Origin of the sequence: Rhodococcus sp. M8, from assembly GCF_015654185.1 — a bacterium.
Taxonomy (GTDB): Bacteria; Actinomycetota; Actinomycetes; order Mycobacteriales; family Mycobacteriaceae; genus Rhodococcus; species Rhodococcus aetherivorans.
Genome location: NZ_CP064065.1, coordinates 4174549 through 4232219, shown reverse-complemented (window position 1 = coordinate 4232219; position 57671 = coordinate 4174549). Strand labels below are relative to the sequence as shown.

Sequence of the window (57671 nt, the reverse complement as noted above, 5' to 3'; positions counted from 1 at the left end):
CCCCGCTTCCGGTGCGACGCCCGGACCGGGGCGCACGCGGAAAGAAGGTTGCGCATCGGCATCTTCTCTTGCACCGATATCAGCCCGCCCGCCTGAATTGCCACCGATTGTCGGTGGCAATTCGGTGAAGGGCTGTGCCCGTTCCTGAAACCTCCCACGAGCGCCGGCCGAGACAGTGCGCCCGTTCGTTCGTCGCGCACAGCGTCCCGCATCGGATGCGCCACCGTCATTTCCAGGACACAAGGGACCGATATGGCCGCCCCATCCCTACGCCACCACGCACATCCATTCCCCGATGGTCAGATTCCCCCCGAAGCGTTCCCCTTGTCACCGGCTCAGTACGGGATCTGGTTGGCGCAGCAGCTCGCCCCCCAGGTCCCCTTCGTCATCGCCCAGTACGTGGAATTTCCCGGGCCGTTGGATCTCGATCTGTTGCGTGCCGTGTCCGAAACCGCCGGTCGCGAGTTCGAGACCGTCTTCCTGCGCCTGATCGAGATCGACGGGCGCCCGTTCCAGATCGTCGATCGGGAACTCGACTTCCGGACGGAGATTCTGGACTTCCGCGACCGGCGTGAGCCGAGGGCCGCCGCCGAGGAATGGCTCCGGCGAGACGTCGAACGCCCCGTCGACCTGCTCGCCGACCGGATGTGCAAGATCGCGGTCCTGTGCATCGACGACTCCGACTTCCTGGTCTACGTCAAAGCCCATCACATCGTGCTGGACGGTTACGGGGCAATGATCCTTATGAATCGGGGCGCGGAGTTGTACGCCGCCGCACTCGAGGGCCGCGCGGCGGACGCCGGACCGTCGACAGACCTCCACACCCTGTACGAACGGGACCGGAAGTATCGAGCATCGCGCAGGTTCGCCGCCGATCGTGACTACTGGTCGCAGCGGATGCTGGCCGCGCCCAACGGAACCGGAGACACCGCAGTGCCTCCGGCCGTCACGTCCCTCGTCGAGACTGCGGAGTTGTCCCCAGCCGCCTCCGATCACCTGCAGGGGTCCGCCAAGACGATGAACGCAACGCCGACGGCGGTCGTTCTCGCGGCTTTCGCATGCTTCTTCTCGCGGCTGTCCGGCAGCGGCGACGTACTCGTCAACATCCCTGTCTCCGCTCGCACAACCGCACAGCTACGACATTCGGCCGGCATGTTGGTCAACGTCGTCCCGCTGCGGATCGCGGTTCACGCCGAGGACACGCTCGGTGAGCTTGTCGGGCGGATGCAGCTCGAACTGCTGGGAGCGTTACGCCATCAGGGCTGCGGGATCGAGGACATCCGGCGCTCCACGGGGAACGCGGTGTCCCGCTTCTCGGTGCCCCTCGTCAATGTGATGCTCTTCGAGCAGGAGCTGGGACTGGGCGCGGTCCCCGGCACGGTCCATGTCCTGTCCCGGGGACCGGTCGGCGATCGAATGATCAGTGTCTGTCCCGGCGGTTCACCGGCGACGACCACGATCGAATTCCGCGCCAATCCGAATCGGTATCGAGAAGACGAGATACGCCGGCAGTGCACCCAGATCGCGGAACTTCTCGAAGAATTCGTCACTGCGGATCCGGGAACCCCCCTCGGCTCCATCCATCGCACGAGCGCGCGTGAGGCGGAACGCCGCTTCCGGGACGCATCGCTCGTGGACTACTGGACATCGACACTGGCGAGGCTGCCCACGCCGCCGGAGCTGCCGATCGGCCCCTCGCCGATCCGCCATACGAAAGATCCTGCGACAGTTCGGTTCCCGATCGACGACGACTCGTGCCGCGCCGTGGTCGCGCTGGCCGCCGAGCAGCACGTCGATTCGTTCGTCGTTCTGCATGCCGCGGTGTCGGTACTGTTGGCACGCCTCGGCGGTGTCGACGACGTCGCGATCGGCACTCCGGTTCCGCGCACCGGAGTATCCGACGCCGAGGTGGACGGTGTCGTCAGCGCCCTCGTCCTGCGTGCTCGTGCCGGTTCCGCGATGAGATTCGACGACCTGGTTGCGCAGCTCGGCCGAACCGACCGGGAGGCCTTCGAACATGCCGACGTGTCCCCGCGACGTCTGGCCGAGGCACTGGGTCCGAGTCAGGACGGGACTCGGTCACCGTTGTATCGGGTGACGCTCGAACATCACGTCGAGGCACAGTCTTCCGCCAGCGAGCCGGATACGTGCACGGCAACGACCTACGACAGCATGTGCTTCGGCACAGCGGACCTGCAGATCTCCGTGACCGAGCGGCGGAACCGCATCACCACCGGCATGAGCGTGAGCATGCGGTATGCGACCGAGCCGATCGCCGAGGGGACCGTCTGCGGGTTCGCGAACCGGTTCACGCGGATTCTGACGGCGATCGCGGCGGATGCGTCCGTGCGGATCGGCGACATCGATCTGCTCGGCCCGGAGGAACGGGAGACTCTGGTACCGGCGCGGGGCCCGGACGGAGTCCCGGTGCGACGTCTGCCGGACATCCTCGCGGCTGCGGCGTCCGCGGACCCGGAGGCCATTGCGGTGTCGTGTGGGACGGTCCGGATCTCCTACCGAACACTCGACGAGCAGACGAACCGGCTGGCACGGCGCCTGATCGACCTCGGTGCGGGTCCGGAACGCTTCGTCGCGATCGGGATCGAGCGGTCGGCCGACTCGGTGGTGGCGGTATGGGCGGTAACCAAGGCGGGCGCGGCGTTCGTGCCGGTGGATCCGACCTACCCGGCCGAGCGGATCGAGTTCATGCTGGACGACTGCGGCGCGGTCCTGGGACTGACGACGGTCTCCCAGCGTGCTCGGATGCCGGAACGCGTGCGGTGGGTGGTGCTCGACGATCCCCGGATGGCCGACCCGCCGGCCCGGCGCGGGACGGCGGTGGCCGATACGGACCGCGTGATGCCGCTGAGGGCGGATCATCCGGCGTACCTGATCTACACCTCGGGGTCGACGGGGACGCCGAAAGGTGTCGTGATCACGCATCGCGGACTGGCGAACCTCGTGGCCTTTGCGGCGGCATCGGCCGAGCCGGGGGCGCGCGTATGGCACGGCGCGTCGCCCAGTTTCGATCTGGCAGTGCTCGAGATGCTCCTCGCGTTCGGTGTCGGGGCTCAGCTGGTCGTAGCACCCTCCGGGGTGTACGGCGGCGCCGAACTCGCACGACTGCTCGCCGCCGAGCACGTCACGCACTGGTGTGCCACCCCGGCGGTCCTGTCCACCCTCGACCCGAGAAGTCTGGACGACCTGGTCTTCGTGATCGTCGGCGGCGAATCGTGTCCCCCGGGCCTCGTGGAGCGGTGGGCACCGGGCCGGCGCATGGTCAACGGGTACGGTCCCAGCGAGGCCACGGTGCAGGCGACGACCGAAGATCTTCTGCCCGGCGACGGCGTCGGACTCGGGAATCCGGGGCCGGGATTCGAAGCGATCGTGCTCGACGCACGCCTGCATCCCGTACCCGTCGGCGTCGTCGGGGAACTCTACCTGTCGGGACCGGCTCTGGCGCGGGGGTACCACCGCCGGTCCGGGACCACCGCGACGCGGTTCGTGGCGGATCCGTTCGGGGCACCGGGACGGCGGATGTACCGCACCGGAGACCTGATGCGCTGGTCGACCGGGACGAGCGCACCGGTCGGCGGAACCTCGCTACTGCGGCTCGAGTACGTCGGACGCGCGGATCTTCAGGTGAAGCTGCGAGGCCGGCGAATCGAGCTCGGCGAGGTGGAGGCGGCGTTGCTCCGCCACGACCGGGTGGGTCAGGCAGTGGCGGTGCTCCGGGTCGACGGTGGAATCGAGCATCTCGTGGGCTACGTGGTGCCCCGCCCGGGCGAGGTCGTCGACGGGGCAGAGGTACAGAAGTCGGTGGCGACCGCGCTGCCCGACTTCCTGGTGCCCGCGGTAGTGGTGGTGCTGGCCGCGATGCCCGTCACCGCCAACGGCAAGATCGACCGGAATGCACTGCCGGTCCCGACGTTCGGAGGATCGGCGTACCGGCCGCCGCGCACGGCGCTGGAACGGACCCTGGTTGGGGCCTTCGCCCAGGTACTCGGCGTCGCCCCCGACCGGGTAGGCCTCGACGACGGCTTCTTCGACCTCGGCGGGGACTCGCTGCTGGCCACGGGACTCGTCGCCCGGATCCGCGGGACCCTACGGGCCGAGGTACCGATCAGGACCGTCTTCGAGGCCCCGACCGTCGCCGGACTGGTACCGCGGCTCGCGGAGTGCGGTGTTGCGCGGCCGCCGCTCGTCCCGCAGCGGCGACCGAAGCGGATTCCGTTGTCCTACGCCCAGAGTCGACTGTGGTTCATCCACCGATACGAGGGGCCGTCGACGACGTACAACCTTCCGATGGCGGCGCGTCTCCGCGGGGAAGTGGACGTCGCGGCCATGGTGGCGGCCTTCACCGATGTGGTCACCCGTCACGAGAGCCTGCGCACGGTGTTCGGGGAGGAAGAGGGCATTCCCTTCCAACAGATCCTGCCGGTCGACGAGGTCACGCTGTCGCTCCCCGTGACAACGGTGTCCGGCGAACTCATGGCCGACGCGGTCGGGGCGGAGGTCGCGTACCGCTTCGATCTCTCCACCGAAATCCCCATACGCGCGGCGCTGCTTCGGCAATCTCCCGACGAGCACGTTCTGGTGCTCGTGCTCCACCACATCGCCGGCGACGGCGCCTCCATGGTCCCCCTGGTGCGCGACGTCATGACCGCATACGCGGCCCGGGCCGCAGGATCGGCGCCGAACTGGGATCCGCTGCCGGTGCAGTATGCGGACTACGCGCTGTGGCAGCGGGAGATGCTCGGTACGGAGACCGATCCGGACAGTATGCTCTATCGCCAGTTCGAGTACTGGCGAGCAGAATTGGCAGATGCGCCGGAGCAGCTCCGCTTGCCGACGGATCGAATCCGGCCTCCGGTGCAGTCGTTCGAGGGCGGAACGGTCGAGTTCACCGTCGATGCGTCGCTGCGGGAAGCAGTCGACGGGCTGGCCCGCTCACGCGGAGCGACCACATCGATGGTGATGCAGTCGGCACTGGCCGTGCTACTGCACAAGCTCGGCGCCGGAACCGACATCCTCATCGGCGGTCCGGTAGCGGGCCGTACCGATGAGCTGCTGGCCGACCTGGTGGGGTTCTTCGTCAACTCCTGGGTGCTGCGCGTCGATCTGTCCGGACTCGACAATTTCACAGCGGTTCTCGACCAGGTGCGGGCAAAGGCGCTGGCCGCGTACGAGAATCAGGACGCGCCGTTCGAACGCCTCGTCGAACTGCTCAATCCGGTCCGGTCCACCGCGCATCACGCATTGTTCCAGGTCGCGATGGCGTTGCAGAACAACCCGCTTCCTGTGCTCGACTATCCCGGGCTCCAGGTCGCGATGGAGCCGGTGACGGCCGGCGTGGCCCGATTCGACCTGTTCTTCAGCCTGTCCGACGTTCCGGCGACACCGCATTCGCCCGGAGGGATGCGGGGAACGATCGAGTACGCGAGCGATCTGTTCGATCGCAGCACCGTGCAGCAGATCGCGGCGCACTTCGTCCGGGTTCTCACGTCGATGGTGACGTGTCCGCAACGCCGCTTCGGCCTGGTGGACCTGCTCGAACCGCACGAGCGCGTGCAGGTGTTGCAGGAGTGGAACGGCACGACGGTGACCGTCCCGGACACAACGGTACCGATGCTGTTCGCCCGGCAGGTGTCCGCCGACCCGGATGCGGTGGCGCTCACGTCCGGTACCGAACAGTGGACGTACCGGGAGCTGGCGGCTCGCGCGACCCGATTGGCCCACCGGTTGATCGACCTCGGGGTGGGCCCGGAGTCGGTCGTGGCGGTCGCCCTGGATCGTTCGGCGGCATCGATCGTGGCCCTGCTGGCGGTGTCGACGGCCGGCGGCGCGTATCTGCCGATCGACCCGGGCTATCCCGGTGAACGCACCAGGTTCATCCTCGAGGACGCCGCTCCGCTCCTGGTGCTGAGCGACGCTGTCGTCGCCGGTCGATTGCGGTCCCCGGCATGCCCCGTGCTGCTCCTCGACGCCGGCGGAGCATCGGTCGGCGACCCGACGACGCGAGTCGGTCCCGTCACCGATTCCGATCGGCGAATGCCACTGCGTCCCGAGCATCCGGCATATCTCATCTACACCTCGGGCTCGACCGGCGTGCCGAAGGGCGTGACGATCACCCACCGCAATCTCGTCCACCTGGTCTCGCACGGCTGGCCCGCGAACCGGCCGCGGGAGCGGATGTCGATGACGTCCTCGCCGGGTTTCGATGCGTCCGTGTACGAAATCTGGCCGGCCCTGCTCACCGGCGCCGAACTCGTGCTCGCCCCGCCCGGGCCGGCAGATCCGATGGATATCGCGCAGACGGTGCTCGACCACGGTGTCACAGCCGTGTTCGTCTCGACTCCGATGTTCCATCTGCTTGCCGATCCCGGCATCGCCACGGACGGGGTATGGGATCACGTGGACCAGGTGGTCACGGCTGGTGCGGCGCTGTTCCCGGCGGCCGTCGACCGCTTCCGCGCCGCGCATCCCGGCCCCCTCGTGGTCAACGCATACGGACCGACGGAGACCACCGTCTGCGCCACCCTGTATCCGGTGCCGACCACCCACGAACCGGGCAGCAGCTCGGTGCCGATCGGAACACCCATCGAGGGCGTGCAGGTGTTCGTGCTCGATGCCGGCCTGCAACCGGTACCGGTCGGGGTGCCCGGGGAGCTGTACCTGGCCGGCGCGGGCGTCGGACGCGGCTACCACGGCCGGCCGGCGATGACGGCGGGCCGGTTCGTCGCATGCCCGTTCGGGGCGCCCGGGCAGCGGATGTACCGGTCGGGGGATCTCGTGGCATGGCGGTCCCGCGAACGCACGGAAACCGGGCGGGTGAGAGCCGCAGACCTCGAATTCGTCGGCCGCGTCGACGACCAGCTCGAGATCCGTGGATTCCGGGTCGAGCCCGGTGAGGTCGAGGCGGTCCTGACTTCCCATCCCGCAGTCGCACAGGCGGCGGTGGTCCCGCGCGCGGTACCGGGTGACATCGCGAGCACGCAGCTGGTCGGATATGTCGTCCTCGACCGGGACCTGACCCTGCGGGCGGAGGCAGCCCGGGAGTCGGAAGCGGTCGAGCGCTGGCAGGCTCTGTACGACGACGTGTACTCGGACGCGGCGGCGGCCGTCCCCGCCTCACCGGCACTGTCGCTCGACGAGGACTTCGGCGGCTGGAACGCCAGCGCCACCGGTCGACCACTGCCCCTCGACGAGATGCGGCAGTGGCGGGACGCGGCCGTGCAGTCGATCCGGACGCTGCGACCGCACCGGCTGCTCGAACTCGGCGCGGGCTCGGGATTGCTGCTCGCCGAACTCGCCCCCGAATGCGGCGAGTACTGGGCGACGGACTTCGCCGCATCGGCGATCGCGTCGCTGCATGCCAAGGTGGCCGGACAACCGTGGGCGCAGCGGGTGCGGCTTCGGACGCAGCCCGCTCACGTGACCAACGGTCTTCCCGAAGGCCACTTCGACACCGTGGTGCTCAACTCGGTGGTCCAGTACTTCCCCGACGCCGCGTATCTGCTCGAGGTACTCGGAGAGGCACTGCGACTGCTCACGCCCGGCGGGGCGCTGTACCTCGGCGACGTTCGGAACCTGGCATCGTTGCCACAGTTCGCGGCCGGAGTGGAACTCGCGCGTGCCGGCGTGACAGACACCGCATCGGTCGTTCGCGAACGGGTCCGCCGAGCGATGCTCACCGAGCGGGAATTGCTGCTCGCTCCCGAATTCTTCACCTCACTGCCGCAGCACCTGACCGGCATCGCAGGGGCAGAGATCCAGCTCGGCCGGATGCACGCGGTCAACGAACTCAGCTGCCACCGCTATCAGGTGATCCTGCGTACCGATCCGGCGCCGGTCCGCTCCCTCGGAGACGCCCCGAGGCAACCGTGGCGCCGGTGGGGAACGATGGCGGCCCTGTGCGACCACCTCCGCGCACATCGGCCGGACATGTTGCGTGTCGACGGGGTACCGCACGCCGGGCTGGTGCGTGCCGTCGCGCTGGCCGACCGGCTCGACGAGGCACCCGATGACGTGCCGGTGCAGAACCTGCTCGACGGAGCTCCGACGCAAGACGGCTGGATGCCGCACGACTTGGATTCCGTCGGAAAGGAACTCGGATACTCGATCGCGGTGACCTGGTCCCCCACGCCGGGCGGGATGGACGCCGTCTTCATCGCCGGGGAGACGAGCGACACCTATCCCGCCGCCGTGACGGATGTGTATCTCCCGGCGGGACCGATCGGTCCACTCGCTCGATACGTCAACGACCCCGCCGCGAGTACCCGCATCGACGAGATCCGCCGCTTCGTCTCCGAGCGACTTCCGGACTTCATGGTTCCGTCCGCACTCGTGCACATGGCCGCTCTCCCCTTGACCGCGCACGGAAAGCTCGACCATCGGGCACTGCCGGCACCGGAGTTCGCGATCCCGGGCGCTGACGTCCAGGCGCCGTCGACACCCACCGAGGAGACACTGGCCGCCGTCTTCGCCGAAGTGCTGGGACTCGGGCGGGTCGGAGCGCACGATTCCTTCTTCGCGCTCGGCGGGGACTCGATCATGTCGATCCAGCTCGTCGCACGGGCGAAGGCGGCGGGTGTGCTCATCTCGCCACGAGACGTGTTCGAACACAAGACCGTTTCGGCGTTGGCCGCCGTGGCCACCTCCCTCGCACAGGGCCACGAGGCGCTTCCGGAACTGCCCGGAGGAGGAATCGGCGACATCACCCCGCTCCCGATCCACCGATGGCTGTTCGAACGCGGCGGTGGCCTCGACCGATTCTCCCAATCCGTGTTGCTCACCCTCCCCGCCGAGGCGGACGAGGCGAATCTGACGGCCGCTCTGCAGGCGGTCGTGGATGCGCACGACATGCTGCGCGCACGACTGCACCTCCCCTCGGAGTCCGCATCCGGATGGGGCCTCGAAACACGTCCGGCCGGAACGGTACACGCGGACAAGCTGTTCCTTCGGATACCGGTCGACTCGGTCACCGGCCCGGACTTCACCTCCACCATCGGGGCGGCACTCGATGCCGCGACCGGGCGGCTCGACCCCACGTCCGGGATCGTGCTGCAAGCGGTGTGGTTCGATGCGGGACCGATCGGCAGGTTGCTGCTGGTGGCCCATCACCTGGTGATCGACGGCGTGTCGTGGCGCATCCTGGTGCCGGACCTCGCCACCGCGTGGGGAAGGACCGTCGCAGGACTCGAGCCCGAACTCGAAGCCGAGCACACCTCGATGCGCCGATGGGCCCACGGGCTGCGCGAGGAATCCCGCAGCGAAAACCGGCGCGCAGAACTGGATCTGTGGCAGGACATGCTCTCGGTCGAGGAGCCTCCCCTGGGCTCGCGGTTCCTCGACACTGCGAAGGATGTCGGTGCCACCCTCGACACGATCACCGTCGACGTGCCGACCGTCACCACCGAGATCCTCCTCACCGCACTGCCGGCCGCCGTCCACGGCGGCGTGAACGACGGCCTCCTCACAGCCCTCGGCGCAGCGGTGATCACGTGGTGCCGCGCTCGCGGACAGGACACCGATCGGGTCCTGGTCGGGCTCGAAGGCCACGGTCGGGAAGAACAGGTGGTACCCGGCGCCGACCTGTCCCGGACGGTCGGGTGGTTCACCACCATGTTCCCGGTGCGGCTCGATCTGTCCGGAATCGATTCGTCCGAGGTGTTCGCGACGGGCACCGGAAGAGGTATCGATGCGGTCAAAGCGGTCAAGGAACAACTCCTCGCAGTTCCCGACCACGGCATCGGGTACGGCATGCTGCGCTGGATCGACGACGAGTACCGCACGACGCTCGAGTCCCGTCCCGAACCGCAGATCGTCTTCAACTATCTCGGCCGGGTCGCGACCACCTCGTCGGGAAGCGCCCGAGAGGCCGGATGGATACCGATCGCCGACATCGATCTCGGGCCCGGCACAGATCCGGCTCAGCCGGCGGCCGCCGCGGTGGCGGTCAACGCCGTCGTCGTCGACACGGACACCGGGCCGATGCTGCGCACATCGTTCACGTTCCCGACCGGCGTGCTGGCGACGGACGAGGTAACCGATCTGGCACAACGGTGGCGGCAGGCCCTGATCGCGCTGGCCCTCGACACCACGGTGCCCGGCGCCGGCGGCCACACACCGTCGGATCTGTCCTTGGTGCCGCTGTCCCAGCGCGCGATCGACGATCTCGAGCACCGCTGTCCGGGGCTCGAGGACGTCTGGCCGTTGACTCCCCTGCAGAGCGGCCTGCTGTTCCACGCCATCCAGGCGGACTCCGTCGACGCCTACACGGTGCAACTCACCCTGCATCTGCAGGGGCGGATCGACCCGCGGCGCCTGCGGGATGCGGCTGCGGCCGTCGTGGTCCGACACCCGAACCTGCGGGTCGCCTTCGTACTCGACGAGGGCAACCCGGTCCAGGTCGTCCAGCGCGGGATCGAACTCCCGCTCCGCGAGATCGATCTGACGGCCGTCGACGTCGCCGTCCGCGACACCGAGCTGGACCGGATCCTGACCGAGGACCGGCTCGCGCGCTTCGACACCGCCGTCGCGCCACTGCTGCGACTGACCCTGATCCGGATGGGACCCGACGACTTCCGGCTGCTGTTCACCAATCACCACGTCCTGCTCGACGGGTGGTCTGCGCCGCTGCTACTGAAGGAACTGCTCGTCCTCTACGCCGGTGCGGGTGACACATCGGTCCTGCCCCCACCCCACGCCTACCGGGACTATCTGATCTGGCTCGGCCGCCAGGATTCCGACGCCGCATGTTCGGCATGGTCCCGCTATCTGAGGGGAGTCGACGGCCCGACTCTGCTCGTCCCGGGCCGGCGAGGTGAGCCGGTGGGTGCCGTCTCCGAGGAAACGTCCCGGACGCTCGGCGAGGACCGGACACGACAGCTCGAGGCATTCGCACGCACGCATTCCCTGACGCTCAACACCCTCGTGCAGGTCGCGTGGGGGATTGTGCTGGCCACGCTCACCTCGCTTCGCGACGTCGTGTTCGGCAGCACCGTCTCCGGCCGACAGGCGACGGTGCCCGGCATCGAGGAGATGGTCGGGCTGTTCATCAATACCGTGCCGGTACGCATCAGCGTCGATCCGAACAGGACCCTCACGGAGTTGCTCGAACGGGTCCGCGCCGAACAGACCGAGTTGCTCGACAGTCACCACGTCGGGCTGGCGGACATCCAACGGGCAGCCGGGCCGGCCGCCGTCTTCGACACGCTGACGGTGTTCGAGTCGTATCCCGTCGACCGGGCCGCGTTGAGTCGGGCCACCGATGTCGCCGGCATGCGAGTGACTCATGTGACCGCCCGCGACTCCGGTCACTACCCCGTTGCACTGATCGCACACACCGACCCCCTGCTGCACCTGCGCATCAGCTACCGACCCGACCTGTACGACCGCGGAAGTGCCGAGCAGACCCTGAGGCGGGTCGTCCGAGTGCTCGACGCCGTCGTCGACGAACCCGAGACGACGCTCGGTCGGTTGAACCTGCTCGACGAAGCCGAACGTCGGCGTCTGGCTCCGGTCGGGAGTTCCCCGGCGGTCCCGGTATCCGAGGCGACGTGGACCGAGATGCTCGCAGGACAGGTAGCCCGCCATCGGGACGCGATCGCAGTCGTCGGGAACGGAGAACAACTGACCTATGCAGACTTCGGAGCCCGGATCAGCCGGCTGGCGCGATGGTTGATCTCCCGGGGCGTCCGTCCCGAGGCGCCCGTGATCGTGGCGATGCGTCGATCCGTCGACCAGCTGGTGGCGACGCTCGCGATCCTCGAAGCCGGAGGCGTGTACGTGCCGATCGACCCTGATCACCCAGCTGAACGTATCGCACACGTCCTCGAAACTGCACAGCCGATGTGCGTGCTGGCCTCGGAAGGGATCGAGCTGCCGGGAACAGTGCCTGTGACACGCACGGACGCCCTCGATCTGTCCGGATTTCCTGCGTCTCCCGTCACCGATACCGACCGGCTCGCGCCGGTACGGCCGGACAACACCGCGTACGTGATCTTCACGTCGGGCTCGACGGGCACACCCAAGGGAGTGACGGTGACCCACCGGGGGCTGACAACTCCGGCGCAGTGGTGTGCGGGTGTCGCCGACTCCGAATCCCGGGTTCTGCACGCAATCTCACCCAGTTTCGACGCATCGCTGCTGGAGTACCTCACGGCCGTCGCGGCCGGCGGACAGCTGGTGGTGGCGCCACCCACGGTGTACGGAGGCGCCGAGATGAAGGCGCTTCTGCGTACCGCGCGGATCACGCATCTGTACATCACCCCCACCGTGCTGGCCACCATCGATCCGTCGGGGCTGGACGAACTCGCATTCGTGTGCGTCGGCGGTGAGACGTGTCCACCGTGGCTCGTCGAGCGATGGGCGACCGGCAGACGCATGGTCAACGGGTACGGACCCACCGAGACGACGGTGATGTCGAATGTCCGCGACCCGTTGGCGGCGGACGAACCGATCACGCTCGGCGTACCGATGCGCGGATTCGCCGAGGTGGTGACGGATCGGCGGATACAGCCGGTGCCGGTCGGGGTGAGCGGGGAACTGTACGTGGCGGGTCCGGGACTGGCCCGCGGATACCACCGGCAACCGGGAACGACGGCAACCCGATTCGTGGCCGACCCGTTCGGAGCGCCGGGACGACGGATGTACCGCACCGGTGACCTGGTGCGGTGGACGGACACGACCGGGCGACTCGAACCGGAATATGTGGGGCGTTCCGACTTCCAGGTGAAGGTGCGGGGATTGCGCATCGAACTGGAAGAGGTAGAGGCGGCGCTGGTGCGGCACCCCGCGGTTGCCCAGGCCGTGGCCGTGGTCCGCGACGGTGGGCGGGGCGAGCAATTGGTCGCCTACATCGTGCCCGCACACGCACCGGCCGACCCGGCGGAGATCCTCCGTTCCCTGGCAGCCGTGCTGCCGTCGTACATGGTGCCGGTGGCATTGACAGTGCTCCCGGCGATGCCGGTGACACCCACCGGGAAAGTGGATCGGGCGGCGCTACCGGCCCCGGAGTTCAGCCGGTCGGAGTATCGGTCCCCGCGCACCGACACCGAGCGCATCGTTGCGGAGGCCTTCGCGTCGGGGCTCGACCTGGAACGCGTCGGGATCGACGACAACTTCTTCGACCTCGGAGGAAACTCTCTCAGCGCCGTTCGTGTCGCCGCCATCCTGAAATCGACACTCTCCGGGGACGTCCCGTTACCGCTGATCTTCCTCGCACCCACACCGGCAGGCCTGGCACATCGCCTGGATACCCGTCCCGGTGGGGGCACGCCGTCGACGATCGAGGCGCTCGAAGTGCTGATCCCGCTCCGGGCGGGGGGCAGCCGTACTCCACTGTTCTGCGTGCACCCCGCGATCGGCATCTCCTGGGTGTACGCCGGACTGTTGCGGTACCTTCCCGACCGTGCCGTGTACGGCCTTCAGCTCCCCCTCCTCTCCGGCGGGCCGGCCTATGCGTCCCACCACGCCCTCGCCCATCGCTACGTCGAGGAGCTGCGGGCGGTGCGACCGCACGGCCCCTACCACCTGCTCGGCTGGTCGCAGGGCGGCCTGATCGCGCACCACATGGCGGTCCAACTGCGAAGCGCGGGAGAGGCCGTCGATCTCGTGATGCTCGACTACTACCCGATCGAGCGCGCTCGAAAAGAGCTGACTCTCGCGGAGGTTCTCGTCAGCTTGGGTATCGACGCCGACAGCGCCGAGCCTACGGACATTTCGTTCGACACCGCGCTCACTCAGGTGAACCGTATGCTCGGGCACGAAACAGGTCTCACACCAAGCGATCTCGAGCGCATACTGGGGGCGTACGCCGAGGTGCACCGCACCGGACCGGAACTCGGGCTGGAGGTATTCGACGGCGACATGCTGTTCTTCGCTGCCGCGAACTCGTTGGACGACTCGGGCGAGACATCACCGGGGCTGTGGCGGAAGACCGTGACGGGCTCGATCGTCGAGCACGTCGTCGCGGGTGATCACCTGCATATGATGAATCCCGAAGCGACCTCGGTCATCGGCCCGATTCTGGCGGACCATCTCGGTCGAATCGATGAGCGCCACTGATCTCCCCGGTGACGGGTCGATACTGTGTCGCAGCGCGGACGGTGTCGCAGCGCGGACGGTGTCGCAGCGCGGACGGCCCGTACTCGCCCGGTCATTCCACGAGGGCGCGGAACTGCGCGTCGTACAACCGGAAGTAGGCGCCGCCGGCCTCGAGGAGCTCGTCGTGCGTGCCCTGTTCCACGATGCGCCCGTGCTCCATCACCACGATCCGGTCCGCGTCGCGGATGGTCGACAGCCGGTGCGCGATCACGAAACTGGTGCGGTCCCGGCGCAGCACCGCCGTCGCGTGCTGCACGAGCAGCTCGGTGCGGGTGTCGACCGAGCTGGTGGCCTCGTCGAGGATCAGGATGGACGGCTGCGCGAGGAAGGCGCGGGCCGTGGTGATCAGCTGCCGCTCCCCCGCGCTGATGTTGCCGGCGTCCTCGTCGATCACGGTGTCGTAGCCGTCGGGCAGGGAACGCACGAACCGGTCGACGTAGCTGATGCGGGCGGCCTCGAGGATCTGGTCCTCGGTGGCGTCCGGCCTGCCGTAGGCGATGTTGTCGCGGATGGTGCCCCCGAAGAGCCAGGTGTCCTGCAGCACCATCCCGATACGCGAGCGCAGCTCGTCGCGGCTCATGGTCGTGATGTCCACGCCGTCGACGAGGATTCGTCCCGAATCCAGTTCGTAGAAGCGCAGGATCAGGTTCACCAGGGTGGTCTTGCCCGCGCCGGTGGGCCCGACGATCGCGACCATCTGCCCCGGCTCGACGCGCAGGTCGAGATGCTCGATCAGCGGTCGCTCCGGCAGGTACGAGAACGAGACGTCCTCGAACTCGACCAGGCCGTGCCGCCCCCACGGGGTGACGGGGGCAGGCGAGTCGGGCTCCTGTTCGGGTTCGTCGAGGATCTCGAACACCCGCTCGGCGGACGCCGCCGCGGACTGCAGCAGGTTGACCATCGCGCCGATCTGGCCGAGCGGCTGACCGAGCTGCCGCGAGTACTGGATCAGGGCCTGCACCTCGCCGAGGCTGACGGTGCCCGACGCGACCCGCAGCCCGCCGAGCACGGCGATCGCGACGTAGCTGAGGTTGCTCATGAACATCACCAGCGGCATCACCAGACCGGAGACGAACTGGGCGCGGAACCCGGCCCGGAACAATTCGTCGTTGGTCTCGGTGAAGCGACGCTCGACCTCGGCGGTCCGGCCGAAGGCGGTGACGAGTTCGTGGCCGGTGAAGGCCTCCTCGATCTGGCCGTTGAGGTTGCCGGTGGCCTTCCACTGGGTCACGAAGTGCCGTTTGGACCGCTTCGCCACCACCGCGGTCACCACCACCGACGCCGGCACCATGAGGATCGCGACGAGCGCGAGCAGCGGCGAGATCCACACCATCATCACGACGAGCCCGAGCAGGGTGAGCACCGACAGCACCAGCTGGCTGATCGACTGCTGCAAGCCCTGCGAGATGTTGTCGATGTCGTTGGTGACGCGGCTGAGCAGATCACCGCGGGAATGGGAGTCGAAATAGCGCAACGGCAGCGCGTGCACCTTGCGTTCCACCCGGGATCGCAGATCGCGGATGACGCGCTGCACGATCTCGTTGAGCCCGTACGCCGCCAGCCAGATCAGGCCCGACGACAGCAGGTACAGCGCGAGCACGAACACGAGGGTGCGGCCGAGGGCGGCGAAGTCGATACCCGCGCCCGGCACGAGCGACATGGCCGACACCATCTCCGCGAACTGGTCGCGTCCCTGCGCCCGCAGCGCCTCGACCGCCTGTTCCTTCGACAGCCCGGCGGGCAGCTGACGGCCGATCACCCCGCTGAAGATCAGGTCGGTGGCGTGGCCGAGAATGCGGGGCGCCACCGAGGACGCCACCACCCCGAGCACGGCCAGGACGAGCACCACGGCCGCGGCCCACCGGTGCGGCCGCAACAGGCCGACGAGCCGTTTGGTGGCCGGCCACTTCTGCCGTGCCCGGTTCTCCGGCGCGCCCGGGTCCACACCCCCGAGCCGCGGCCCCGCCTCCTTGCGCTCGGTCATGCGGTCACCATGCGCTGCGACTCGACGATCTCGGCGTAGGTCGGGCAGCTCGCGAGCAGTTCCAGATGCGTGCCCGAGCCGACGACGGCCCCGCCGTCGAGTACGACGATGCGGTCGGCGTCGAGCACCGTGGACACCCGTTGCGCGACGACCACGACGCACGCATCGCGGGTCTCCGGGAACAGTGCCTCCCGCAGCCGCGCGTCGGTGGCCTGGTCCAGCGCCGAGAACGCATCGTCGAACAGGTAGATCGACGGCCGGCGGACCAGAGCCCGGGCGATGGCCAGGCGCTGGCGCTGCCCGCCCGAGACCGTGGTGCCGCCCTGGGCGACGAGGGTGTTCAGCCCCTCCGGCATCGCCCGGACGAAGTCCGCGGCCTGTGCGACCTCGAGGGCGTGCCAGAGCTCGTCGTCGGTCGCGTCGGCGCGGCCGTACCGCAGATTGTCGGCGACGGTGCCGGAGAACAGGTAGGCCCGCTGCGGCACGAGACCGATCGCGGCGCGCAGCACCTGCGGGTCCAGGTCACGCACATCGGTGCCGCCCACCAGGACCGAGCCGGCGGTGACGTCGATCAGCCGCGGGATCAGCCGCAGCAGGGTCGTCTTGCCGGATCCGGTACCGCCGATCACGGCGGTCGTGCTGCCGGGCTCGGCGCGGAACGTCACGTCGCGCAGGACGGGCGCGTCGGCGCCGGGATACGCGAAGGCCGCCCCCCGCAGCTCGAGGGTCACGGGGGTGGCGAGGGTGCGGACGGGCCGAGCCGGTTCCGGCAGCGACGATTCGGTGTCGAGCACGTCGAGGATCCGCTCGGCACACACCGCCGCGCGCGGCGCCATCATCGCCACGAAGGATGTCATCATCACCGCCATGAGGATCTGCATGATGTAGCTCAGCAGCGCGGTGAGGGATCCGACCTGCATGTCACCGGTGTCGATCCGGTGGCCGCCGAACCACAGCACGGCCACGCTCGTGGCGTTGGCGATGAGCATCACGAGCGGGAACAGCAGGGCGTTGATGCGGCCGACGTGCAGGGCCGTGTCGGTCAGTTCCGCGTTGGCGACCTCGAACCGGTCCCGTTCGGTGCGCTCGCGTACGAACGCCCGCACCACGCGGATGCCGGTGATCTGTTCGCGCAGTACCCGGTTGACGGCGTCGATGCGCACCTGCATCACCCGGAAGGCGGGCACCATCCTCGCGATCAGGACGAACATGGTGACCGCGAGGACGGGCACGGCAGCGACGAGCACCAGCGACGTGCCGGCGTCCTCGCGCAGCGCCATGACGATGCCGCCGATACCCATGATCGGGGCCATCACCACGATGGTGCAGCTCATCAGCACGAGCATCTGCACCTGCTGCACGTCGTTGGTGTTGCGGGTGATGAGCGACGGCGCGCCGAACCGGCCGAACTCGCGGGCGGAGAATCCGCCGACGCGCCGGAGCACGGCGAGCCGCACGTCGCGGCCGACGGCCATGGCGGTGCGCGCCGCGAAGTACACCGAACCGATCGAGCAGCCGATCTGCACCGAGCTGATCGCCAGCATCACCGCGCCGGTGGTGAGGATGTACCCGATGTCGCCGCGGGCGACGCCGTAGTCGATCAGGTCGGCGTTGAGCGCCGGCAGGATCAGCATGGTGCCGGTGGCCACCATCTGCAGCAGCACCACCGCGATCAGCGCCCCCCGGTGAGGGCGCAGGAACCGCGGGAGCAACCGGACCAGCATGATCACCACGCTACCGGTGCAGCGGCCCGGTTCCCGGCACCTTTTCCGCCCGCGAGGGAACGGAAAAGGCGCCCGGGTCCGGTCATGTGTGCGCCGGCTCGCGGCTGGGCTCGGGGACGGTCAGCTCGCGGCGGAGCTTCTCGCCCTCGACGTCCACGTTCGGCAGGATGCGGTCCAGCCACGTCGGCAGCCACCAGGCCTTGTCGCCGAGCAGCGCCATCACCGCGGGGATGATCACCATGCGCACGACGAACGCATCGAAGAACACGGCGGCGGCGAGCGCGAAGCCGATCGACTTGATGAACGAGTTCGGCTCGGCGATGAAGGCGGCGAACACCGAGATCATGATGACCGCGGCGGCGGTGACCACCCGGGCACCGTGGGCGAATCCGATCCGCACGGCCTCCTTCGCGGACGCGCCGTGGACGAATTCCTCCCGCATGCGGGTCACCAGGAAGACCTGGTAGTCCATCGCCAGGCCGAACACCACGCCGATGAGGAAGATCGGCATGAAGCTGACGATCGGCTGCGGGTTGGAGACCAGCCCGCCCCAGCCCTCCTGGAAGACCGCGACGGTCGCGCCGAACGTCGCCAGGACGCTGAGCAGGAATCCGAGGGTCGCGGTCAGCGGCACCAGGATCGACCGGAACACGAGCATCAGCAGGATGAACGCGAGTCCGACGACCACCGCGAGGTACGGGACGAGCGCGCTCTGCAGGGTCTCGGACACGTCGCCTTCGAGGGCGGTCTGTCCGGTGATGCCGTAGGAGACGCCGATCTCGTCGTGCAGCTGGGCCTCCTGGTCGCGGATGCTCGACACGAGGTCCATCGTCGCCGGCTCGCTGGGGCCCGACCGGGGGGTGACCATGATCTGCGCGGTGTCACCGGCCTGGTTGACGGCCACGATCTGGGCGTTGACCACCTCGTCCTGCTGGTACAGGCGCTGCACGACCTCCCCGAACGCCTGCTGCGGCGCGACGGTGGCCTCGCGGGCGTCGGCGACGACGAGCAGCGGGCCGTTGCGGCCGGGACCGAACGCCTCGTTCACGAGGTCGTAGGCCTGACGGGCGCTGGTCTTCGGGTCGCCGGTGGCCTCGGTGGGCAGGGCGAGCTGCAGGTTCGCGCCGGGCAGCGCGAGGATGCCGAGCAGCAGCACGCCGGCGACGAGCGGGATCAGCGGCTTGCCGGTGGCCCAGCGGATGTAGCGCTGGGCGGCGCTCGGCTTGTCGGTGTCGGCCTCCGGGTCGTGGTCCTTCAGGCCCGGGATGCGGCCGGCGAACGCCTTGCGGCCGAACAGGCCGAGGATCGCCGGCAGCAGGGTGATCGCGATGAGCACGGCGATGAATACCGTGAATGCGGCCGCGTAGCCCATGGCGGACAGGAACGGGATCCCCACCACGCTGAGGGCCATCAGGGCGATGATCACAGTCAGGCCGGCGAACACGACGGCGGAGCCGGCGGTGCCCACGGCACGTCCGGCCGCCTCGGCACGGTCGGCGGTGACGGTGATCTCGTGCCGGAACCGGGAGACGATGAACAGCGAGTAGTCGATCGCGACGGCGAGACCGATCATGATCGCCAGCGTCGGGGTCATCGAGCTCAGGTCGGCGAAACCGGTGGCGATGGTGATGCCGAGGCTGCCGATGGCGATGCCGATGATGGCGGTGATCAGGGGCAGGCCCGCGGCGACGAGCGAGCCGAAGGTGATGGCGAGGACGACGGCGGCGATGCCGATGCCGATGAGTTCGGTGACGCCGCCGGGCATCTCGGCCTCCGCGGCGGCGGTGCCGCTGACCTGGACGTTCAGGCCCGCGTCCCGGCCGATCTCCGCGGCCGCGGCGATCTGCTCGCGCATCGTGTCGTCGACGTCGCCGAAGCCGCCCTCGAACGGGACGGTGACGAATCCGACGGTGCGGTCCGGGCTCAGTGACGACAGCGCGGCCGCGTCGGCGAGCGCGGTCTCCTCCGGCTTGCCCTGTTGCTCGGCGGCGGCCTTCATCTGTTCGACGAGACCGGCGTTCGCGGTGACGGGGTCGACGAGGACGGCGGCCTGCTGCTCGGGGGTGGCGACGGCCGGGTCGATCTTGGCGGCGGCGGTCACCTTGTCGATCCCGCGGATCGCCGCCAGCACCTCGTTCATCGCCGCGAGGTTCTGTGGTTCGTCGAGGGTCCCGCCGTCGGGGGCGGCGAACACGTAGCGCGCGCTGAGCGCGTTCATCGGGTCCGCGGCGTTCGGGAACCGTTCGGCAAGCAGGTCCTGCGTCTGCTGCGCGGGAGTGCCGGGGATGGAGAACGAGTCCGTCGTCGGCCCGGACAGGGTGGCCGCACCCACGCCGAAGAGGACGAGGATCGCCAGCCAGAGGGAGAGGACCGTGCCTTTTCGCCGATAGGCGAACTTGCCGATCCGATAGAGATAGGTCGCCACGGGGAACCTCGTCTTCCGGATGTGTCGTGCAGGTGTCTTAGGAAAGGCCTTGCCGCAGCTGCCCGAAGGCGGCACGGACGAGTTCCTCGGGGGAAGCCGCCCCCGAAGTGCCGGCGAGCCACAGTTCGACTGCCGACTTCATGGCCGAGACCGCGGCGTAGCGGACCAGGCTCGGGTACAGGTCGACCCGGGGATCGGTGCCGGTGCGCTCGGCGATGGCCTCGACGAGCAGTTGCGAGGCGCGCACTTCCATCTCGACGCGGCGCGCCAGCAGTGCCGGGCTCTGATCGACGAGTTCCATGGTGGAACACAGCTCGACGAAGTCGCCGTCCGGCTCCGAAACGATCTGCCGGGCGACGGCTTCCATGGAGTCCCATACGGGTTCCCCGGCGGGCCGTGAGTGCAGGCGCCCGACCCAGGAGTGCACCAACCCCTCGAGATGCGCGAGGACGGCCTCCTCCTTGCTCGCGAAGTAGTTGTGGAAGGTGCGGGTGGACACGCCCGCCTTCGCGGCGATGGCGTCGGCGGTGACGCCGTCGATGCCCTTGGCGCGGGCAAGGTCGGCCGCGGCGGCAACGAGCGCTGCCCGCGTGGCGGCCTTCTTGCGGTCACGCAGTCCGGGCGGATTGGTCACGTCTTCCACGGTACGCATCTTGCAGAGCCCTGCAAATTTGCAGAGAACTGCAAGAATATGCGTTTGCCCACACCGCCCCGGGCGTTGTGGCAGCGCTCACGTGCGCCGGCGCTCCCAGGCGCCCGGATCGGCGGTCAGGTCGGCCACGAACCGCGGAAGATCGTCCGCGACGACGTCGGCGAGGGTGACCTCCTCGAGGACGGCCCGCAGATTCACCCGCACCGCGATCCATACGTCGCGCAGGCGTTCGGCCGGGCCGGTGTAGACCACATCCTCGGGCCGCTCGCCGCGCACCGACGCGAGCGGGCCTTCCACTGTGCGGATGATGTCCGCGATGGAGATCTCGTCGGCCGGGCGGGCCAGCCAGTACCCCCCTTCGGGGCCGCGACGGCTGTGCACCAGTCCGCCGCGGCGCAGATCCCCGAGGACCGCCTCGAGGAACTTGTGCGGGATGCGCTGCGCCCGGGCCAGCCCCTCCGCCTTGGCGGGCGCCTCGCCGGCCGCCGCGAGTTCGAGCAGGGTGCGCACGGCATAGTCCACCCGGGCGGTGATATGCACGTCGCACTCCTCGGTTCGCGCCTGGCCGCCGGGCGCCGGCGGACACACGATTCCTACCAAACCGGAGGGAAAGCGCGCGACGCGGCCGCGGTCATGCGGCGGTGCGACTGCGGTCATGCGACGACGGTGCAACTGCGGTCATGCGACGACGGTGCAACTGCGGTCATGCGACGACGGTGCGACTGCGGTCATGCGACGACGGTGCGACGACGTGCCGACGCCGCGCACAGTGCGAGCCCGGCGACGACCCATGCGCTCAGCACCAGCACCGCCGTCCCGCCGCCGTGCCCGTCGAAGAAGGCCACCGAGCGGACCAGCGTGCCGGCGGCGCCGGGTGGCAGCAGCTGACCGAAGGTGCCCCACCCCTGCGGCAGCCACGCTGCGGTGGTCGCGAAGCCCGACAGCGGGTTGCCGACGAACATCATCAGGACCGCCCCGGCACCGAAACCGGGCAGCCCGAAGAGCGACTCGAGGCCGAGCAGTGGCAGCGAGACGGCGGCCAGGCCCAGCGTGAGCGCTCCGGCGGTGGCCCAGTAGTTCCCGGTCAGGCTGCCGAACCCGAACTGCAGGACGGCAGTGAGGGTCAGCCCCGCGAGCACCGCGAAGCCGACCGCGCCGAACACGCGCAGGCCGACCCGCCGGGGGAACAGCCGGGGGAACAGCCGGACGAGGGCGATCGCGGGCACCAGACCGCCCAGGACCAGCGGCAGGGCCAGCGAGTTCAGGCCGGCCCCCGCCGGGTCGTCGGCCGGCAGCGGCACGACGTCGCGCACGGGAACGGGCCGGCCGACGGCCTCCGACAGGCCGGTGGCCGTGGCGGTGAGAACCTGAGCGACGGGGGCGCCGCCGGCCCCGGCGACATACATCGCGGGCCCGTCCGGCCCGACGGCGAGGCCACCGACGACCTCGCGGTGCTCGATGGCGCTGCGCAGCGCCTCCGCGTCGGCGTACCGCTGCGGCGCGAACGCACCGGGCCGGGCACCGGAGAGGCCGGCCTCGATCTGGGCGACGGCCGGGTCCGGCCCGGCGATGCCGATCTTCAGCGCGTGCGGGCCGCTGTTCACGGCGGGCGCGGCGAATGCGAACAGCATCAGGGCGATGACGGCGGTGAGCGCGAGCACGACGCCGGCGACGCGTACCGCGTCCGGCGGGGCGTGCCGCGCCGTGGAGGTGTCCGGGGAGGAGGTCGGGGCAACCATGACGGCTCCTTGAAGTGGAGGATTGTTCTCCGTCTATGTGGAGTATATTCCTCCGGTAGGAGTGGGGTGTCAACCCGCCGAACACAGGAGATCCCATGCGCGCCGATGCCGCCCGCCGCCGCGAGGCCCTGATCCTCGCGGCCCGCGACGTGCTCGCCGAACGCGGGCACGACGCACCCCTCGATGCCATCGCCGAGCGCGCCGGCGTCGGCATCGCCACCCTCTACCGCAACTTCCCCACCCGCGACGATCTCGCGCACGCCGTGGCCCGCCGCACCCTCGACGAGGCGGGCGCGGCGGCGGATCGCGCCCTCGCCGCGATGACGTCGGACCCCGAACGTGCCTGGGCCGAATTCGTCGACACCGCCGTCCGGCTGCGGCTCGGCGCCCTGATCCCGGCTCTCATCGTCGAGAGCTACCGGGAACTGCCCGACGACGTCCTCGAGATCCGGGAGGGCACCAAGGCGCGCGTCACCGAGCTCGTCCACGCCGCACAGCAGGCCGGCCTCGTCCGCGACGACGTCCAGCCGATCGAGGTGATCATGGCGGTGGCCCGGCTGACCCGCCCCCACGTGCGGTTCGTCGACGACGTCGTGCCCGCCCTCGTGCCCCGGATGATCGCGATCTACCTCGCCGGCCTGCGTCCGGACGGGCGGCCGCTCCCGCAGTGACCGCCCGGCGGCCCCTCGCCCGCCGTAGTGACCGTCACCACATTCCGGTAGATTGGACGCCTGTTCACATCACTCCCGGAGGACCGAATGTGGGAGACCCTGACGGCGTCCTGGGCGTCGCTGCTCGAGCCTCTGCACGACCCCGTCGCGCTGGCCATCCCGGCGTTCCTGCTCTTCCTCGCCCTCGAATGGGCCGCCGCCCGCACGCTCGAGCACGTCGAACCCGGCGACGACGGGCACACCCGTCCGCCGCGCGGCGGCTACGAGGCCATCGACGCGCGCACGAGCATCTCCATGGGATTGGTCTCCATCGGCACCAGCGCCGCCTGGAAGGTGCTGGCCCTCGTCGGCTACTCGGCGATCTGGGTGTACCTCGCACCGTGGCACCTACCGGCGGACGCCTGGTACACGTGGGCGATCCTGATCCTCGGCATCGACCTGCTCTACTACTGGTACCACCGGACAGCGCACCGGGTGCGGCTCGTGTGGGCCACCCACCAGGCACACCACTCGAGCGAGTACTTCAACTTCGCCACGGCCCTGCGCCAGAAATGGAACAACAGCGGCGAGATCCTCATGTGGCTGCCGCTGCCCTTCCTCGGCATCCCGCCGTGGATGGTGTTCGTCGGATTCTCCGTCTCGCTCGTGTACCAGTTCTTCGTGCACACCGAGCGGGTGGGCACGCTGCCCCGGCCCGTCGAGTTCGTGTTCAACACCCCGTCACACCATCGTGTGCACCACGGGTGCGACCCCGAATACCTCGACCGCAACTACGGCGGCATCCTGATTTTGTGGGACCGCCTGTTCGGTACCTTCCGCCGCGAGACCCACCGCCCCACGTACGGACTCACCAAGCCCGTCGGCACCTACAACATCTGGCGGCTGCAGACGCACGAGTACCAGGCCATCGCCCGCGACTGGCGGGCCGCCACGAGGTGGCGCGACAAGCTCGGCTACGCGTTCGGCCCGCCCGGCTGGGCGCCGCAGCGACCGACCACCGTCGCGAGTGCGCAGTTGTCGTCACGACACGCCGGGTGAGGCGACCGGACCTGCGCATTCGACGAACGAAAACGGCCCCGATCCGGTCAACCGGATCGGGGCCGTTCTTGGCGGTGGCGGAGGGATTTGAACCCTCGGACGGGGGTTACCCGTCACACGCTTTCGAGGCGTGCTCCTTAGGCCGCTCGGACACGCCACCGCCCACGACTTTACCGGATTCGGTCCCGGAGTTGAAATCCGCAGGTCACCGGCGTTCGGCGAGACGCTGGGCCCGGAAGAAGTCCTCGAGCACCGCCGCGCATTCGTCCTCGAGCACGCCGCCGCGCACCTGTGGGCGGTGGGTGAGCCGACGATCACGCACCACGTCCCACAGCGACCCGACCGCACCCGTCTTCGGCTCCCATGCCCCGAATACCACGCGGTGCACCCTGGCCAGCACCAGCGCGCCCGCACACATCGTGCACGGCTCCAGCGTCACGGCCAGCGTCGTGCCCTCGAGCCGCCAGCCGTCGCCGTGCACCTTCGCCGCCGCGCGCAGCGCCAGCACCTCCGCATGAGCCGTCGGATCGCCCGTGGCCTCCCGCGAATTCGCCGCACGGGCCAGCTCGGTCCCGTCCGCATCGAACAGCACCGCACCCACCGGCACGTCGCCGGCCGGCGCCGCGGCGGCCGCCTCCAGCGCGGCCCGGATCATCGCCTCGTCGTCGCGCAGGCCCATCTAGGGGCGCAGCTTGTCCAGCGTCGTGGCGAGGACGTCGTCGAATCCCAGCCGCTGGGCGATCTCCTCGATCTGCTCGTCCGGATACAGATCGGACTCGGCGGCGATCACCGCCAGCACCGGCTCCGGCAATCCCAAGTCCGCGAGAATCCCCAGATCGCCCTCCTCCCACGGCTCGATGTCGTCGAGCTCGTCGGGGTCGATATCCGGGATTTCGATGTTCAACGCGTCGAGCACGTCGGCGGCGATGTCGTAGTCGATGGCCATGGTCGCGTCGGACAGCAGCAGACGCGTGCCCGACGGGGCGGGCCGGACGATGACGAAGAACTCGTCGTCCACGTTGAGCAACCCGAAGATCGCGCCGGTGCTGCGCAGCTCGCGCAGCTCCCGGTCGGCCACCTCGAGGCTCGTCAACACCGCCGCCGACAGTGTCTTGCACTTCCAGCGACCGTCCTCCCGCGTCACGGCGACCCCGAACCCGTCGAGGTCCTCAGTCGAACTCACGGAAGGGCTCTTGTTCCCCGCACGCTGCGCAGCCATGGGCGCAACGGTAGTCGGCGCAGTCCCGTGAATGAAGTCCAGCGGGCGATGTGCCAACCTGTTCGGGTGCCCACCTCCGCGTCCACCCCGCCCGTGTGTGTGCTCGGCCTCGGCCTGATCGGCGGATCGTTGCTGCGTGCGGCCGTCGCCGCGGGTCGCGAGGCCTGGGGATACAACCGGTCGGCGGAGCCCGTCGAGGCCGCGCGGGCCGACGGATTCGACGCCTCCACCGACCTGCCGGCCACGCTGCGGCGCGCCGCGGAATCCGACGCCCTCGTCGTCGTCGCCGTGCCCGTGCCCGCGGTGGACGTGGTGCTCGCCGCCGTCGCCGAGCACGCCCCGCACGCCGCGCTGACCGACGTGGTCAGCGTCAAGTCGCAGGTCGCCGCCGCTGTCGCCGCCCACGGGCTGTCCGCCCGCTTCGTCGGCGGCCATCCCATGGCCGGCACCGCCGAGTCCGGCTGGTCGGCGGGATTCGCGGAACTGTTCCGCGACGCGGTGTGGGTGGTCACCGTGGACGACGGCACCGACCCCGTGGTGTGGACGCAGGTCGCCGATCTCGCCCTCGACTGCGGTTCCGTCGTCGTGCCCGCCGAATCGGGTGAGCACGACGCCGCGGTCGCCCGCGTCTCGCACCTGCCGCACCTGCTCGCCGAGGCACTGGCGCTGTCCGGGGCCGCCGGAGGCGACCTGGCGCTGGGCCTGGCCGCCGGCTCGTTCCGCGACGGCACCCGCGTCGCCGGGACGGCACCCGCGCTGGTCGACGCGATGTGCGAGGGCAACGCCACGGCGCTGCTCACGACCCTCGACGAGACCCTCGAGGTGCTGCGCCTCGCCCGCGAGCGACTCGCCGACGGCAGCACCGCCGAGCTGACCGCCGCCGGTCACGCCGCCCGGCGACGATTCGAGCAGCGCGCACGGCGGCCCGTCACCGGCATCGTCCCCGGCGATGCCGACTGGATCGCCCGGCTGCGCGAGGCCGGCCGCCGCGGCGAGGTGTGGACGCGGTGACACTGCGCGACACCACGGCGGCACTCGCGAAAGGCGAACTGACCGCCACCGGCCACGTCCGGCAGGTGCTGGCCGACCTCGACGCCCTCGACGGCACACCGTGGTCGAACCTCGTGGCCGCTCGCAACGACGCCGCCGCCCTCGAGTCCGCCGCTCGCGCCGACGCCGAACTCGCGGCCGGCAACTGGATCGGCCCGCTGCACGGTGTCGCCGTCGCCGTCAAGGACAACATCGACGTCGCCGGGATGCCGACGCGGTGCGGCAGCAACGTCCTCGCCGACGCACCGCCGGCCGCACGGGACGCCAGGATCGTCGAGCGGCTCCGCGAGGCCGGCGCCGTCGTGGTGGCCAAGACGCACCTGCACGAGTTCGCGTACGGGCCGAGTGGCCTGGTCAACGCGTCCGGACCGGCCCGGCACCCGCACGATCCCACCCGGATCACCGGCGGCTCGTCCTCGGGGTCGGCGGCGCTCGTCGCCAAGGGCATCGTGCCGCTGGCACTGGGCACCGACACCGGATGCAGTGTGCGGACCCCGGCGGCACTGTGCGGCGTCGTCGGCCTCAAGCCCACCCGCGGCGCGTTGCCGGTCGACGGGGTGTTCCCCCTGTCCACCACCTTCGACCACGTGGGCCTGCTCGCCCGCGACGTCCTCGACGCCGGACTGGTGTGGGGTGCGCTGCCCGGAATCGCACACCTGCGCACGCCCGTCTCGGGTCTGCGGGTCGGGCGGCTGCGCGGCGGCCTCTGGGACGTGCCCGACGCCGCATTCGAGTCCGCGCTCGACGACGCCTGCCGCACGCTCGCCCACCTCGGTGCGGAGGTACGGGACGTGACGCTGCCGGAGACCGACGACCTGCTCGCCGTGTATCCCGTCGTCACCGGCTCGGAGGCGTACGAAACCCATCAGCGCTGGTTCGAGAACGACCCGGACCTCTACCAGCCGGCCACCGCGGCGCTGCTCGCGGCTCAGCGGGACCGTCCGGCGACGGACTACGTGCGGGCCGTGCGAACGGCCGCCCGGCTGCGCCGCGACGTCCTGCGCCGGCTACGCCGCGACGACGGGCTCGACGCCCTGATCACCGTCACCACCCCGCTGCGATCGGCGGCACTCGACAGCGACCCCGCCGCGCTCCGGGGGCCGCTGTTGCAGATGTGCATCCCGTTCAGCGTGCTCGGCGTACCTGCGGTGTCGGTTCCCGCGCCGGGCGGCGGGGACTTTCCCATCGGCGTACAGGTGATCGGATTGACCACCGGGACCGGCAGGCACGGCAGTCACCCCGCAGAGTCCACGGCCCTCGCACTGGCGATGGCAGTGGAGGGCAGCGCCCTCTCCTGAAACTGCGAGGGCAGCGCCCTCTCCTGAAACAGCCCGGCCTAGATCCGCCCCGCCAGACCGGGGTAGTCCACGACGAAACCGTCGCCGTCCACCGTCACCGAGGAGCTGGAGACCGGGGACAGGACGTGGATGCCGTCGGCCGCGCTGCTGTAGACGAGGGTGGCCTCCTCGATGCCGAGGTCGAGCAGGTTCACGTAGACGACCGGCACCTCGAGTTCGTCCGCGCCGGACTGCAGCCCGTAGCGGCGGATCGGCAGCGCATTGAAGAACGGGCTGAGGATGACATCGACGTCGAGTGCCCCGCCGAACGCCGAACGCTGGTGCTGGGTGCCGTTGTCGACCATCCAGATGCCCTCCTCGGACCGGCTGATCGACATGTGCCTCTCGCCGGCGGCCACGGTCGTGCGCACCGACAACCGGCGCGTCACACCGTTCTCGTCGGTCACGAGGTCGTACGACGCGCTGAACGCGGGGTGCTCCGCGCACTGCGCGCCGACGATGCGACCCGCCGCCTTGATGCGACTGCCGCTCAGTTGGACACGCACCGACTCCATCCGAGGAACGTCGTACGCCCGCCACGTCAGAATCGCGGGCCAGTTCGATGCTGGGCTCGCCGCAGACCGCGCGGCATCGGGGACTGGGATGCTCACGTGTCTACGTTAAGCGACGAGCCACCCCCAGGGAGCAGGGGTGCCGTGAATCGTGCCCTTCGTGTAGCCGACGACTACGGCGAACGTGGCGATCGTCACACCACGGGCGCGTGTCCGCGGTACCAAGACGCGGTTGCCGGGCGGTGACCACCAGCGTTGTGCAGCGCGTTTGAGCACGCAACCCGCTACCCGCAAGAGACTGGCCTACAGTCGCCTCATGCGTACCGTGTGGACAGTTCCTCAGAACATCGCCCAGATCCTCCTGGAGTCCCCCGAGATCCAGATGTTCCTGACCAGCAACGAGCTGCCCGATACCGCCGCGGACCCTCGTCAGCGCCTCGCCGAGTTCACTCGTGCGCTCGCCGCCCTGGCCCGCCACACCGGACGCGCCTTCGGCTCCGTCGATGCCGCCAACCGCGAACTGTTCGGCGGCTCCGCCGGCACCGTGCCGGTCGCCTTGCGCCTCGCCGTCCTGCGCGAGATCGTCACCGACGTCGACGACCGCACCCCCACCCCGGACCCGCTGCCGGCGATGGTCGTCGAACAGCTCGGTGCCTATGTGTACGCCCTCGTCGATCCGCGCGACCACACCGTCCTGCACGTCGGACAGGGCCGCGGAAACCGCCTGTTCGCCTTGACCTGGACGGCACTCGGCGAAAACCACAAGCTCACCGCCGGCGGCGAGGCCCCGCCCGCCCACACCCCCGAAGCCGACGCGGCTGTGCACCGGATCCGTGCCGTCTACGACTCCGGCTACTCCGTGGGCCACTACGTCGTGGCCGACCGGGTGGCCCCGGCGGTCGACGCCGACCACGCCGCCGGCTTCACCGCGCAGGCCCTGGTCTCGGTGCTGGGGCTGCTCGAACCGCACGACGGCGAACTCGTGCTGACCAACCTCGTCGGCGCGACCGAGGAATCCGACCGGGTGGCCCACCCCATCGAGGAGCTGATACGTCAGTACTCCGCGGAGGCCGCACCCGAGCTGCCCACCCCGTGCGTCGTGCTGCGGATCACGGATGCGAAATCGGCTTCCCCCGAACAGGTCCGAGGACTCGCCGACCGTCCGTGGCCGGCCGGAGCCGCGGCACGCCGGGTCGACGGACTGCCCATCCTGGTGGTGGCGGACAACATCGTGCGCGGCGCCTACCGGGCCACCGGCTGGGAAGCGGCATCCCGCACCGAGGACAACGGCGGCACCATCCTCTACCGCTTCCTCGGCGACGCAGATCCCGAACTCGAGAAGCTCTTCGTCGACACCCGTCTGACGCCGGATCGGCTGGGACTCAAGCGCTGGCCGTCCCACGGCTGGGCGCCGCGGCTCACGCGGGCCCTGCCCCACCGGCCGAGGCCCTGACACTGCGGAACGGTTGACACTGCGGGGCGGTCCGGGCCGTGCCACCACGGCCCGGGCTTCCCTACTGTCGGCTGAGCCGGCTCACCTGCCGCTCGGGGTGAGAATGGGCTCGTGCAGGTCGTAGTAGTGCACGTCGCCGAGCAGGCGCATCTCCTCCTCCAGAAGCGGCCGCAGATCGTCGGGAATCTCCATCCGTTCGTGCGCCCGTGCCTCCTCCTCGGACGAGAAGTACACCGTCTCGACGTACCCGTCGTCACCGTAGGTGGCGAGCGTGCCGCCGATGATCTCGGGCCGCAGCTCATGCACCCGGTCCTGACCCTCGGCGAGCAGACTCTTCATCCGCCCGAGATCGGGGCAGTGCCCCTCCATGACCTGTACGAATCCTGCAGTGTCCGAGCCACCTTCCATCCACACCTCGACGTCACGGCAGTCGTGGACGGTGATCTCCCCGTCGAAGCACTGCTCGGCCTCGGCCCACCACGCGCCCTGCTCCGGACGTTCGCTGTTGCGGCGGGCCGCCTCCTCCGACTCGAACCGCGCCACCGACACGAAGGTGCCGTCGTCGCTGAATCCCGACGTGCTACCCAGATAGCCCACTGCGCCCGGGCGCAGCTCGTCCGTCCACCGCTGCAGGCAGGCCTTCAGTCCCTGCTCGTCGCGAACCGTCCCCTGCCAGACCTGAATGAACATCACAATCGCCTCCACGTGCGGGACAAGCCCGCACCCAACGGCTTCCGTGGCCGACCCGTCGCCGTCCACCGTCGGCGTCACCCGACGGCCGGCAATCGCGACCACCGTAGATTCAATGATTCGCCTGTGCCGGAGCACGGACAAGAGGGAGCCGAACCGGAACATGCGGAAATGCCGGAAGCCCCCCAACGAGGTTGGGGGGCTTCCGGTAACGGGTGTTCGGCGGTGTCCTACTCTCCCACACCCTGTCGGGTGCAGTACCATCGGCGCTGGAGGGCTTAGCTTCCGGGTTCGGAATGGGACCGGGCGTTTCCCCTCCGCTATGGCCGCCGTAACTCTGTGAAACGACCCACGCACGCTGTTCGCGGGGGTCGGGGCCGCAGGCCCACCCATTTCTTGGGGGGCAGCGTTTACTCCGACTCCTCGCGCAGCGAGTGTGAGTGTGTTGTTTCAGATACCGCACAGTGGACGCGTAGCTTCTTTGTGGTAAGTCCTCGGCCTATTAGTACCGGTCACCTGCATGCGTTACCGCACTTCCAGTTCCGGCCTATCAACCCGGTGGTCTGCCGGGGGCCTTACCCCCTCGAGGGGGTGAGAAACCTCATCTTGGAACAGGCTTCCCGCTTAGATGCTTTCAGCGGTTATCCCTTCCGAACGTAGCCAACCAGCCGTGCCCCTGGCGGGACAACTGGCACACCAGAGGTTCGTCCGTCCCGGTCCTCTCGTACTAGGGACAGCCTTCCTCAAGTTTCTAACGCGCGCGGCGGATAGAGACCGAACTGTCTCACGACGTTCTAAACCCAGCTCGCGTGCCGCTTTAATGGGCGAACAGCCCAACCCTTGGGACCTACTCCAGCCCCAGGATGCGACGAGCCGACATCGAGGTGCCAAACCATCCCGTCGATATGGACTCTTGGGGAAGATCAGCCTGTTATCCCCGGGGTACCTTTTATCCGTTGAGCGACACCGCTTCCACATGCCGGTGCCGGATCACTAGTCCCGACTTTCGTCCCTGCTCGACCTGTCGGTCTCACAGTCAAGCTCCCTTGTGCACTTGCACTCGACACCTGATTGCCAACCAGGCTGAGGGAACCTTTGGGCGCCTCCGTTACATTTTGGGAGGCAACCGCCCCAGTTAAACTACCCACCAGGCACTGTCCCTGAACCCGATCAGGGTCCGAGGTTAGAGGTCCAATACGATCAGAGTGGTATTTCAACAACGACTCCACCCACACTGGCGTGCGGGCTTCCCAGTCTCCCACCTATCCTACACAAACCGAACCGAACACCAATACCAAGCTGTAGTGAAGGTCCCGGGGTCTTTTCGTCCTGCCGCGCGTAACGAGCATCTTTACTCGTAGTGCAATTTCGCCGAGTCTGTGGTTGAGACAGCAGAGAAGTCGTTACGCCATTCGTGCAGGTCGGAACTTACCCGACAAGGAATTTCGCTACCTTAGGATGGTTATAGTTACCACCGCCGTTTACTGGGGCTTAAATTCTCAGCTTCGCGGAGTGAACTCCGCTGACCGGTCCTCTTAACCTTCCAGCACCGGGCAGGCGTCAGTCCGTATACCTCGTCTTACGACTTCGCACGGACCTGTGTTTTTAGTAAACAGTCGCTTCTCTCTGGTCTCTGCGACCACCCCCGGCTCACGGAGCAAGTCCGGTCACCGGGACTGGTCCCCCTTCTCCCGAAGTTACGGGGGCATTTTGCCGAGTTCCTTAACCACAGTTCTCTCGATCGCCTCGGTATTCTCTACCTGACCACCTGTGTCGGTTTGGGGTACGGGCCGTGTGAAAGCTCGCTAGAGGCTTTTCTCGGCAGCATAGGATCATGGAATTCGCCTCATTCGGCTACGCATCACCTCTCAGGCTGTGTGCGACACGGATTTGCCTGTGTCACGCCCTACGGGCTTACACCGGTACAACCACTGACCGGCCCCACTACCTTCCTGCGTCACCCCATCGCTTGGCTACTACCACCGAAGGTCCCGTGCAGCAGGCTCTCGGCTCCCGAAGGAACTCGATCACCCTTTGGACGGTTAGTACCGATGATTCACCAGGGGCGCGTTCACACGGGTACGGGAATATCAACCCGTTGTCCATCGACTACGCCTGTCGGCCTCGCCTTAGGTCCCGACTCACCCTGGGCGGATTAACCTGGCCCAGGAACCCTTGGTCATTCGGCGGACGAGTTTCTCACTCGTCTTTCGCTACTCATGCCTGCATTCTCACTCGCGCAGCCTCCACACCTGGATCACTCCGGCGCTTCCCCGGCTGCACGACGCTCCCCTACCCACCCACACCACTGCCGGACGATCCGTGGACCCTCCGGGGTGTTGTGCGAGTGCCGCGGCTTCGGCGGTGTACTTGAGCCCCGCTACATTGTCGGCGCAGAACCACTTGACCAGTGAGCTATTACGCACTCTTTCAAGGGTGGCTGCTTCTAAGCCAACCTCCTGGTTGTCTCAGCGATCCCACATCCTTTTCCACTTAGTACACGCTTAGGGGCCTTAGCCGGCGATCTGGGCTGTTTCCCTCTCGACTACGAAGCTTATCCCCCGCAGTCTCACTGCCGCGCTCTCACTCACCGGCATTCGGAGTTTGGCTGATTTCGGTAAGCTTGTGGGCCCCTAGACCATCCAGTAGCTCTACCTCCGGTGAGAAACACGCGACGCTGCACCTAAATGCATTTCGGGGAGAACCAGCTATCACGGAGTTTGATTGGCCTTTCACCCCTACCCACAGCTCATCCCCTCAGTTTTCAACCTAAGTGGGTTCGGGCCTCCACGACGTCTTACCGTCGCTTCACCCTGGCCATGGGTAGATCACTCCGCTTCGGGTCTAGAACATGCCACTGATGCGCCCTGTTCGGACTCGCTTTCGCTACGACTACCCCACACGGGTTAACCTCGCGACATGCCACTAACTCGCAGGCTCATTCTTCAAAAGGCACGCCGTCACCCCCAGCAGACCAAACTGCTCGAAGGCTCCGACGGATTGTAAGCGCACGGTTTCAGGTACTATTTCACTCCCCTCCCGGGGTACTTTTCACCTTTCCCTCACGGTACTAGTCCGCTATCGGTCACCAGGGAGTATTCAGGCTTATCGGGTGGTCCCGACGGATTCACAGCAGATTTCACGGGCCCGCTGCTACTCGGGTATTCGAATCGACAGTCACCGCGTTTTCGTCTACGGGATTCTCACCCTCTACGACAGGCCGTTCCAGACCATTTCGACTAACACAGGCGATTTCTCACTGTCGGCCGGCGCGGCAGCACCGACACATCGAACCCCACAACCCCGAACACACAACCCCTGCCGGGTATCACATGTATCCGGTTTAGCCTCTTCCGTTTTCGCTCGCCACTACTCACGGAATCACATGTTGTTTTCTCTTCCTGTGGGTACTGAGATGTTTCACTTCCCCACGTTCCCTCCACACGCCCTATATATTCAGGCGCGGGTAACACGACATCACTCGTGCTGGGTTTCCCCATTCGGAAATCCTCGGATCACAGCTCGGTTGACAGCTCCCCGAGGCATATCGCAGCCTCCCACGTCCTTCATCGGCTCCTGGTGCCAAGGCATCCACCGTACGCTCATAAACACTTACAACAAAGATGCTCGCGTCCACTGTGCAGTTCTCAAACAACACACAACACCCACTACTCACCCCACCGACCGGCGGAAGCTTTGATGAGCATCGTCGCTGACAAAACACTCGCGTGTTCTCTCAGGACCCAACAGTGCACCGATATAACCACCGCAGAAGGACACTCGGGTCCTTCCCGCGCGGTGATGACTGTCAGCGTTCCACCCATGAGCACCACCGGATTACGTGTGAATCCGAAATGGCTCTGCCCGTGGCGGAGTCACCTGTGTGACCCACCGACGGGAGTTGCTCCTTAGAAAGGAGGTGATCCAGCCGCACCTTCCGGTACGGCTACCTTGTTACGACTTCGTCCCAATCGCCGATCCCACCTTCGACGGCTCCCTCCCACGAGGGGTTAGGCCACCGGCTTCGGGTGTTACCGACTTTCATGACGTGACGGGCGGTGTGTACAAGGCCCGGGAACGTATTCACCGCAGCGTTGCTGATCTGCGATTACTAGCGACTCCGACTTCACGGGGTCGAGTTGCAGACCCCGATCCGAACTGAGACCGGCTTTAAGGGATTCGCTCCACCTCGCGGTATCGCAGCCCTCTGTACCGGCCATTGTAGCATGTGTGAAGCCCTGGACATAAGGGGCATGATGACTTGACGTCGTCCCCACCTTCCTCCGAGTTGACCCCGGCAGTCTCCTGCGAGTCCCCAACCGAATTGCTGGCAACACAGGACAAGGGTTGCGCTCGTTGCGGGACTTAACCCAACATCTCACGACACGAGCTGACGACAGCCATGCACCACCTGTACACCGACCACAAGGGAAACCCCATCTCTGGGGCGGTCCGGTGTATGTCAAACCCAGGTAAGGTTCTTCGCGTTGCATCGAATTAATCCACATGCTCCGCCGCTTGTGCGGGCCCCCGTCAATTCCTTTGAGTTTTAGCCTTGCGGCCGTACTCCCCAGGCGGGGCGCTTAATGCGTTAGCTACGGCACGGATCCCGTGGAAGGAAACCCACACCTAGCGCCCACCGTTTACGGCGTGGACTACCAGGGTATCTAATCCTGTTCGCTACCCACGCTTTCGCTCCTCAGCGTCAGTTACTGCCCAGAGACCCGCCTTCGCCACCGGTGTTCCTCCTGATATCTGCGCATTTCACCGCTACACCAGGAATTCCAGTCTCCCCTGCAGTACTCAAGTCTGCCCGTATCGCCTGCAAGCCCGCAGTTGAGCTGCGGGTTTTCACAGACGACGCGACAAACCGCCTACGAGCTCTTTACGCCCAGTAATTCCGGACAACGCTCGCACCCTACGTATTACCGCGGCTGCTGGCACGTAGTTGGCCGGTGCTTCTTCTGTACCTACCGTCACTCGCGCTTCGTCGGTACTGAAAGAGGTTTACAACCCGAAGGCCGTCATCCCTCACGCGGCGTCGCTGCATCAGGCTTGCGCCCATTGTGCAATATTCCCCACTGCTGCCTCCCGTAGGAGTCTGGGCCGTGTCTCAGTCCCAGTGTGGCCGGTCGCCCTCTCAGGCCGGCTACCCGTCGTCGCCTTGGTGGGCCGTTACCCCACCAACAAGCTGATAGGCCGCGGGCCCATCCTGCACCGGAAAACCTTTCCACCGACAGCCATGCGGCCGCCGGTCCTATCCGGTATTAGACCCAGTTTCCCAGGCTTATCCCGAAGTGCAGGGCAGATCACCCACGTGTTACTCACCCGTTCGCCACTAATCCACCCAGCAAGCTGGGCTTCATCGTTCGACTTGCATGTGTTAAGCACGCCGCCAGCGTTCGTCCTGAGCCAGGATCAAACTCTCCGTTGAAGACTCACAATCAAACCCCGAAGGGCCGATCAGTCATAGACATCGAGCCAAATCACCAGCAAAAAACTCAAACCAGCAAAAACACTGACCACCACAGACGGAAGAATGCGGCAGCCAGCAACGATCATCTCACGACACCTCATCGGCTTGACACCATGGTCGGCGCCTGATCTGATCGCACCAAACAAAATATTTGGCACTGACATTCATCGGCACACTGTTGAGTTCTCAAAGAACACGCGCACACCATCGCTACGCACTTTTCAGTGCTTCACTCCGGGGCAACCGTTCCAGCCTAACATCGGGGGCTTTCGGAATCAAAATCCGCGGCCGATCCGATCTCAGGAGCGATTGGAAACCCTACCAGAAGGTTTTCAATCGGGTTAATCAGGCGCCTTCGTCCAACCTCGTTTTCCCGGGCCCCTGCGGGCCGGGTCGGTGTCCGTGTCGCTCTGACCTGGAATAAGTTACGTGATCATTCGACCCCGCGCCAAATCGCCAGGTCAGGACGGGTGTTTGCCCGCGAGGACGGCTGTTTCCGCGACGCGGAACCATCCCCTGTGCCACTGCGTCTCACCTTCCGAGGCGTCCGCCTCGTGGCAGTCCCCGCGCGGACCGTAGCCGGCGTGCGCACTGCGTGGCACCGTCGTTGTCGTTCCGCGGCGCGCGTCCCCGATCACGTCAGGCATAGGAGACCCATGAGTGGCTTTCCCGCAGAGATCGTCCCGCCGGGCCGGGCGGACGGACCCGGCTCGGGGTCCCCCGCGGCAGCGACGTGCGCCGCGGCCTGCCAGGACTACCTCGCCGCGCTCGACGAGCTCCTCCTCGGGATCGGCGACCGCGAGGCCGGCGACTGTGCAGGTGACGTCGCACCGAGCGTGGCCCGCCGGATCGAGGCCGTGGTCCGGATGAAGGCCGCCTTCGAGTCGATCGCGTCCCCCGAGGCACACGCCTCGCTCTTTCGGCGGACGTGATCATTGCATCTCGCGTCGCGGCACGGGCCGCCCGAATTCTCGAGTAACGTGCTCCGTGAGCAAAGCGAGAAAGGGTGCCGTGACGTCGACCGGGAACATGGTGGGTTTGTTCGCCGGTATCGGCGGACTCGAGCTCGGCCTGGCCGAGCACGGCTGGCGCACCGAACTGCTCTGCGAGATCGACGCCGGAGCCCAGGCCGTGCTCCGCGCCCGCTTCGCCGATGTACCTCTGCACACCGACGTCACCCGCCTCCGTTCCCTGCCCCAGGCAACCGAGGTCGTCACCGCGGGCTTTCCGTGCCAGGACCTGTCGCAGGCCGGCAGGACCGCCGGCATCACCGGCTCCCGGTCGGGCCTCGTCGACGAGGTGTTCCGGTTGGTGCGGCGCAAGCAGGGCCCGCGATGGCTGCTCATCGAGAACGTCCCCTTCATGCTGCAACTCGGACGCGGCGCCGCGATGCGTCACATCACCGATGCGCTCGAGGATCTCGGGTACGCGTGGGCGTACCGGGTCGTCGATGCCCGCGCGTTCGGACTCCCGCAGCGCCGGCAGCGGGTGCTCATGCTCGCCTCGCGCACCGACGACCCCCGGACGGTGTTGTTCGGCGAGGACGCCGGCGCCCCCGCGGAAGGCGATCCCGGCACCCACCCGTGCGGGTTCTACTGGACCGAAGGCGTGCGCGGTCTCGGCTGGGCGGTCAACGCCGTGCCCACGCTCAAGGGCGGCTCCACGGTGGGCATCGCGAGTCCGCCGGCAGTGCGGCTGCCGTCGGGCGAGATCGTCACTCCCGGTCTGATCGACGCCGAACGGCTGCAGGGCTTCGACCCCGACTGGACCGCACCCGCCATCCAGGCGCCCGGTGTGCGGACCGGGCATCGGTGGCGACTCGTCGGCAACGCAGTGAGCGTGCGCATGGCCGCGTGGGTCGGTGGACGGCTCGGGCGGCCGATCGACTACTCCCCCGACCACGAGACCCCGCTGCGGCCCGGCGACCCCTGGCCGAGTGCCGCCTGGGGCGCGCGGCGGCGGGCTTTCCGGGTGCACGAGTCGCACTGGCCGGTGCAGGAACCGTACGAGGATCTCGCCGGATTCCTGGAGGACGCGCGCCTGCTGTCGGCGCGGGCCACCGCCGGTTTCCTGCGGCGGGCCCGGTCCGGGAACCTGAGATTCGTGCCCGGCTTCCTCGACGACGTCGAATCCCACCTGGACCGCATGGGCGGCTTCCCCGAGGCCGCGGCCTGAGGACGGAGCCGACCGCCGTGCCCTCCACCGATCCGCAGACCAGCGCCCGGATGAGCCGGCAGCGGCGCAGGGACACCGTCCCCGAGGTGGCCCTGCGCCGGGAGTTGCATCGTCGCGGGGTGCGCTACTTCGTCGATCGTGCTCCCCTGCCGGGGATCCGTCGTCGTGCCGACCTGGTGTTCCCGCGCCGCCGCGTTGCGGTGTATGTCGACGGGTGCTTCTGGCATCGTTGCCCGCAGCACGCCACCGATCCGAAGAACAACGCCGAGTGGTGGGCCGCCAAGCTCGCCGGGAACGTGGCCCGGGACCGGGACACCGACGCGGCGCTCGCCGCGGCCGGATGGACGGCGGTGCGGATCTGGGAGCACGAGGACCCCGCGGAGGCCGCGGATCGGGTGCAGGCCGCATTGTTCGCGGCGGGACCGGGTACTGCCGATTCCTGACCGGCGAAGGAGGAAGCGGTGCAACCGGCGATCGCGCTCGTTCTCGGAGCGGTCATCGGGGTCCTGCTCGGCCTCCTCGGGGGCGGCGGATCCATCCTGGCGGTCCCCGCCCTGGTGTACGGCCTCGGACTCGACTTCCGCCAGGCCATCCCGATCTCGCTGATCGTCGTCGGGGCCGCAGCCCTGTCCGGGGCGATCCCCAAGGCTCGGGCCGGGCAGGTCGACTGGCGGCTGGCCGCGGTGTTCGCCGCGGCCGGCATCCCCGCGACGTTCGCCGGCACGGCTGTGGGCACGCTGCTGCCGCAACCGGTGCTGCTGGTGGGCTTCGCCGTCGTGATGGTGGTCGCGGGGATCCGGATGCTGCGCGAGAGCGACGACGCCGGGACCGCGTGCAAGACCGGCGACTTCGGCATCGACTGGAAGCGATGCGCGCCGAGGGCGATTCCGGCCGGCCTGGGGGTGGGCTTCTTGACCGGCCTGTTCGGCGTCGGCGGCGGCTTCCTGATCATCCCCGCGCTGGTGATGCTCCTCGGATTGGAGATGGGCGTCGCCGTCGGGACCTCCCTCGTCGTCATCGTCGCCAACTCGGCGGCCGGGCTGATCGCGCATCTCGGGGACGCCGACATCGACTGGTCGATCACGGCGGCGTTCGCCGGGGCCGCGGTCGTCGCGTCGCTTGTCGCCGGTCACCTCGGCACGCGCATGGAAACCGGACGGCTGCGGCGGTGGTTCGCCTATCTCGTCTTCGTCGTGGCCGCGTACGCGCTGGTGGACACACTGTTCCTGCGCTGAGCCGAAACTCTTCCCGCACTCCACGCATTCTTCGTACGCCCCGGGGTATCCGGGGGCATAGTGGAAGTACCGTGGAAAGGCATCGACATGGACGTATCGATCATCGAAACCTCGAGCCTCGGCGATCGCAGCTATCTCGTCACCGAGGCGGACGTCGCCGTCGTCGTGGATCCACAGCGGGACATCGATCGAGTGCTCGCGCTCGCCAACGACCGCGGAGCGCGCATCACCCATGTCCTCGAGACCCACATCCACAACGACTACGTCACCGGTGGGCTGGAACTGTCCCGCGCCGTCGAGGCCGAGTACATCGTTCCAGCCGGCGACGACGTGGACTACGAGCGACGTGCCGTCCACGACGGCGACCTGATCGACGCCGGTCCCATCCGGCTGCGGGTGATGCACACCCCCGGGCACACCCACCACCACGTCAGCTATGTGCTGCTCGACGCGACCGGCGGCACGCACGGGATCTTCACCGGCGGGTCGATGCTGTACGGCTCGACCGGCCGCACCGATCTCGTCGGCCCGCAGTACACCGAGGAACTGACCCACGCACAGTTCCGCTCCGTGCGACGGATCGCCGACGAAGTGCCGGCCGACACTCCGGTGTATCCCACCCACGGCTTCGGCAGCTTCTGCTCGGCGACCCCCACCAGCGGCGACTCGTCCACCGTCGGGCAGCAACGCGACGTCAACCCGGCGCTGACCCGCGACGAGCAGGCCTACGTCGACGAGCTCATCGCCGGACTCAATACCTACCCCGCGTACTACGCTCACATGGGCGTGATCAACAGGGCGGGTCCGTCGCCGCTCGACCTGTCTGCGCCGGAGCCGGTCGACCCGGCCGAGCTGCGCCGGCGCATCGACGCCGGTGAGTGGGTCGTCGATCTGCGCGAGCGCACCGCCTTCGCCGCGGGACACCTGGGCGGCACACTCGGCTTCGAGCTGTCCACCTCCTTCGTCACCTACCTGGGGTGGCTCTACAAGTGGGGTGCGCCACTGACGCTCATCGGCGAGAGCGACGAGCAGATCGCCGACGCCAAGCGCGAACTGGTCCGCATCGGCGTCGACGAACTCGCCGGAGCGGCCGTCGGCGAGATCCACACCCTGGTCAACGGACACGAACTTCGGTCGTACCGCGTCTCGGACTTCGCGGAGCTGACCCGGGAGATCGACAGCGAGCAGGTCCGGGTCCTCGACGTGCGCCAGAAGGACGAGTACGAGGACGGCCACGTGCGCGGAGCGGTCAACATCCCGCTGCACGACCTCGCCGAGCGGCTCGACGAGGTACCCCGCGGGGAGGTGTGGGTGCACTGTGGCTCCGGCTACCGGGCATCCGTCGCCGCGTCCATGATCGACCGGATCGACCGCACCGTCGTCCTCGTCAACGACGACTTCGAGAAGGCGTACGACCACGGTCTGATCGGCACGTCGTAGGTCCTGCCCCATCGTCGGGGCCGGGGGGCCGCCACGACGCGAGAGCCCCTCACCACAATGGGTGAGGGGCTCTTCGTTGTGCGCCCGAAGGGATTCGAACCCCTAACCTTCTGATCCGTAGTCAGATGCTCTATCCGTTGAGCTACGGGCGCAGTGCGTGTATGTAGTTGTTTCTGGTATGCAGTTGTTTCTCATATTCAGTTGTCGCCGGCGACGCTGCACCGACGTGGCGGAGGCGAGAGGATTTGAACCTCCGGTCCCCCGTAAAGGGGACAACTCATTAGCAGTGAGTCCCATTCGGCCGCTCTGGCACGCCTCCCTGGGGGGTTTCGATTCTCTCGAACCGCCGGGACGAAAGATTACACACGTTCGGACGACAAACGCAAAACGCCTGGTCAGCGCAGGTGTGCGTCGAACCAGTCGAAGATCCGGCGCCGTGCGTCGATGATCGCCGCCTCGGCCGGGTCGGTGTCCGGATCGGCGGTGTCGTGCTCGACCGGCGGCTCGTCGGGGCGATGCGCCAGGCCGGGGTAACCGATGACCAGGGTCGGTGCGTCGGCCTGTCCGGCAGCCTCGCGCAGCTGCTCGACGTCGCCGGTCGGGGTGGTCGGGTCGTCCTCGCCGTACAGACCGAGCCACGGCGCCTGCAGGTTGCGCACGGCCTCGACGAGTGCGGGAACGTCGGGCCGCAACGGCTGCACGATGCCGTGCGCCGCGACGGTGACCGCGGCACCCACCCGCCGATTGGCGGCGACGATGAGCGCCGCCGTCCCGGCGTCGTCGAACCCGATCACGCCGACCGCGTCCGGGTAGACCCCACTGCGTACCAGCCAGTCCATCGCGGCATCGACGTCGTCGAACAGGTTCTGCCCGAACACCTCGTCGTCCTCGGTGAACTCGCGGTGGAACAGATTCGGAGCCACGACCAGCCAGCCCTCGGCAGCCAGAACCTCCATGAACGCCAGCAGGGCCGGCGGAAACACACGGGATTCGTGCAGCACGACGATGCCACCGCGGATGGCACCCTCCGGCCGAAACACGGTCAGCGGTACCTGCCCCGACCCGTCCGGCAACCGGGCCGCGGCAATGTGGATTCCCGACATACCGTCCACGATGACACGACCCACCACGACCGTGCACGCAATCGCCGGGCGCATAATCGGCTGGTGACCCCACGGACCCGCCCCGACCTCACCTCGATCCCGTCCTATGTGCCCGGCCGCAGTTTCCCGGGCGCGATCAAGCTCGCCAGCAACGAGACCACCGTCGGTCCCCTGCCCAGCGTGCGCGACGCGATCGCCGAGGCGGCGTACACGGTCCACCGGTATCCGGACAACATGGCGGCCGTGCTCATCGGCGCGCTGGCCGGGCGGCTGGGGGTGAAGCCGGAGAACATCGCCGTGGGCAACGGCTCGGTGAGCCTGTGCCAGGAACTGGTGCTCTCGGCCTGCAACGACGGCGACGAGGTCGTGTTCTCCTGGCGGTCGTTCGAGGCGTACCCGGTGGTGACGGCGGTGGCCGGCGCGAAGTCGGTGCCGGTGCCCAACACCTCGGAGCACGGCCACGACCTCGACGCGATGCTCGCCGCGATCACCGACCGCACCCGGGTGGTGTTCGTCTGCAACCCCAACAACCCGACCGGGGCGCTGCTGGGCAGGGCGGAGCTGGAACGGTTCCTCGACGCGGTGCCGCCGCAGGTGATCGTCGCGCTCGACGAGGCCTACTTCGAATACGCCCGCCCGAAGCCCGGCGAGGAGCAGGCGGACGGGATCGCGCTCGCCGCCGGCCGGCCGAACGTCGTGGTGCTGCGGACCTTCTCGAAGGCCTACGGCCTGGCCGGCCTGCGGGTCGGCTATCTCGTCGGCGACCCGTCGGTGATCAAGGTCCTGAACAAGGTGCACACCCCGTTCAGCGTCAGCTCGCTCGCACAGCAGGCGGCCATCGCGTCCCTGGCGGCGGCCGACGAACTGCTCGAGCGCACCGACAGCGTGCTCGCCGAGCGCGACCGGGTGCGGACGGCGCTCGTGGACGCCGGCTATCCCGTGCCGGAGAGCTACGCCAACTTTGTGTGGTTGCCGCTCGGTGACCGGTCGGCGGCGTTCTCCGAGGCGTGCGCGGAGGCCGGTGTGCTGGTGCGCCAGTACGCGGACGACGGGGTGCGGGTGACCATCGGCGATCCGCACGAGAACGACGCGTTCCTCGCATTTGCGACCGGCAAGGGCGTCGAGATCGCGGAAATCTCGAAGCCCTGACCTGCGCAGGAACGCCTACGAGACCCAACCGTTATCGCCGGGTGGCGATCGCGTGACCATCCGTTGGCACACTCGTCCGGTCGGCTACGGAAGTTGGAGTGTGCGGATGGGTTCAGGCGTGGCACGCCGGTGGACCCTGTCCGCGGCCCTGCTGACCGGCGCGCTGTGGACGTCGCTCGCCGTGGCCCCCGCGACCGCGATCCCCCCGGACGCCCTGCCGCTGCGGCTCATCGCCTTCCGCGACCTGCACGGCAGCCTCCTCCCGCCCCAGGGCCCCCGCAGCGAGGTCGTCCGCTCCGACGGCGCATCCGTTCCGGCGGGCGGCGCCGCATATCTCGCCGCCTACGTCCGGCAGCTGCGCTCGCAGGCGGACAACTCGGTGCTCTACTCCGTCGGCGACACCTGGGGCTCGTCCCCGATCGAGTCGGCGATGTTCCACGACGAACCCACCGTCGACCTGCTCAACGGCCTCGACGTGACCGCGGCCGCCCTCGGCAACCACGAGTTCGACAACGGCTACGCCGAGTTGCAGCGCCTGCGCGACGGCGGCTGCCACCCGGAGGGCTGCCGGTACGACGAGGAGTACGCCGGAGCCACCTTCCCGCTGATCGCGGCGAACGTCGCCGACGCCGACGGCAGCCCCGCGGCCCTGCCGTTCACCGTGGACTACGTCGACGGTGTGCCGGTCGGCGTCATCGGCATCGCCCCCCACGACACGCCGCAGGTGGTGCGCGGCGACGACATCGCCGGCCTGCAGTTCACCGACGAGATCACGGCCGTCGACCGCACCGCCGACGCGCTCGATGCCCTCGGCGTCCGCTCGATCGTCCTGCTCTACAAGGGCGCGTTGACGCCGCCCGCCGGGACCGACCCGTGCGACGCCACCGCCGGGCCCGCGCGCAGCCTCGCCACCCGGGTGTCGCCGAAGGTGGATGTCATCGTCACCGCGGACGGCGACGACAGTTTCAACTGCAGCTACCCCGACCCGGCGGGCAGTCCCCGGACCGTGCTGCAGGGCGCCTCGCACGGGCGCATCATCTCGGTCGCGGACCTGACGATCGACCGGGAGAGCCGCGACGTGCTGCGCGACCGCACCCACGCGTTCAATCAGATCGTGACGCACGACATCGCCCCCGACCCGCGCACGCAGCAGTTCGTGGACCGGGCCGTCGACGAGTCGCGCGACGTCGCCGAACGCGTCGTCGGCCGCATCGCCGCCGACCTGACCCGCGATACCGTGCCCAGCGGCGAGTCGGCCCTCGGCAACCTCGTCGCGGACGCGCAGCTGGCGGCCGCCGAACCCGCCGGGGCGCAGCTCGCGCTCACGAATCCCGGTGGAGTGCGCGCCGACCTGCTGCATTCCGGTGACGGGGTCGTCACCTACGGCGACGCCTACGCAGCCCAGCCGTTCGGGAACCGGCTGCAGGTGCTCGAGCTCACCGGTGCGGAACTGGTCGGGATCCTCGAGCAGCAGTTCCAGCAGGACGGAACCGGCGCGGGCCGCGAACGGATCCTCGCGCCGTCGCACACCCTGCGCTACGTCCTCGACCGGGCCGCGGCGCCCGGCAGCCGGATCCGGGATGTCACGATCGCCGATCGGCCGCTCGATGCGGCCGCGGCCTACCGGGTGGTCGTCAACGGGTTCCTCGCCGAGGGCGGCGACGGATTCACCGGGTTCACACAGGCGCGACGGGCGACGGGGGCGGGTGCCGAGCTCGACGCCCTGAACGACTACCTGGCGCAGCACGCGCCCGTCCCGCCGCCGGCCACCGACCGCATCGCGCTGCCCTGACGGAACCGCTCAGCCGAGACCGAGGGCGCGTTCGAGCGTCGGCCAGGCGGTGCGCAGGTCGTCCTGCCAGTAGGGCCACGAATGCGTGCCGTACGGGCGGTAGACGATGGTGGCGGGGATTCTCAGCTCCCGCAGCCGCCGGTCGAAGCCGATCGTGCACACGAAGGCGCCGACCTCGAGCGGTCCGCCCACGTCGAGAGCCTCCGCGTCGGGGCCGACGTCGTACGGGCCGGGCAGGCCGTTGCCGGTGCTGATGAAGATCTCCTTGCCGCGCAGCCGCTCGGCCAGGGCGTACGGGTCGTGTGCCGCCCACGCCGGATCCCCCGGTGCACCCCACATGTTGTCCGGATTGCCGCCCTTGTAGGCGACGGTCCCGCGCACCGCGTCCTGCGCGGACGCCTTCGACGTGTCCAGGCAACCGCTCAGCGCGGCCACGCCCCGGTACAGGTCCGGATTCCGGGCGATCAGGCTCGCCGCCCCCGTGGCGCCCATCGACAGTCCGCCGATGGCGTTCACTCCGTTGCCCGCGAAGCGGGCGTCGATCAGCGGCGGCAGTTCCTTCGTCAGGAAGGTCTCCCACGCGTTCACGCCCAGAACGGGGTCCGGCGCGAGCCAGTCCGTGTAGTAGCTGGCGGTACCGCCGATCGGCAGCACCACGTTCACGTTCTTGTCGGCGACGAAGTCGACGAGGTCCGTGCGCTGTGTCCACGTGCTCTCGCGGTAGTCCGACTCGGCGCCGGCGCTGACGCCGTCGAGCAGGTAGAGGGACGGGCGCGGCCCGTCCCCGGCGGGGTGCAGGACCTGCACCTGGACGACCCGCTGCATCGACGGCGAGGACACGAACACCGCCGAGCGTCGAGCGGTGAGGGACTCCACCCGATCCACCCGCGCGGATGCCGCCGGCTCGGCGGACACGACGGACGTCACGGACAGTGGCAAAACGAACGCCGCGACGAGCGTCGCGACCACAGCTCTGAGCATCAACTTCCTTCGTCCCCCGACTTCGGAAAATCCGATTCCACAGTACGGACCGGGGCGGGTCAAGAAAGTGGGGCTCGTCACCAACGCGGATCGCCGCCCTTGGTGACGGTGGGGCACCGCGTCGCCGGCTACGGCTGTGGGGTCGGTTCCGGCGGGGTCCACGCCCGGTCCGTCGGCAGGTACGACCGGAACATCAGCACGAATTCCCCGGGCGGCGCCGGCAGCCAGTTCGAGCCGCCCGACACCGGCGGCCGGGACGAGACCCACACGTCGAGCGCACCGTCGGGACCACGGACCAGTCCGGGCGTCCGGTCGCCGACGGCGTAGCGGTCGACCGGGTTGGCGACGAGGAACATGTCGGGGCCGTACACGGTGACGGACCAGAAGCCGCGGTCGTCCACCGGCGGCCCCTCGGGCGGGAAGCGCAGGAGGTAACCGGCCTCGCCCCGCAGCGCCGATCCGTCCGCCGCGGTGCGGGCCACGTGGTACGTCGATTCCTCCGGCACGTTCGCGCCGAGCCCGATCGTCGCGACCACCGCGCGCTGCAGGTAGTCGGTGCCGTACCAGCCCGCGGTCGCCAGCGAGCCCCACACCGCACCGGACTGCTCGCCCGAGTCGACGAGGTCCCGGATGCGTCGCTCGCCGCGGATCACCCCGGTGGCGAGTGCGGCGACGGTGTCCGCCGGCCCGGCACTCGGCCGGGCGCCGGGCCCGACCCCGAGGCCGGCGAGTTCGTCGAGCAACGGTCCGTCGGCGGGCGGTGGTGGGTTCGCGGCCAGGATCGCCGACAGCTCGTCGAAGAACTGCGGCCCCGACGCCGCGAGCGCCTGCGGGTCGGGGTTGCTTCCGCACGCGGTCGGCGGCAGCGGTGGCGGCGCATCGGCGACGGGGGCGGTCAGCACGGTGAGCGAGTACTGCCGCTGCACGGCCCGGGCGGCCTCGAGGTCGGTCTGCGCCTCGACGAGAGTCCGGCCGATCATCCAGGCGTCCCACGTGGGTGACTCGATCACGGCCGCTCCCGCCGGCAGCGGACCGTCCCATCCCGGTGGGACGACGACGTGGGCGCCTGCGGCCGATCCCGTCGCCCGGGTGCCGACGTTGGCGAAGACGTCGGTATAGATGCCGAGAAATTGGAAGTCGAAGTACCGATCCCCCGCCTCCGGGTGCGTGAGCAGCACCGGTCCTTCCCGAAGATCCAGCCACGCAATCGAATACAGTGTGTCGACGTTGGGGGCGACGACGACGCGCGAGGTGGGATCGGCCGTCGCGGACTGGTGGTGGAGCCGGTTCACCGGCAGCAGGCAGAGCATGTTCGCCCGGGTCCGCGCGAGCGTCACGGGCGCGTAGCCGTAGACGTAGCCGTCGGTGGCCACGTCGACCGCGGTCCGCTCCGGTTCCGCTGCCGGATGCGGCGCCGCGCAGGCGGTCAGCAGGCCCACCGCGAGCGCTGCCGCCGCCCGAGCTGCTGTGCCGGCCATTCCGTCAGTGTAGGAGGCGAGAACGCGTTCCTGGAGCGACACTCGCCGTCGGATCCGGGCGCTCCGGTGCCACCTGCGCGCGTCCGACGACGAAGCCCGTCACCTGCACACACGCCGCAGGTGACGGGCTCTCCTTCCGGCGGAAGCGGAGGGATTTGAACCCCCGGTCGCTCTCACGACGCTCGCTTTCAAGGCGAGTGCATTCGGCCGCTCTGCCACGCTTCCGTGCCAAATCCTAACCACACCTGTCGTCGACGGCCGCCTCCACCTTGGTGAAGATCTCGGAGAGGGTCCGGATCTGCGTCCTCGTGAGCAGGTCGACGAGGTTGCGGCGCACACCGGCGACGTGCGTGGGCGCGGCCTCGGTGAGCCGGCGGCGGCCTTCGTCGGTGAGGGTGGCGAGGACGCCGCGGCCGTCCTCGAGGCAGGAACTGCGCACCACCATCGACGCGGCCTCCATGCGGCGGATCTGGTGGGTGAGGCGACTGCGGGACGACAGCACCCCGTCGGCGAGGTCGCTCATGCGCAGCGCCCCGTCAGGAGCCTCGGAGAGCAGCACCAGGATCCGGTACTCGGCCAGGGACAGGCCGTGCGCCTCCTGCAGGTCGCGATTGAGTCGATCCATGAGCCGGTGATTGCCGTCGATGTAGGCCCGCCATGCCCGCTGCTCGTCCGTGTCGAGCCAGCGCGGATCGGGACGGTCGGCATGCAGTTCGGCTGTCACGCGGGCAGTGTAGAGGCAGGCCGTCGTCTCTGTTACTCGCCGGTCAGTTCGCTGCGTGTCGCCCCTGCGTCGGCGTGTCGCGATAGCGTCGAACCCATGCGCGCAATCACGATCACCGAACCCGGCGGCTCCGGGGTCATGCAGTGGGCCGAGCAGCCCGACCCCACCCCCGGTCCCGGACAGGTCCTGATCGACGTGGCCGCGACGGCCGTCAACCGTGCCGATCTGCTGCAGCGCCGCGGCCTGTACCCGCCGCCGCCCGGGTCGAGCGACGTCCTGGGTCTCGAATGCTCGGGGGTGATCGCCGAACTCGGTGAGGGCGTGAGCGGCTGGTCGATCGGCGACCGGGTGTGCGCGCTGCTGACCGGCGGCGGCTACGCCGAGCAGGTCGTCGTCCCTGCCGGACAGGTCCTGCCCGTGCCGGAGGGCGTGGATCTCGCGGTGGCGGCGTCACTGCCCGAGGTGGCGTGCACCGTGTGGTCGAACGTGGTGATGGCGGCGGGCCTGCGCCGCGGTGAGGTGCTGCTCGTGCACGGCGGTGGGGGCGGCATCGGCACCCACGCCATCCAGGTCGGCAAGGCGCTGGGCGCGAAGGTCGCGGTGACCGCGTCGGCCGGCAAGCTCGACTACTGCCGTGAGCTCGGCGCCGACCTCGCGATCGACTACCGCTCGCAGGACTTCGTCGCCGAGGTCCGAGGCCGGTTCGGCGGCGCCGACGTGGTGCTCGACAACATGGGCGCGGCCTACCTGTCCCGCAACGTCGACGTGCTCTCCCCCGACGGCCGGCTCGTGGTGATCGGCATGCAGGGCGGCGCGAAGGGCGAGCTCAACCTCGGCAAGCTGCTCGCCAAGCGCGGGCACGTCCTCGCCACGGGCCTGCGCGGGCGGCCGGAGACCGGCCGTTCCGGCAAGAGCACGATCGTCGCGCAGGTTCGCGAGCACGTGTGGCCGATGATCGCCGAGGCCCAGGTCCGGCCCGTCGTACACGCAGAGGTGCCGATCACCGAGGCCGCGCGGGCCCACGAGATGCTGGATTCCCCCGACACCGTAGGCAAGGTCGTGCTGCGCATCGATCGGCACTGATATGTAGGGAAAGTTGTCAAGAGAGCAGAGTGAGGCGCCTCCGGGGAGCGACCCCGGGGGCGCCTCCGGCGCTTCGTCGACGAATCCTGCGGTGAGCGTGTCGCTCAGCGACGCGCGGTCAGACTGATATACGCGGGTTGGGTACCGCAGGACGGAATTTTCGGCTGGATCGCATCCGCGTGTCTAGAGTCGAGCGTCGGCCCCGAGGACCTGCTCATAGTGCCGATCGCGGGTCGATCCACGCGCTGTCACCACCGAACTCGTCGGCAAAGCAGATCAGGAGATTGCTTCAGCAGTCCATCACCGCCAACGACCAGCACCACCCCTCCAACTCACGGGCGATCGCCACATTCGCTGTCACGGGTCGTTTGCGGCGTTCGAGAAACCCCACCCACCGGCCGTGCAGGCGACGGTTACCCTCGTCGCCGCGGACACGGGCCGCGGCCGGCGCCTGCTCCCACCGCGACCGCAGCACCGACCCCACGCGATAGCGCGGTCGATGATGCCAGGCCGCTTCCACCAGCAACCGGCGGGCGTGGGTGTTCCCGGTCTTGGTGATCGACCCTTGCACCCGCGACGCACCGGAGGACTGTTCCGAGGGCACCAATCCGACGAACGAACCGATCGTATTGCCGGTGAACCGTGTCCAGTCACCGATCTCCACCGCCAACGCGAAGCCGGTCAAGGTGGAAACTCCACGCAGACAGCACATCCGGTGGACGACCGGGGTGAACTCGCTGGCCGCGGCCATCTCCTCGATCGCCGTGTCGAGTCGCCGGCGCCGGGCCCGCATCGTGAGCACGTGCTCGTAGTCGGCCTCGAACGCCATCCTCGTCGCCGGCCAGGTCAGCTGCGGTGCTGCTTCGGTGCGCAGCCACCGGTCGTGCGCTCCGGTCCAGGCCGCGCCGCCGTCGTAGACGAGGCCGTGGCGGAGCAGCAGTTTCGACAGACGATGGCGCGCCCGCATCAAATCCCCACGACAATCCTCCCGGGCCCGCACCAGGTCCCGGGCCGCTTCCTGATCGACGGTCGGGATCGCCACCGAGGTGACCTCGTCCAGACGCAGCAGCCGGGCCAGGTGCAGAGCGTCACGGGCATCGGTCTTGACCCGGTCCCCGGCGGGTTTCTGCAGCTTCGACGGGGCGGCGACCTCACACCGGATCCCGGCCGCGGACAGATCCCGATACAATCCGAAGCCGGTCGGTCCGGCCTCGTAGACCACCGCCGCCGGCCCCGGTAGGTCCGTGAGCCAGGAGCGGATGTGCTCGTAGGACGGCGTCAACTTGGTCTGGAACACCCGTCCTGTGACGCTGTCGATGGCTGCTGCCGCGACCGAACGTGCGTGCACGTCCAGTCCAACGCTCGTACGCTCGGTGAACACCGGGGCCTCCCACAATTGTCGGATAGGCCGGGCAGGCAGGTTCGTCTGCTCGGTAACCCACGAATCTTGTGCGTGAGGCCTCGGCCTGCAAGAGCGGACCACCAGCTCCGGCGTCCCCCTCGGTCCTCGCCGACCCGCCCCGGCGCCGGCCGCGATGTCAACGTGGAGCACGCGCAGCGCAGCGAGCATGAACGACGTTGACATCGACCGCGTGCCGGGGGGCGCGTCATCACTCGACCGAGGGGGACGCCGATCCCCACGAAAGCGAGCTCACGGCAAGTCGTGCGTCACTCCATATCGTCTAGGCCGGTCGGCCCGGTCAGGAGGCGGTGAGGTTGCGCAGCTCGCGCACCAGCTGGTCGAGCTCGTAGCGGGTGGTGTACGGGGCCAGGCCGATGGTGACCGCGCCGCCCTCGTCGCTGACGCCGAGCGAGTCGAGCAGGCGGCTCGTGCCGCGGCTGACCGCGACGGTGGCGATGCGACGGTCGGCGAGATGCGCGGCGACCTTCTCGGCGGGCACGCCCGCGACGGTGAAGCTCAGCGTCGGCACGCGGCTCGACGCACGGCCGATCACCATCACGTCGGGCAGGTTGTCGAGCAGGCGCATCAGCCGCTCGAACAGCTGGTCCTGGTAGCCCTGCAGCGAACTGATCGACGTTTCGAGACGCTCGCGGCGCGTGCCGGTCGCCTCGTCGTCGAGGGCCGCGAGGAAGTCGACGGACGTGACGAGCCCGGCGAGCATCGCGAACTGATGGCCGCCGACTTCGAGCCGCTCGGGGCCGCGTGCGTGCGGATCCAGGGAGACCGCCGGGATCCGGTCGAGTTGCGCCGGGTCGCGGAACACCAGGGCGCCGACCTGCGGTCCCCCCCACGCGGACGCGTTGACCGCGAGCACGTCGGCGCCGAGTTCGTGGATGTCGACGTGCGCGTAGGGCGCGGCCCCGGCCGCGTCGACCACCATGAGCCCGCCGACCTCGTGGAGCCGGTCGGCGGCGACGCGCACGTCCGGCGCGGAACCTACGAGCGACGACGCGGCGGTCAGCGCGACGAGCCGGGTGGTGGGAGTGATCAGTTCCTCGAACTGCCAGCTCGGCAGCTCGCACGTCTCGATCTCGACCTCGGCCCACCGGACCTGGGCGCCGTAGCGGCTCGCGACGCGCAGCCACGGTGCCACGTTGGCCTCGTCGTCCAGCCGGGACAGCACGAGCCCGGTGCCGAGCCCGAGCCGGGAACTGAGCGACTCCGCGAGCCAGGCCAGCAGGACCGCCCGATCCGGTCCGAGCACCACACCCGCCGGGTCACCGCCGACGAGATCGGCGACGGCGACGCGCGCCGCCTGCAGCAGCGACGCGCTCCGACGGTTGGAGGTGTGCCGGCCCGTCGGGGACGCCGCGGCGTTGCGGAATGCCGTCGACACCGCGCGGGAGACCGCGTCGGGAATCTGCATTCCGGCCTGTGGGTCGAGATGGATCCAACCGTCGCCGAGCGAGGGAATCAACCCCCGGATCCGGGCAACGTCGTAAGCCATGCGTGACACTCTAAATCCCGGTGTCAATCGTGTGTCGTCCACGTCGGTCCCGTACGCCCTCCGAAGGTGCACGTACGGAGCGCAATGTCGGGTGAAACCTCCCGTATCGGGAACCTGACTCGGCAACGGCCCCGGCGAGAGGACAAGATGGAACCATGACGCATTCGGAGAATGAGCACGTCCTCGTGATCGGACCCGACGGCAATCCCGTCGCGGTCCAGCGCGACGGTACCGCCTCCGGTGATCCGCGGGAGTCCGCCGCCGAGCCCCAGGAGAAGCCGGACGACGCCGAGTCGCTCGCCGACATGGTCGAGCAGCCGGCGAAGGTCATGCGGATCGGCACCATGATCAAGCAGCTGCTCGAGGAGGTCCGCGCCGCGCCGCTCGACGATGCGAGCCGTGCCCGTCTGCGCGAGATCCACCAGTCCTCCATCCAGGAGCTCGGCGAGGGCCTCGCCCCGGAACTGCGCGAGGAACTCCAACGGCTCGCGTTGCCCTTCGGTCAGGACGAGGTGCCGTCCGACGCGGAGCTGCGGATCGCGCACGCTCAGCTCGTCGGTTGGCTCGAGGGCCTGTTCCACGGCATCCAGACGGCACTGTTCGCGCAGCAGATGGCGGCGCGGGCGCAGCTCGAGCAGATGCGTCAGGGCGCGCTGCCGCCGGGCATGCTGGGGGGCGGACCGCGTCCCGACGAGCGGCACGGCCCGGGACCGGGTGCCCCGGGTACCGGTCAGTACCTGTAGCGACGGCCCGACCACGATCCCCGGTAGGCTCGGACCTCGTGTCAGCTTCTGCCCTCGATCCCGAGCCCACCGCCGCGGACTCTCCGGTGGTGTCGGATTCGCAGACCTTCCGGCGCGGCCTGAAGGATCTGCGCGACGGCTTCGCCCAGCGCGAGCTGTGGCTCAGCCTGGCCTGGCAGGACATCAAGCAGCGCTACCGGCGCTCGGTCATCGGTCCGTTCTGGATCACCATCGCCACCGGTGTCCAGGCCACCGCCATCGGCATCCTGTACGCCGCGCTGCTGGACATTCCGCTCGACGAGTTCCTGCCGTACGTGACGGTCGGACTGATCGTCTGGAACATGATCAGCGCCTCCATCCTGGAGGGCTCGGAGGTGTTCATCGCCAACGAGGGCCTGATCAAGCAGTTGCCGTCGGCGCTGAGCGTGCACATCTACCGGCTCGTGTGGCGGCAGTTGCTGTTCTTCGCCCACAACCTCGTGATCTACGTGATCATGATCTTCGCCTTCGGAGTGTGGCGAGACCTGACCTGGACGTCCCTCGCGGCGATCCCGGCGCTGGGCCTGATCGTGCTCAACGCCGTCTGGGTGGCGATCCTGTTCGGCATCTTCGCCACCCGCTACCGCGACATCGCCCCGATCCTGTCCAGCCTCACACTGCTGCTGTTCGTGCTCACCCCGATCATGTGGACGACGCAGAGCCTCGAGGCGCAGGGCGGGCAGGCCGCCCAGCGCGTCAAGCTGGCCGAGATCAACCCGCTGTTCCACTACCTCGACATCATCCGGGCGCCGATGATCGGCCAGGACCAGCAGGCCTACCACTGGTACATCGTGCTGGCGATCACCGTGGCCGGCTGGGGACTGGCGCTGCTGGCGCTGCGTAAGTACCGGGCCCGCGTGCCCTACTGGGTCTAAGGGGCCGTCATCATGACCGAACATGTGAGCATCGAGACGCGCGGCGCGTGCGTCGACTTCCCGATCTTCGACGCGAAGACCCGGTCGCTGAAGAAGGCGTTCCTCGGCAAGGCCGGCGGTTCGATCGGCCGCAACAACTCCGACGTGGTGGTGGTGGAGGCGCTGCGCGACATCACCCTGTCGCTGAAGGAAGGCGACCGCATCGGCCTCGTCGGTCACAACGGCGCCGGCAAGTCCACACTGCTGCGGCTGCTGGCGGGGATCTACGAGCCCACGCGCGGCAGCGCCCGGATCCGGGGCCGCGTCGCGCCGGTGTTCGACCTCGGCGTGGGCATGGACCCGGAGATCTCCGGCTACGAGAACATCATCATCCGCGGGCTGTTCCTCGGTCAGACCCGCAAGCAGATGCTCGCGAAGATGGACGAGATCGCCGAGTTCACCGAGCTCGGCGAGTACCTGAACATGCCGCTGCGCACGTATTCGACCGGCATGCGGGTCCGCGTCGCGATGGGCGTGGTCACCAGCATCGACCCCGAGATCCTGCTGCTCGACGAGGGCATCGGCGCGGTCGACGCCGACTTCATGAAGAAGGCGCGGGTGCGCCTGCAGAAGCTCGTGGAACGCTCCGGCATCCTCGTCTTCGCCAGCCACTCCAACGAGTTCCTCGCGCAGCTGTGCGAGCGCGCGCTGTGGATCGACCACGGGCAGATCCGCATGGAGGGCGGCATCGAGGAGGTCGTGCGCGCCTACGAGGGCGACGACGCGGCCGACCATGTGCATCACGTCATCGCCGAGCTGGAACGCGAGCAGGGGCTGCCGCAGGAGCGCTCGGCGTGAGCGAACGCATCGTCGGGGTGGTGGTCACCCACCGGCGGCGCGAGCAGCTGGCACAGTCGCTGAAGGTCCTGAGCGCCCAGACCCGGCCGCTCGACCACCTGGTGGTCGTCGACAACGCCGACGAGGAGGCCGTGCGCGACCTCGTCGAATCGTGCCCCCTGCCCACCAGCTACCTCGGGTCCAAGCACAATCTCGGCGGCGCCGGCGGCTTCGCCCTGGGCATGCTGTACGCGCTGTCGCTCGGCGCGGACCGGGTGTGGCTCGCCGACGACGACGGCCGCCCGGAGGGCCCCGACGTCCTCGCGACACTGCTCGAGTGCGCGCAGCGGCACGGCCTGGCGGAGGTGTCGCCGGTGGTGTGCGACATCGACGACCCCGACCGTCTCGCGTTCCCGTTGCGCCGGGGCGTGGCGTGGCGTCGTCACCGCAGCGAACTCGGCGACGTCGAGAGCGACGATCTGTTGCCGGGCATCGCGTCGCTGTTCAACGGCGCCCTGTTCACCGCCGCCGCGATCGACGCGGTGGGCGTGCCGGACCTGCGGCTGTTCGTGCGCGGCGACGAGGTGGAGGTGCACCGTCGCCTGGTCCGCTCGGGTCTGCGGTTCGGCACCTGCCTGCGCACCGCCTATCTGCACCCCAACGGCGCCGACGAGTTCAAGCCGATCCTCGGCGGCCGGATGCACACCCAGTACCCGGACAACGACACGAAGCGGTTCTTCACCTACCGCAACCGCGGCTACCTGCTCTCACAGCCCGGTCTCCGCCGGTTGCTGCCACAGGAATGGGTGCGGTTCGGCTGGTACTTCCTCGTCAGCCGCCGGGACCCTGCCGCGCTCCGCGAATGGGTGCGGCTGCGCAAGCTGGGCCGGCAGGAACGGTTCGAGCGGCCTGTGTGAGGGACCGACTATCGGGCCGAATGTCACATTGCGTCGATGGAACCGGCGCAATGTGACATTCGGCCGGGTGGGAGGGCGCGATTGCGCCCTATCGGCCCACTGTCTAGGTTCGGGGCTAGGTCTCGACGGGCACGGGAGGGCGCGATGCTGGGGCGTTGGCGGGCGACGACCCGGGGCAAGCTGCAGCGTGCCGTCGCCGAAGTCGTCGACCTCTCGGCGCGACGCACCCGCGAGCTGCAGGAGAACCACCACGACCGGATTCTCGCCGAGCTGACCGCGACCACCGCGGAGCTGCGGCAGGTACTGGCCGAGCTCGCACAGACCCGTTCGGAGGTGGGCCTGCTCCGGGACCGCGTCGCCGATCTCGAGCACCGGCAGCGCCGCGACCTGCGCTATGCGATGGACCGCGCCGCGACCGATACCGCCGCGGCGTTCGCGGTCGCGAACATGCCCACCGCCGCGGTCCTCGACACCCCGCACGACACCCTGCGGTTCGCGCTCGACCGGGTGTCCCGGCCCGGCCTGGCCCTCGAGTTCGGGGTCGCGTCGGGCACCACGTTGCGGATCGTCGCCGACGTGTTGGGCGCGGACCACCCGGTGTTCGGGTTCGACGTCTTCACCGGACTGCCGGAGGCGTGGCGCAGCGGGTTTCCCGCCGGGGAGTTCGCGCAGGACACCCCGCCCGACGTGCCCGGCGCCGAGCTGGTGCCCGGCCTGTTCGCCGACACCCTTCCCCGCTTCCTCGCCGCACATCCCGGCGACGTCGCGTTCGTCCACCTCGACGCCGACCTCTACTCGTCCACGACGACGGTGCTCGACCTGCTCGAGGACCGCCTGGTGCCCGGCACCGTGCTGGTGTTCGACGAGTTCTTCAACTATCCCGGCTGGCAGCGGCACGAGTACCGGGCGTGGACCGAGTTCGTCGCGCGCACCGGTACGGCGTTCGAGTACCTCGCCTACACGGCCGACAACGAGCAGGTCGTCGTGCAACTGCGGTGAACCGTCACCGCACGAAACGGATCACCTGGCTGACATTGAACTGCCGGCGCTCGTCGATCCGGAAACCGGCATGCACGAGCCCGGCGTACTCCGGGGTCGACTCGAACCGGTGCGGTGGAAGCGTCCACCACTGATTCGACGTGTGATAGACCCGCTGTTCGGTCGTCCGCTCGGCGTCCGCGAAGAACCACACCACCTCGCACGTGGGCAACTGCCCCGCGACAGCCTGGAACGGGAGATTCTCGTCCCACAGCCAGCCCTCGGCGGCCGCGGTCCGTCCGAGCCCCAGGTCGCGGGTCCCCGCGAACGTGTCCGGGCGCGCGGTCTGCACCAGCCGCTGCGACGCCGGGTTCCAGGCGGCGCCGCCGAACAGCACACAGTCGCCCGGCGCCAGCCGGCCGGCGACGTCGCGGTTGACCGTGCTGAAGTCCATGCCGCTGGGGTCGGACCACGCGGAGCGCTGCGCGACGAACGACGGCACGGTCAGCAGCACCAGCGCACCGGTGACACCGACCGTCGCCCACGGCCGCACGGCCACGGCGGCGACGGCGACCGCACCGATGAGGGCCACCGCCGGCGTCGTGAACGTCAGATACCGGTCCAGGTAGACCGGGGACGCGACGAGCGAGTACGCCACGAGCATCGCCATCGGCACGACGATCCACGGCACGGCCACCGCGAGAACACCGTGCCGCTGCGCCCGCATGCGCCGCCGCACAGACGCGACGAGCCCCACGACGACCAGGACCGTGAATGCCGCCGCGAACCAGGGGGCGCCCACGAACCACTGGTACTCCCATACGATCCGCGGCAGGTTCCGGTCGAGCGGCGGAATCCACGTGGTCTGCCCCGCCTGGGCGAACGCCTCCAGCACGAGCGGGCTCGCCGCCGCCGACCCCGCCACGACCGCCCCCAGCCACGCGAGTCCGCGGCGCCGCAGGTCACCCCGCAACGCCACGGTGATCAGGTGGGCCGGTATCAGCGCGACCGTGTACAGGAACAGCACCACCGACAGTGCGAGCACAGCGGCGTACGCCAGCCACCATCGGACCCGGCCCGACTCGCACGCCACGAGCAGCAGCACGGTCAGCCATACGGCGGCGGCCGCGGACGGGGCATAGCTGCGGGCCTCGA

The 57671-nt window shown here is 68.8% G+C and carries 36 protein-coding genes, 4 tRNA genes and 3 rRNA genes (1 of these 43 running past the window's edge); 19 read left to right on the top strand and 24 right to left on the bottom strand.

Annotated features, from left to right (window positions below; all coding sequences use genetic code 11):
- Positions 1–324: 324 nt before the first annotated feature.
- Positions 325–14070, top strand: a complete 13746-nt coding sequence (locus tag ISO16_RS19105) for a non-ribosomal peptide synthetase (protein WP_072633997.1) — start codon at positions 325–327, stop codon at positions 14068–14070.
- 91 nt (positions 14071–14161) lie between these two features.
- On the opposite strand, the gene ISO16_RS19100 is transcribed toward ISO16_RS19105, so the two are convergent.
- The 6 genes from ISO16_RS19100 to ISO16_RS19075 form a co-directional block, all read right to left on the bottom strand.
- Entirely contained in the window at positions 14162–16093 is a 1932-nt protein-coding gene (locus ISO16_RS19100) for an ABC transporter ATP-binding protein (RefSeq protein ID WP_006944486.1), read from the bottom strand.
- On the bottom strand, positions 16090–17817 hold the full coding sequence (locus ISO16_RS19095) for an ABC transporter ATP-binding protein (protein ID WP_072634031.1): 1728 nt from the start codon (positions 17815–17817) through the stop codon (positions 16090–16092). The genes ISO16_RS19100 and ISO16_RS19095 overlap by 4 nt, the downstream gene beginning before the upstream one ends.
- A gap of 82 nt (positions 17818–17899) precedes the next feature.
- Positions 17900–20242, bottom strand: a complete 2343-nt coding sequence (locus ISO16_RS19090) for an MMPL family transporter (protein ID WP_072633996.1) — start codon at positions 20240–20242, stop codon at positions 17900–17902.
- Between the two features lie 37 nt (positions 20243–20279).
- Positions 20280–20894, bottom strand: coding sequence for a TetR/AcrR family transcriptional regulator (locus ISO16_RS19085; protein ID WP_044476379.1), 615 nt, complete (start codon positions 20892–20894; stop codon positions 20280–20282).
- Between the two features lie 78 nt (positions 20895–20972).
- On the bottom strand, positions 20973–21434 hold the full coding sequence (locus ISO16_RS19080) for an RrF2 family transcriptional regulator (protein WP_029547065.1): 462 nt from the start codon (positions 21432–21434) through the stop codon (positions 20973–20975).
- A 188-nt stretch (positions 21435–21622) separates the two neighbouring features.
- Positions 21623–22633 (bottom strand): hypothetical protein, encoded by a 1011-nt coding sequence (locus tag ISO16_RS19075; RefSeq protein ID WP_072633995.1) that lies wholly within the window; start codon positions 22631–22633, stop codon positions 21623–21625.
- A gap of 95 nt (positions 22634–22728) precedes the next feature.
- On the opposite strand from ISO16_RS19075, the gene ISO16_RS19070 reads away from it, so the two are divergent.
- On the top strand, positions 22729–23304 hold the full coding sequence (locus tag ISO16_RS19070) for a TetR/AcrR family transcriptional regulator (RefSeq protein ID WP_006944476.1): 576 nt from the start codon (positions 22729–22731) through the stop codon (positions 23302–23304).
- 87 nt (positions 23305–23391) lie between these two features.
- Entirely contained in the window at positions 23392–24342 is a 951-nt protein-coding gene (locus ISO16_RS19065) for a sterol desaturase family protein (RefSeq protein WP_029547063.1), read from the top strand.
- 69 nt (positions 24343–24411) lie between these two features.
- Here ISO16_RS19065 and ISO16_RS19060 read toward each other — a convergent pair.
- From ISO16_RS19060 to ISO16_RS19050, 3 genes are all read right to left on the bottom strand, one after another.
- A tRNA-Ser gene (locus ISO16_RS19060) sits at positions 24412–24502 on the bottom strand.
- A gap of 45 nt (positions 24503–24547) precedes the next feature.
- Positions 24548–25021 (bottom strand): nucleoside deaminase, encoded by a 474-nt coding sequence (locus tag ISO16_RS19055; protein WP_006944474.1) that lies wholly within the window; start codon positions 25019–25021, stop codon positions 24548–24550.
- Positions 25022–25561: a tRNA adenosine deaminase-associated protein gene (locus tag ISO16_RS19050; protein ID WP_044476378.1), complete on the bottom strand. Its 540-nt coding sequence runs from the start codon at positions 25559–25561 to the stop codon at positions 25022–25024.
- 48 nt (positions 25562–25609) lie between these two features.
- On the opposite strand from ISO16_RS19050, the gene ISO16_RS19045 reads away from it, so the two are divergent.
- Together ISO16_RS19045 and ISO16_RS19040 are read left to right on the top strand one after the other, a co-directional pair.
- A complete protein-coding gene (locus ISO16_RS19045) occupies positions 25610–26572 on the top strand; it encodes a prephenate dehydrogenase (RefSeq protein ID WP_072633994.1) in 963 nt (320 codons plus the stop codon).
- Entirely contained in the window at positions 26560–27909 is a 1350-nt protein-coding gene (locus ISO16_RS19040; protein ID WP_072633993.1) for an amidase, read from the top strand. The genes ISO16_RS19045 and ISO16_RS19040 overlap by 13 nt, the downstream gene beginning before the upstream one ends.
- Positions 27910–27947: 38 nt before the next feature.
- Here ISO16_RS19040 and ISO16_RS19035 read toward each other — a convergent pair whose 3' ends face one another.
- On the bottom strand, positions 27948–28559 hold the full coding sequence (locus ISO16_RS19035) for a putative glycolipid-binding domain-containing protein (protein WP_072633992.1): 612 nt from the start codon (positions 28557–28559) through the stop codon (positions 27948–27950).
- Between the two features lie 217 nt (positions 28560–28776).
- On the opposite strand from ISO16_RS19035, the gene ISO16_RS19030 reads away from it, so the two are divergent.
- Entirely contained in the window at positions 28777–29913 is a 1137-nt protein-coding gene (locus ISO16_RS19030; protein WP_006944466.1) for a GIY-YIG nuclease family protein, read from the top strand.
- A gap of 81 nt (positions 29914–29994) precedes the next feature.
- On the opposite strand, the gene ISO16_RS19025 is transcribed toward ISO16_RS19030, so the two are convergent.
- The 4 genes from ISO16_RS19025 to ISO16_RS19010 all read right to left on the bottom strand — a co-directional run bounded on the left by ISO16_RS19025 (position 29995) and on the right by ISO16_RS19010 (position 36037).
- On the bottom strand, positions 29995–30603 hold the full coding sequence (locus ISO16_RS19025; protein ID WP_029547057.1) for a hypothetical protein: 609 nt from the start codon (positions 30601–30603) through the stop codon (positions 29995–29997).
- A gap of 217 nt (positions 30604–30820) precedes the next feature.
- Positions 30821–30937 (bottom strand): 5S ribosomal RNA (rrf, locus tag ISO16_RS19020).
- A 148-nt stretch (positions 30938–31085) separates the two neighbouring features.
- A 23S ribosomal RNA gene (locus ISO16_RS19015) occupies positions 31086–34221 on the bottom strand.
- A gap of 294 nt (positions 34222–34515) precedes the next feature.
- Positions 34516–36037, bottom strand: a 16S ribosomal RNA gene (locus ISO16_RS19010).
- The 16S, 23S and 5S rRNA genes sit together here, the layout of an rRNA operon.
- A 698-nt stretch (positions 36038–36735) precedes the next feature.
- On the opposite strand from ISO16_RS19010, the gene ISO16_RS19005 reads away from it, so the two are divergent.
- From ISO16_RS19005 to ISO16_RS18985, 5 genes are all read left to right on the top strand, one after another.
- A complete protein-coding gene (locus ISO16_RS19005; protein WP_043796738.1) occupies positions 36736–37011 on the top strand; it encodes a hypothetical protein in 276 nt (91 codons plus the stop codon).
- A gap of 97 nt (positions 37012–37108) precedes the next feature.
- Positions 37109–38254, top strand: coding sequence for a DNA cytosine methyltransferase (locus ISO16_RS19000; protein WP_043796739.1), 1146 nt, complete (start codon positions 37109–37111; stop codon positions 38252–38254).
- A gap of 17 nt (positions 38255–38271) precedes the next feature.
- On the top strand, positions 38272–38697 hold the full coding sequence (locus ISO16_RS18995; protein WP_006932816.1) for a very short patch repair endonuclease: 426 nt from the start codon (positions 38272–38274) through the stop codon (positions 38695–38697).
- An 18-nt stretch (positions 38698–38715) separates the two neighbouring features.
- Positions 38716–39489, top strand: coding sequence for a sulfite exporter TauE/SafE family protein (locus ISO16_RS18990; protein ID WP_072633989.1), 774 nt, complete (start codon positions 38716–38718; stop codon positions 39487–39489).
- 87 nt (positions 39490–39576) lie between these two features.
- The gene (locus tag ISO16_RS18985) at positions 39577–40929 is read left to right on the top strand and encodes an MBL fold metallo-hydrolase (protein ID WP_072633988.1); all 1353 of its coding nucleotides are present in this window, start codon (positions 39577–39579) and stop codon (positions 40927–40929) included.
- Between the two features lie 79 nt (positions 40930–41008).
- Here ISO16_RS18985 and ISO16_RS18980 read toward each other — a convergent pair.
- The 3 genes from ISO16_RS18980 to ISO16_RS18970 form a co-directional block, all read right to left on the bottom strand.
- Positions 41009–41081: transfer RNA gene (locus tag ISO16_RS18980), tRNA-Arg, on the bottom strand.
- A 75-nt stretch (positions 41082–41156) separates the two neighbouring features.
- Positions 41157–41248: transfer RNA gene (locus ISO16_RS18975), tRNA-Ser, on the bottom strand.
- A 76-nt stretch (positions 41249–41324) separates the two neighbouring features.
- On the bottom strand, positions 41325–42032 hold the full coding sequence (locus ISO16_RS18970; RefSeq protein ID WP_072633991.1) for a dienelactone hydrolase family protein: 708 nt from the start codon (positions 42030–42032) through the stop codon (positions 41325–41327).
- Positions 42033–42095: 63 nt separating this feature from the next.
- Between ISO16_RS18970 and hisC the strand changes: the two genes are divergently transcribed.
- Complete coding sequence (gene hisC, locus ISO16_RS18965; RefSeq protein WP_072633987.1) at positions 42096–43181, top strand: histidinol-phosphate transaminase; 1086 nt, start codon at positions 42096–42098, stop codon at positions 43179–43181.
- Between the two features lie 106 nt (positions 43182–43287).
- The gene (locus ISO16_RS18960; protein ID WP_072633986.1) at positions 43288–44973 is read left to right on the top strand and encodes a bifunctional metallophosphatase/5'-nucleotidase; all 1686 of its coding nucleotides are present in this window, start codon (positions 43288–43290) and stop codon (positions 44971–44973) included.
- Between the two features lie 9 nt (positions 44974–44982).
- Here ISO16_RS18960 and ISO16_RS18955 read toward each other — a convergent pair whose 3' ends face one another.
- The 4 genes from ISO16_RS18955 to ISO16_RS18940 all read right to left on the bottom strand — a co-directional run bounded on the left by ISO16_RS18955 (position 44983) and on the right by ISO16_RS18940 (position 48156).
- Entirely contained in the window at positions 44983–45954 is a 972-nt protein-coding gene (locus ISO16_RS18955; protein ID WP_029547048.1) for an alpha/beta hydrolase, read from the bottom strand.
- Between the two features lie 128 nt (positions 45955–46082).
- Positions 46083–47393: a DUF1254 domain-containing protein gene (locus ISO16_RS18950; RefSeq protein ID WP_072633990.1), complete on the bottom strand. Its 1311-nt coding sequence runs from the start codon at positions 47391–47393 to the stop codon at positions 46083–46085.
- Positions 47394–47572: 179 nt separating this feature from the next.
- Positions 47573–47657, bottom strand: a tRNA-Ser gene (locus ISO16_RS18945).
- Between the two features lie 10 nt (positions 47658–47667).
- Positions 47668–48156: a MarR family winged helix-turn-helix transcriptional regulator gene (locus ISO16_RS18940; RefSeq protein WP_006932792.1), complete on the bottom strand. Its 489-nt coding sequence runs from the start codon at positions 48154–48156 to the stop codon at positions 47668–47670.
- Positions 48157–48252: 96 nt separating this feature from the next.
- Here ISO16_RS18940 and ISO16_RS18935 point away from each other — a divergent pair, with 96 nt between their 5' ends.
- On the top strand, positions 48253–49239 hold the full coding sequence (locus ISO16_RS18935; protein ID WP_006932790.1) for an NAD(P)H-quinone oxidoreductase: 987 nt from the start codon (positions 48253–48255) through the stop codon (positions 49237–49239).
- 289 nt (positions 49240–49528) lie between these two features.
- On the opposite strand, the gene ISO16_RS18930 is transcribed toward ISO16_RS18935, so the two are convergent.
- Positions 49529–50620, bottom strand: coding sequence for an IS110 family transposase (locus ISO16_RS18930; RefSeq protein WP_072636908.1), 1092 nt, complete (start codon positions 50618–50620; stop codon positions 49529–49531).
- Positions 50621–50939: 319 nt separating this feature from the next.
- Complete coding sequence (locus ISO16_RS18925) at positions 50940–52148, bottom strand: cysteine desulfurase-like protein (RefSeq protein ID WP_029547046.1); 1209 nt, start codon at positions 52146–52148, stop codon at positions 50940–50942.
- Positions 52149–52303: 155 nt separating this feature from the next.
- Between ISO16_RS18925 and ISO16_RS18920 the strand changes: the two genes are divergently transcribed.
- The 5 genes from ISO16_RS18920 (at position 52304) to ISO16_RS18900 (ending at position 56537) form a co-directional block, all read left to right on the top strand.
- A complete protein-coding gene (locus ISO16_RS18920) occupies positions 52304–52891 on the top strand; it encodes a bacterial proteasome activator family protein (RefSeq protein WP_029547045.1) in 588 nt (195 codons plus the stop codon).
- A gap of 38 nt (positions 52892–52929) precedes the next feature.
- The gene (wzm, locus tag ISO16_RS18915) at positions 52930–53805 is read left to right on the top strand and encodes a galactan export ABC transporter permease subunit Wzm/RfbD (RefSeq protein ID WP_006932781.1); all 876 of its coding nucleotides are present in this window, start codon (positions 52930–52932) and stop codon (positions 53803–53805) included.
- Between the two features lie 12 nt (positions 53806–53817).
- Positions 53818–54642: a galactan export ABC transporter ATP-binding subunit Wzt/RfbE gene (gene wzt / locus ISO16_RS18910; RefSeq protein ID WP_029547044.1), complete on the top strand. Its 825-nt coding sequence runs from the start codon at positions 53818–53820 to the stop codon at positions 54640–54642.
- Positions 54639–55538 (top strand): galactofuranosyltransferase GlfT1, encoded by a 900-nt coding sequence (glfT1, locus tag ISO16_RS18905; protein ID WP_043796752.1) that lies wholly within the window; start codon positions 54639–54641, stop codon positions 55536–55538. The genes wzt and glfT1 overlap by 4 nt, the downstream gene beginning before the upstream one ends.
- A 144-nt stretch (positions 55539–55682) precedes the next feature.
- Positions 55683–56537, top strand: coding sequence for a TylF/MycF/NovP-related O-methyltransferase (locus tag ISO16_RS18900; RefSeq protein ID WP_006932775.1), 855 nt, complete (start codon positions 55683–55685; stop codon positions 56535–56537).
- Between the two features lie 4 nt (positions 56538–56541).
- On the opposite strand, the gene ISO16_RS18895 is transcribed toward ISO16_RS18900, so the two are convergent.
- Positions 56542–57671: the 3' portion of a glycosyltransferase family 39 protein gene (locus ISO16_RS18895; protein WP_072633981.1), read on the bottom strand. 382 nt of this gene lie beyond the right edge of the window; the window shows 1130 of its 1512 coding nt (coding positions 383–1512); its start codon lies beyond the right edge, outside the window; it ends in the stop codon at positions 56542–56544.

What these genes read in the sequence shown, in the direction of transcription:
- ISO16_RS19100 (WP_006944486.1), bottom strand. Translation starts at nt 16,093, where the DNA reads ATGACCGAGCGCAAGGAGGCGGGGCCGCGGCTCGGGGGTGTGGACCCG.
- ISO16_RS19095 (WP_072634031.1), bottom strand. Translation starts at nt 17,817, where the DNA reads ATGCTGGTCCGGTTGCTCCCGCGGTTCCTGCGCCCTCACCGGGGGGCG.
- ISO16_RS19085 (WP_044476379.1), bottom strand. Translation starts at nt 20,894, where the DNA reads ATGCGTACCGTGGAAGACGTGACCAATCCGCCCGGACTGCGTGACCGC.
- ISO16_RS19075 (WP_072633995.1), bottom strand. Translation starts at nt 22,633, where the DNA reads ATGGTTGCCCCGACCTCCTCCCCGGACACCTCCACGGCGCGGCACGCC.
- ISO16_RS19070 (WP_006944476.1), top strand. Translation starts at nt 22,729, where the DNA reads ATGCGCGCCGATGCCGCCCGCCGCCGCGAGGCCCTGATCCTCGCGGCC.
- ISO16_RS19065 (WP_029547063.1), top strand. Translation starts at nt 23,392, where the DNA reads ATGTGGGAGACCCTGACGGCGTCCTGGGCGTCGCTGCTCGAGCCTCTG.
- ISO16_RS19055 (WP_006944474.1), bottom strand. Translation starts at nt 25,021, where the DNA reads ATGGGCCTGCGCGACGACGAGGCGATGATCCGGGCCGCGCTGGAGGCG.
- ISO16_RS19050 (WP_044476378.1), bottom strand. Translation starts at nt 25,561, where the DNA reads ATGGCTGCGCAGCGTGCGGGGAACAAGAGCCCTTCCGTGAGTTCGACT.
- ISO16_RS19045 (WP_072633994.1), top strand. Translation starts at nt 25,610, where the DNA reads ATGTGCCAACCTGTTCGGGTGCCCACCTCCGCGTCCACCCCGCCCGTG.
- ISO16_RS19030 (WP_006944466.1), top strand. Translation starts at nt 28,777, where the DNA reads ATGCGTACCGTGTGGACAGTTCCTCAGAACATCGCCCAGATCCTCCTG.
- ISO16_RS19025 (WP_029547057.1), bottom strand. Translation starts at nt 30,603, where the DNA reads ATGTTCATTCAGGTCTGGCAGGGGACGGTTCGCGACGAGCAGGGACTG.
- ISO16_RS19005 (WP_043796738.1), top strand. Translation starts at nt 36,736, where the DNA reads ATGAGTGGCTTTCCCGCAGAGATCGTCCCGCCGGGCCGGGCGGACGGA.
- ISO16_RS19000 (WP_043796739.1), top strand. Translation starts at nt 37,109, where the DNA reads ATGGTGGGTTTGTTCGCCGGTATCGGCGGACTCGAGCTCGGCCTGGCC.
- ISO16_RS18985 (WP_072633988.1), top strand. Translation starts at nt 39,577, where the DNA reads ATGGACGTATCGATCATCGAAACCTCGAGCCTCGGCGATCGCAGCTAT.
- ISO16_RS18970 (WP_072633991.1), bottom strand. Translation starts at nt 42,032, where the DNA reads ATGTCGGGAATCCACATTGCCGCGGCCCGGTTGCCGGACGGGTCGGGG.
- ISO16_RS18960 (WP_072633986.1), top strand. Translation starts at nt 43,288, where the DNA reads ATGGGTTCAGGCGTGGCACGCCGGTGGACCCTGTCCGCGGCCCTGCTG.
- ISO16_RS18955 (WP_029547048.1), bottom strand. Translation starts at nt 45,954, where the DNA reads ATGCTCAGAGCTGTGGTCGCGACGCTCGTCGCGGCGTTCGTTTTGCCA.
- ISO16_RS18935 (WP_006932790.1), top strand. Translation starts at nt 48,253, where the DNA reads ATGCGCGCAATCACGATCACCGAACCCGGCGGCTCCGGGGTCATGCAG.
- ISO16_RS18925 (WP_029547046.1), bottom strand. Translation starts at nt 52,148, where the DNA reads ATGGCTTACGACGTTGCCCGGATCCGGGGGTTGATTCCCTCGCTCGGC.
- ISO16_RS18920 (WP_029547045.1), top strand. Translation starts at nt 52,304, where the DNA reads ATGACGCATTCGGAGAATGAGCACGTCCTCGTGATCGGACCCGACGGC.
- wzt (WP_029547044.1), top strand. Translation starts at nt 53,818, where the DNA reads ATGACCGAACATGTGAGCATCGAGACGCGCGGCGCGTGCGTCGACTTC.
- ISO16_RS18900 (WP_006932775.1), top strand. Translation starts at nt 55,683, where the DNA reads ATGCTGGGGCGTTGGCGGGCGACGACCCGGGGCAAGCTGCAGCGTGCC.